The sequence below is a fragment of the Pseudonocardia phyllosphaerae genome (assembly GCF_046546475.1).
Lineage (GTDB): Bacteria > Actinomycetota > Actinomycetes > Mycobacteriales > Pseudonocardiaceae > Pseudonocardia > Pseudonocardia phyllosphaerae.
The window spans coordinates 57672-114348 of record NZ_JBKGXS010000010.1 but is presented as its reverse complement, the minus strand read 5'-3'; the positions used below and the strand labels follow the sequence as shown (position 1 = coordinate 114348).

General features: G+C 73.7%; 55 protein-coding genes (2 of these 55 only partly in view). 8 read left to right on the top strand and 47 right to left on the bottom strand.

From position 1 onward, the window contains the following. The 6 genes from ACLE50_RS19440 to lepB all read right to left on the bottom strand — a co-directional run. On the bottom strand, positions 1–1110 hold the 5' portion of the coding sequence (locus ACLE50_RS19440; RefSeq protein ID WP_410945013.1) for a DNA-processing protein DprA. 60 nt of this gene lie to the left of the window's left edge; only the first 1110 of its 1170 coding nucleotides appear in the window; it begins with the start codon at positions 1108–1110; its stop codon lies off the left edge, out of view. Next, entirely contained in the window at positions 1107–2618 is a 1512-nt protein-coding gene (locus tag ACLE50_RS19435; protein ID WP_410945012.1) for a YifB family Mg chelatase-like AAA ATPase, read from the bottom strand. The genes ACLE50_RS19440 and ACLE50_RS19435 overlap by 4 nt, the downstream gene beginning before the upstream one ends. Next, entirely contained in the window at positions 2618–2980 is a 363-nt protein-coding gene (locus ACLE50_RS19430) for a YraN family protein (protein ID WP_410945011.1), read from the bottom strand. Before ACLE50_RS19430 ends, ACLE50_RS19435 begins: the two co-directional genes overlap by 1 nt. A 141-nt stretch (positions 2981–3121) precedes the next feature. After that, on the bottom strand, positions 3122–3448 hold the full coding sequence (locus tag ACLE50_RS19425) for a DUF2469 domain-containing protein (RefSeq protein ID WP_410945010.1): 327 nt from the start codon (positions 3446–3448) through the stop codon (positions 3122–3124). After that, the gene (locus ACLE50_RS19420) at positions 3445–4263 is read right to left on the bottom strand and encodes a ribonuclease HII (RefSeq protein ID WP_410945093.1); all 819 of its coding nucleotides are present in this window, start codon (positions 4261–4263) and stop codon (positions 3445–3447) included. Before ACLE50_RS19420 ends, ACLE50_RS19425 begins: the two co-directional genes overlap by 4 nt. Positions 4264–4343: 80 nt before the next feature. After that, positions 4344–5168 (bottom strand): signal peptidase I, encoded by an 825-nt coding sequence (lepB, locus tag ACLE50_RS19415; protein WP_410945009.1) that lies wholly within the window; start codon positions 5166–5168, stop codon positions 4344–4346. A 327-nt stretch (positions 5169–5495) separates the two neighbouring features. On the opposite strand from lepB, the gene ACLE50_RS19410 reads away from it, so the two are divergent. Then, complete coding sequence (locus tag ACLE50_RS19410) at positions 5496–6677, top strand: pentapeptide repeat-containing protein (protein ID WP_410945008.1); 1182 nt, start codon at positions 5496–5498, stop codon at positions 6675–6677. A gap of 3 nt (positions 6678–6680) precedes the next feature. Here the strand turns inward: ACLE50_RS19410 and rplS are convergent, their stop codons facing one another. Together rplS and trmD are read right to left on the bottom strand one after the other, a co-directional pair. Next, a complete protein-coding gene (rplS, locus tag ACLE50_RS19405) occupies positions 6681–7040 on the bottom strand; it encodes a 50S ribosomal protein L19 (protein ID WP_410945007.1) in 360 nt (119 codons plus the stop codon). A 283-nt stretch (positions 7041–7323) separates the two neighbouring features. Further along, a complete protein-coding gene (gene trmD, locus ACLE50_RS19400) occupies positions 7324–8073 on the bottom strand; it encodes a tRNA (guanosine(37)-N1)-methyltransferase TrmD (protein ID WP_410945006.1) in 750 nt (249 codons plus the stop codon). A gap of 53 nt (positions 8074–8126) precedes the next feature. Between trmD and ACLE50_RS19395 the strand changes: the two genes are divergently transcribed. Further along, positions 8127–8945 carry an MgtC/SapB family protein gene (locus ACLE50_RS19395; protein WP_410945005.1) on the top strand — a complete coding sequence of 273 codons (819 nt, stop codon included), beginning with the start codon at positions 8127–8129 and terminating at the stop codon, positions 8943–8945. 39 nt (positions 8946–8984) lie between these two features. Here the strand turns inward: ACLE50_RS19395 and ACLE50_RS19390 are convergent, their stop codons facing one another. From ACLE50_RS19390 to ACLE50_RS19310, 17 genes are all read right to left on the bottom strand, one after another. Next, entirely contained in the window at positions 8985–9539 is a 555-nt protein-coding gene (locus ACLE50_RS19390; RefSeq protein WP_410945004.1) for a Clp protease N-terminal domain-containing protein, read from the bottom strand. A gap of 16 nt (positions 9540–9555) precedes the next feature. Continuing rightward, a complete protein-coding gene (locus ACLE50_RS19385; protein ID WP_410945003.1) occupies positions 9556–9771 on the bottom strand; it encodes a helix-turn-helix domain-containing protein in 216 nt (71 codons plus the stop codon). A 63-nt stretch (positions 9772–9834) separates the two neighbouring features. Next, positions 9835–10401: a ribosome maturation factor RimM gene (rimM, locus tag ACLE50_RS19380; protein ID WP_410945002.1), complete on the bottom strand. Its 567-nt coding sequence runs from the start codon at positions 10399–10401 to the stop codon at positions 9835–9837. Next, positions 10398–10640 carry an RNA-binding protein gene (locus tag ACLE50_RS19375; protein ID WP_410945001.1) on the bottom strand — a complete coding sequence of 81 codons (243 nt, stop codon included), beginning with the start codon at positions 10638–10640 and terminating at the stop codon, positions 10398–10400. Before ACLE50_RS19375 ends, rimM begins: the two co-directional genes overlap by 4 nt. Further along, the gene (gene rpsP, locus ACLE50_RS19370; protein ID WP_410945000.1) at positions 10637–11131 is read right to left on the bottom strand and encodes a 30S ribosomal protein S16; all 495 of its coding nucleotides are present in this window, start codon (positions 11129–11131) and stop codon (positions 10637–10639) included. The genes ACLE50_RS19375 and rpsP overlap by 4 nt, the downstream gene beginning before the upstream one ends. A gap of 145 nt (positions 11132–11276) precedes the next feature. Continuing rightward, complete coding sequence (locus ACLE50_RS19365) at positions 11277–12107, bottom strand: CPBP family intramembrane glutamic endopeptidase (protein WP_410944999.1); 831 nt, start codon at positions 12105–12107, stop codon at positions 11277–11279. A gap of 112 nt (positions 12108–12219) precedes the next feature. Beyond that, the gene (locus tag ACLE50_RS19360) at positions 12220–13104 is read right to left on the bottom strand and encodes a formate/nitrite transporter family protein (protein WP_410944998.1); all 885 of its coding nucleotides are present in this window, start codon (positions 13102–13104) and stop codon (positions 12220–12222) included. A gap of 167 nt (positions 13105–13271) precedes the next feature. Further along, the gene (locus ACLE50_RS19355; RefSeq protein ID WP_410944997.1) at positions 13272–14384 is read right to left on the bottom strand and encodes an amidohydrolase family protein; all 1113 of its coding nucleotides are present in this window, start codon (positions 14382–14384) and stop codon (positions 13272–13274) included. Positions 14385–14404: 20 nt separating this feature from the next. Further along, a complete protein-coding gene (gene ffh, locus ACLE50_RS19350; RefSeq protein ID WP_410944996.1) occupies positions 14405–15988 on the bottom strand; it encodes a signal recognition particle protein in 1584 nt (527 codons plus the stop codon). A gap of 10 nt (positions 15989–15998) precedes the next feature. Beyond that, on the bottom strand, positions 15999–16610 hold the full coding sequence (locus ACLE50_RS19345; RefSeq protein WP_410944995.1) for an AAA family ATPase: 612 nt from the start codon (positions 16608–16610) through the stop codon (positions 15999–16001). Positions 16611–16666: 56 nt separating this feature from the next. Next, positions 16667–19096 (bottom strand): [protein-PII] uridylyltransferase, encoded by a 2430-nt coding sequence (locus ACLE50_RS19340; RefSeq protein ID WP_410944994.1) that lies wholly within the window; start codon positions 19094–19096, stop codon positions 16667–16669. 158 nt (positions 19097–19254) lie between these two features. After that, positions 19255–19593, bottom strand: a complete 339-nt coding sequence (locus tag ACLE50_RS19335) for a P-II family nitrogen regulator (protein ID WP_410944993.1) — start codon at positions 19591–19593, stop codon at positions 19255–19257. Between the two features lie 3 nt (positions 19594–19596). Next, entirely contained in the window at positions 19597–20928 is a 1332-nt protein-coding gene (locus tag ACLE50_RS19330) for an ammonium transporter (RefSeq protein ID WP_410944992.1), read from the bottom strand. Positions 20929–21243: 315 nt separating this feature from the next. Continuing rightward, positions 21244–22641, bottom strand: a complete 1398-nt coding sequence (gene ftsY / locus ACLE50_RS19325) for a signal recognition particle-docking protein FtsY (protein ID WP_410945092.1) — start codon at positions 22639–22641, stop codon at positions 21244–21246. Between the two features lie 915 nt (positions 22642–23556). After that, complete coding sequence (smc, locus tag ACLE50_RS19320) at positions 23557–27174, bottom strand: chromosome segregation protein SMC (RefSeq protein ID WP_410944991.1); 3618 nt, start codon at positions 27172–27174, stop codon at positions 23557–23559. Positions 27175–27251: 77 nt separating this feature from the next. Continuing rightward, positions 27252–27686, bottom strand: a complete 435-nt coding sequence (locus tag ACLE50_RS19315) for a VOC family protein (RefSeq protein ID WP_410944990.1) — start codon at positions 27684–27686, stop codon at positions 27252–27254. Between the two features lie 79 nt (positions 27687–27765). Beyond that, positions 27766–28056 (bottom strand): acylphosphatase, encoded by a 291-nt coding sequence (locus ACLE50_RS19310; protein WP_410944989.1) that lies wholly within the window; start codon positions 28054–28056, stop codon positions 27766–27768. Between the two features lie 22 nt (positions 28057–28078). Here ACLE50_RS19310 and ACLE50_RS19305 point away from each other — a divergent pair, with 22 nt between their 5' ends. Continuing rightward, entirely contained in the window at positions 28079–28756 is a 678-nt protein-coding gene (locus ACLE50_RS19305; protein WP_410944988.1) for a CAP domain-containing protein, read from the top strand. 163 nt (positions 28757–28919) lie between these two features. Here the strand turns inward: ACLE50_RS19305 and ACLE50_RS19300 are convergent, their stop codons facing one another. Next, positions 28920–30170 carry an MFS transporter gene (locus ACLE50_RS19300; protein ID WP_410944987.1) on the bottom strand — a complete coding sequence of 417 codons (1251 nt, stop codon included), beginning with the start codon at positions 30168–30170 and terminating at the stop codon, positions 28920–28922. Positions 30171–30269: 99 nt separating this feature from the next. On the opposite strand from ACLE50_RS19300, the gene ACLE50_RS19295 reads away from it, so the two are divergent. Further along, positions 30270–30866: a TetR/AcrR family transcriptional regulator gene (locus ACLE50_RS19295; protein WP_410944986.1), complete on the top strand. Its 597-nt coding sequence runs from the start codon at positions 30270–30272 to the stop codon at positions 30864–30866. A 57-nt stretch (positions 30867–30923) separates the two neighbouring features. Here the strand turns inward: ACLE50_RS19295 and ACLE50_RS19290 are convergent, their stop codons facing one another. Next, complete coding sequence (locus ACLE50_RS19290) at positions 30924–32090, bottom strand: MFS transporter (protein ID WP_410944985.1); 1167 nt, start codon at positions 32088–32090, stop codon at positions 30924–30926. 55 nt (positions 32091–32145) lie between these two features. On the opposite strand from ACLE50_RS19290, the gene ACLE50_RS19285 reads away from it, so the two are divergent. Beyond that, a complete protein-coding gene (locus ACLE50_RS19285; RefSeq protein ID WP_410944984.1) occupies positions 32146–32478 on the top strand; it encodes an ArsR/SmtB family transcription factor in 333 nt (110 codons plus the stop codon). Positions 32479–32575: 97 nt separating this feature from the next. Here ACLE50_RS19285 and ACLE50_RS19280 read toward each other — a convergent pair whose 3' ends face one another. The 9 genes from ACLE50_RS19280 to kdpF form a co-directional block, all read right to left on the bottom strand. Beyond that, a complete protein-coding gene (locus tag ACLE50_RS19280) occupies positions 32576–33283 on the bottom strand; it encodes a response regulator (protein WP_410944983.1) in 708 nt (235 codons plus the stop codon). After that, positions 33280–35847 carry a DUF4118 domain-containing protein gene (locus ACLE50_RS19275; RefSeq protein ID WP_410944982.1) on the bottom strand — a complete coding sequence of 856 codons (2568 nt, stop codon included), beginning with the start codon at positions 35845–35847 and terminating at the stop codon, positions 33280–33282. Before ACLE50_RS19275 ends, ACLE50_RS19280 begins: the two co-directional genes overlap by 4 nt. A 17-nt stretch (positions 35848–35864) precedes the next feature. After that, positions 35865–37205, bottom strand: coding sequence for a vWA domain-containing protein (locus ACLE50_RS19270; protein ID WP_410944981.1), 1341 nt, complete (start codon positions 37203–37205; stop codon positions 35865–35867). Further along, positions 37202–38410, bottom strand: coding sequence for an AAA family ATPase (locus tag ACLE50_RS19265; RefSeq protein WP_410944980.1), 1209 nt, complete (start codon positions 38408–38410; stop codon positions 37202–37204). The genes ACLE50_RS19270 and ACLE50_RS19265 overlap by 4 nt, the downstream gene beginning before the upstream one ends. Next, a complete protein-coding gene (locus ACLE50_RS19260; RefSeq protein ID WP_410944979.1) occupies positions 38407–39612 on the bottom strand; it encodes a GTP-binding protein in 1206 nt (401 codons plus the stop codon). Before ACLE50_RS19260 ends, ACLE50_RS19265 begins: the two co-directional genes overlap by 4 nt. A gap of 23 nt (positions 39613–39635) precedes the next feature. Then, the gene (locus tag ACLE50_RS19255; protein WP_410944978.1) at positions 39636–40265 is read right to left on the bottom strand and encodes a potassium-transporting ATPase subunit C; all 630 of its coding nucleotides are present in this window, start codon (positions 40263–40265) and stop codon (positions 39636–39638) included. Positions 40266–40271: 6 nt separating this feature from the next. Beyond that, positions 40272–42266: a potassium-transporting ATPase subunit KdpB gene (gene kdpB / locus ACLE50_RS19250; RefSeq protein ID WP_410945091.1), complete on the bottom strand. Its 1995-nt coding sequence runs from the start codon at positions 42264–42266 to the stop codon at positions 40272–40274. 155 nt (positions 42267–42421) lie between these two features. Continuing rightward, the gene (kdpA, locus tag ACLE50_RS19245) at positions 42422–44131 is read right to left on the bottom strand and encodes a potassium-transporting ATPase subunit KdpA (protein WP_410944977.1); all 1710 of its coding nucleotides are present in this window, start codon (positions 44129–44131) and stop codon (positions 42422–42424) included. Then, entirely contained in the window at positions 44131–44262 is a 132-nt protein-coding gene (gene kdpF / locus ACLE50_RS19240) for a K(+)-transporting ATPase subunit F (protein ID WP_410944976.1), read from the bottom strand. Before kdpF ends, kdpA begins: the two co-directional genes overlap by 1 nt. A 273-nt stretch (positions 44263–44535) precedes the next feature. On the opposite strand from kdpF, the gene corA reads away from it, so the two are divergent. Further along, positions 44536–45630 (top strand): magnesium/cobalt transporter CorA, encoded by a 1095-nt coding sequence (corA, locus tag ACLE50_RS19235; RefSeq protein WP_410944975.1) that lies wholly within the window; start codon positions 44536–44538, stop codon positions 45628–45630. Between the two features lie 66 nt (positions 45631–45696). On the opposite strand, the gene ACLE50_RS19230 is transcribed toward corA, so the two are convergent. The 3 genes from ACLE50_RS19230 to ACLE50_RS19220 form a co-directional block, all read right to left on the bottom strand. Further along, positions 45697–46887, bottom strand: coding sequence for a DUF1700 domain-containing protein (locus ACLE50_RS19230; RefSeq protein ID WP_410944974.1), 1191 nt, complete (start codon positions 46885–46887; stop codon positions 45697–45699). Further along, a complete protein-coding gene (locus ACLE50_RS19225; protein WP_410944973.1) occupies positions 46884–47201 on the bottom strand; it encodes a PadR family transcriptional regulator in 318 nt (105 codons plus the stop codon). The genes ACLE50_RS19230 and ACLE50_RS19225 overlap by 4 nt, the downstream gene beginning before the upstream one ends. A 689-nt stretch (positions 47202–47890) precedes the next feature. After that, on the bottom strand, positions 47891–48823 hold the full coding sequence (locus tag ACLE50_RS19220) for a DMT family transporter (RefSeq protein WP_410944972.1): 933 nt from the start codon (positions 48821–48823) through the stop codon (positions 47891–47893). On the opposite strand from ACLE50_RS19220, the gene ACLE50_RS19215 reads away from it, so the two are divergent. Continuing rightward, positions 48822–50246 (top strand): aminotransferase-like domain-containing protein, encoded by a 1425-nt coding sequence (locus tag ACLE50_RS19215; RefSeq protein WP_410944971.1) that lies wholly within the window; start codon positions 48822–48824, stop codon positions 50244–50246. The two genes, ACLE50_RS19220 and ACLE50_RS19215, sit on opposite strands and share 2 nt — an antisense overlap. Before the next feature lie 120 nt (positions 50247–50366). On the opposite strand, the gene mutM is transcribed toward ACLE50_RS19215, so the two are convergent. The 6 genes from mutM to ACLE50_RS19185 all read right to left on the bottom strand — a co-directional run bounded on the left by mutM (position 50367) and on the right by ACLE50_RS19185 (position 54938). Beyond that, positions 50367–51239 (bottom strand): bifunctional DNA-formamidopyrimidine glycosylase/DNA-(apurinic or apyrimidinic site) lyase, encoded by an 873-nt coding sequence (gene mutM, locus ACLE50_RS19210; protein ID WP_410944970.1) that lies wholly within the window; start codon positions 51237–51239, stop codon positions 50367–50369. A 7-nt stretch (positions 51240–51246) separates the two neighbouring features. Then, a complete protein-coding gene (gene rnc, locus ACLE50_RS19205) occupies positions 51247–52011 on the bottom strand; it encodes a ribonuclease III (protein WP_410944969.1) in 765 nt (254 codons plus the stop codon). Between the two features lie 10 nt (positions 52012–52021). Continuing rightward, positions 52022–52204 (bottom strand): 50S ribosomal protein L32, encoded by a 183-nt coding sequence (gene rpmF, locus ACLE50_RS19200; RefSeq protein ID WP_410944968.1) that lies wholly within the window; start codon positions 52202–52204, stop codon positions 52022–52024. Between the two features lie 70 nt (positions 52205–52274). Next, positions 52275–52865 (bottom strand): YceD family protein, encoded by a 591-nt coding sequence (locus tag ACLE50_RS19195; protein ID WP_410944967.1) that lies wholly within the window; start codon positions 52863–52865, stop codon positions 52275–52277. A gap of 139 nt (positions 52866–53004) precedes the next feature. Beyond that, positions 53005–54036, bottom strand: coding sequence for a MinD/ParA family ATP-binding protein (locus tag ACLE50_RS19190; RefSeq protein ID WP_410944966.1), 1032 nt, complete (start codon positions 54034–54036; stop codon positions 53005–53007). A gap of 104 nt (positions 54037–54140) precedes the next feature. After that, positions 54141–54938, bottom strand: a complete 798-nt coding sequence (locus tag ACLE50_RS19185) for an AraC family transcriptional regulator (RefSeq protein ID WP_410944965.1) — start codon at positions 54936–54938, stop codon at positions 54141–54143. Positions 54939–54990: 52 nt separating this feature from the next. On the opposite strand from ACLE50_RS19185, the gene ACLE50_RS19180 reads away from it, so the two are divergent. Then, positions 54991–55536, top strand: coding sequence for a VOC family protein (locus ACLE50_RS19180; RefSeq protein ID WP_410944964.1), 546 nt, complete (start codon positions 54991–54993; stop codon positions 55534–55536). A gap of 19 nt (positions 55537–55555) precedes the next feature. Here the strand turns inward: ACLE50_RS19180 and ACLE50_RS19175 are convergent, their stop codons facing one another. Both ACLE50_RS19175 and coaD read right to left on the bottom strand, forming a co-directional pair. Then, a complete protein-coding gene (locus ACLE50_RS19175) occupies positions 55556–56317 on the bottom strand; it encodes a DivIVA domain-containing protein (RefSeq protein WP_410944963.1) in 762 nt (253 codons plus the stop codon). 88 nt (positions 56318–56405) lie between these two features. Next, on the bottom strand, positions 56406–56677 hold the 3' portion of the coding sequence (coaD, locus tag ACLE50_RS19170; protein ID WP_410944962.1) for a pantetheine-phosphate adenylyltransferase. The gene runs 211 nt beyond the window's last position; the window shows 272 of its 483 coding nt (coding positions 212–483); the start codon falls outside the window, past its right edge; its stop codon occupies positions 56406–56408.

Genomic DNA, 56677 nt, shown 5'->3' with positions numbered 1-56677 from the left:
GTGGTCCTCCAGCTCGGTGAGCGCCGCGCGGACGGCGTCGGGCGGGAGTCCTGCGGCCTCGCCGAGCTGTGCGGGGCTGCGCGCGGAGCGGGCGTGCAGCGCGTCGTGCACGGCGCGGGCCTCGGCGCCGACGGCGTCGGTGGGGCGCCGCTCCCCCTGCGGCGGTGTCGCCAGGTCGATCCCGAGGCGGCCGACGGTGTCCAGGACGTCCTCGGGGCGCCCGACCAGCTCGGCGCGCCGGGTCCGGACGAGCTCGTGGCAGCCGACCGACATCGCCGAGGTGATCGGCCCGGGGACCGCCATCAGCGGGCGGCGGAGCGCCTCGGTGTCCGACGCGGTGCGCCGGGTCCCGCTGCGCGCCCCCGCCTCGACGACGACGCACCCGTTCCCGTACGCGGCCAGCAGCCGGTTGCGGACGAGGAAGCGCAGCCGCCCGGGGACGGTGCCCGGCGGGTACTCGCTCAGCACCAGCCCGGTGGCGGCGATCCGCTCGATCAGCACCTCGTGCGCGGCCGGGTAGACGCGGTCCGGCCCGCACGCCAGCACCGCCACGGTCGGCCCACCGACGGACAGCGCGCCGCGGTGCGCGGCGGCGTCGATCCCGAAGGCGGCCCCGGACACGATGGTCACGCCCCGCTCGGCCAGCACCGAGCCGAACTCGGCCGCGGTCTGCAGGCCGTAGCGGGTGGCGGCGCGGGAACCGACGATCGTGACCGACCGCTCGGCCAGCGCGGCGGCGTTCCCGGGGCCGCGAGCCCACAGCGCCACCGGCGGAGCGTGGTCGCGGCTCTCGGCGACGGCGAGCGCGGAGAACGGCCAGGCAGGCCACTCCGGGTCCTCGGGGACCAGCAGCCGGGCCCCGGCCGCGGCCGCGGCGGCGAGGTCGGCCTCGGCGAGGTCGTTCGTGCGGCGGGCCGCCGCGGCGCGCAGCAGCCCGTCGGGCACGGCGCCGCGGCGCAGCCGGTCGGCGGCCTCGACCGGGCCGTACCGGCCGACCAGGATCGTGAGGTCGCGGTTCGGCGGCTCGACGGTGCGCAGCAGATACGCCCGCGCTCGCAGCACCTCCGCCGGGACGAGCGCCCCGGCCCCGGTCACGGGTGCGGCGCTCACGGCTCGCTCCGCTCACGGAAGTACAGCGCGTTCTCCACGGCGTTGCGGTCCGGCTGCGTGGCGCCGCGCAGGTCGCTGAGTGTCCAGGCGATCCGCAGTGCGCGGTCGGCGCCCCGGGCGCTCAGCTCATGTGCCTCGAGCCGCTTGTTCAACGGCCGCATCACCTCGGGCGGCAGCGGGAACCGGGACCGCAGCTCGGTGCCCGGCACCTCGGCATTGCACCGCCAGCCCTGGTCGGCCCAGCGGGCGACGGCCGCGGCACGGGCGGCGAGCACCCGCTCGCGCACGACCGCGGTGCTCTCCCCCGGTGTCCCGGAGCTCAGCGCGGTCACCGGGTCCATCGCGACCCGCAGGTCGACGCGGTCGAGCAGCGGCCCGGACAACCGGGCCAGGTAGCGGCGGCGGACGTCGCTGCGGCACTCGCAGTACCGGTCGATGATCGCCGTGCACGGGCACGGGTTCGCGGCCAGCACGAGCTGGAACCGGGCCGGGTAGTGCACGGTGCCGTCGGCCCGGGCGATGCGGACCTCGCCCTCCTCCAGCGGGGTGCGCAGCGAGTCGAGCACGCTCGCCGACCAGTGCGGGGCCTCGTCGAGGAACAGCACGCCGCGGTGGGCCAGCGAGACCGCACCCGGCCGGGCGACGCCGCTGCCGCCGCCCAGCAGCGCAGGCCCCGACGACGAGTGGTGCGGGGCCACGAACGGCGCCAGCGTGCTCAGCGGGGTGTCCACCGCGAGCCGCCCGGCGACCGACCGGATCGCCGCGAGCTGCAGTGCCTCGGTACGGCCGAGCTCGGGCAGCAGCCCGACGATCCGCTGGGCCAGCATCGTCTTCCCGGTGCCCGGCGACCCGATCATCATCAGGTTGTGCCCGCCTGCCGCGGCGACCTCCAGCGCGGTACGGGCCTCGTCCTGCCCGATGACGTCGGCCAGGTCGGGCACCGCGGCGGGTGCGTCGGCCGTGGGTGCAGCTGCTGCGGGCGTGAGCGTGCGGTTTCCGGCGGCCCAGTCGAGGACCTCGCCGAGGGTGTCAGCGCCGAACGACGTCAGGTCGTCGACCAGGGCCGCCTCGGCGAGCGCCTCGCGCGGCACCACGGCCCGGGTCATCCCGGCGGCCCGCGCGGCGAGCAGGCAGGGCAGTACGCCGCGGACGGGGCGGAGCCGGCCGTCGAGGGCCAGCTCGCCGAGCAGGACGGTGCCGTCGAGCCGCCCGGTGGGGACCGACCGCGCCGCGGCGAGCACCCCGACTGCGAGGGCGAGGTCGAAGCGGGAGCCGGACTTGCGCAGCGTCGCCGGGGACAGGGCGAGCACGATGCGCTGGTTGGGCCAGGTCCGGCCGGAGTGCACCACGGCCGAGCGCACCCGGTCCTTGGCCTCGTTGAGTGCCGCGTCGGGCAGGCCGACCAGGTGCACTCCGGGGATGCCGTTGCCGATGGCGGCCTCGATCTCGACCGGGACGCCGTCGACGCCGTGCAGGGCGACCGACCACGCCCGCGCCAGGCCGCGCATCAGAACGCCGCCGGGTAGTGCTGGAGGGTGGCCGGCCGGTCCGGTGGCATCAGCACCGCGACGACGTCGAACCGGATCTCCGGCCACACCACGTGGTGCTCGGACATCCAGGCCCGCGCCAGCCCGCGGATCCGTCGCATCTTGGCCGGGGTGATCGACTCCGCGGGCTCGCCGTAGCCGGTGCCCGAGCGGGTCTTCACCTCGACGACGACCAGGCGGTGCTCCGGGTCGGTGGCGACGATGTCGAGCTCGCCGTCCCGGCACCGCCAGTTCCGCGCGAGCACGACCATGCCGTGCGTGCGCTGCAGATAGTCGGCGGCGGTGTCCTCACCGCGGCGCCCGAGCTCGTCCTTCGCTGCCATGGGTCCACCATCGGCGCCGCCGCGGGACCCGGCGGAACTTCCGGACGAGCTGGGGACGGACGGGGCGGGTGTGGACAACCCGCGTGGCGGACGGTCCAGCGCACCGGCCGCCGGACGGCGCAGCGGACGGGACCGGAGGGGTCAGCTCCCCGGGAAGGAGTCGCTCTCGGGCAGCCGCAGGTCCGGGGTGTCGAGCTCCTCGATGTTGACGTCCTTGAACGTCACGACCCGCACGTTCTTCACGAAGCGCGCCGGGCGGTACATGTCCCACACCCAGGCGTCGGACATGCGGACCTCGAAGTAGACCTCGCCGTCGGCGTTGCGGGGGGCCACGTCGACGGAGTTGGCCAGGTAGAAGCGACGCTCGGTCTCCACGACGTAGGAGAACTGCGCGACGATGTCGCGGTACTCCTTGTAGAGCGTGAGCTCCATCTCGGTCTCGTACTTCTCGAGATCCTCGGCGCTCACCGGCCCGCTCCTCCTGTGACGATCTCCAACGACACCGGCTCGCTCGAGCCCGGTTCCTCCCACTCCCGCGGGGCCGACGACCCTACGCCGTCGTCGTCCTCGCCCGGGAGCGCCTCATTGTGGACCAGACCGGTGCCCGGGCCGGACAGCGGCCCACGTCCGGCGGCCGCGGCGATGTTGGCGAAGGAGTACCGGTGCTCCGCGCACGGCCCGAGCTCGCGGACGGCGGCCTCGTGGTCGGGGGTGTTGTAGCCCTTGTGGATCGCGAACCCGTAGCCCGGCCACGTGCCGTCGAGCTCGGTCATCAGCCGGTCCCGGGTGACCTTGGCCAGCACCGACGCGGCGGCGATGCAGGCCGCGACCCGGTCACCCTTGGGCACGGCGAGGGCGGGGCGGCCGAAGCCGCGGACGGCGAAGCCGTCGGTCAGCACGTAGCCGGGCGGGGCCGTGGTCAGTCCCGCGACCGCACGGCGCATCCCCTCGATGTTGGCGACGTGCACGCCGCGACGGTCCACCTCGTGCGGCGGGGTCACGATCACCGACAGGTCGAGAGCGCGGGCGGTGACCCGGTCGAACCAGTGGTCGCGGGCCGCGGGGGTGAGCAGCTTGGAGTCGGTGAGCCCGTCCAGGGCGCGGGCGTCGCCGGGACGCAGCACGCACGCCGCGACGACGAGCGGGCCGGCCGACGCGCCGCGCCCGGCCTCGTCGACGCCGGCGACGGGCCCGAGGCCGTGGCGGTTGAGCACGGTCTGCAGGGTCCAGCTGCCGGCGTCGCGGACGATGGCCCGCGGCGGGCGCAGGCCGTCGGGCAGCACCTTCACCGGGCGGCGGCGGGCACGACGGCCTGCCGCGGCCCGGCGGGGACGGTCGGGGGGAACCGGCACGGTGCTCCCGGTCAGGATCTCCGGCGCCGCCGGTCGGGGCGGCGCTGCGCGGGCAGGAACCGCTCGTTCTCGGCGCGGGCGTGCAGGCTGCGACGCCGGCTCGCCGCGAGCGGCAGGGTTCCCATGATCCCCAGCGCCAGCGGCAGGCCGTCCGGCACCCCGGGCTCCCCGGCCGCGCTCACCTGCGGGTCCACCGCGTCGACCCAGCTGAACCGGGAGAACGGCAGGACGATCGTCCGGACCTTGCCGATGATGTTGTCCTCGGGAATCGGGCCGTGCCCGGCGGCGCGCGAGTCCGCGGAGTTGTTCCGGGAGTCGCCCATCATCCAGTACTGGCCGTCGGGGACCTTGATCGGACCGAACGGCACCTGCCGGGCCGGGCCGGCCTCGGGCAGGTAGTAGATGTACGGCTCGTCGAGCGGCTGCCCGTCGACCATCACCTGGTTGAGCGCGTCGCAGCAGGCCACGGTCTGGCCGCCGACGGCGATGACCCGCTTGACGAAGTCCTTCTCGTCCGGCGGCGCGAACCCGATCAGCGACCCGATCGTCTGCAGGCCGCGCGCCACCGGGCTGCTCGGCTCCTCGCTGGAGAAGTCCTCGGCAGCCCAGCTGTCGGTGCCGCGGAAGACCACGACGTCGCCCGGCTTGATGTCGGAGAAGTTGTAGGTGACCTTGTCGACGAGAACGCGGTCGTTGTTGCAGCCGGTGCAGCCGTGCAGCGTGGTCTCCATCGACCCGGACGGAATGACGTAGACCTTCGCCAGGAACGTCTGGATCAGGAACGTCAGCACGAACGCGACGAGGACGAGCAGCGGAAGTTCCTTCCAGAACGACATCTGCTTCTTCTCGCCGTCCGGCTTGCGGCGCGAGACCAGCTCGGAGAGCTTCCCGCCGACGCCGACCGGTCCGCTGCGCTTCCCCTCGCGCGGACCGTCGGCCTCGGGCTGCCCTGCCCCTGTGTTCCGGGAGGTCTGCTCCGCCTCCGTGTCCCGGCCGGCGGGCCGGGCGCCGTCCGGCGGGCTGCCGCCCGGGGACTCGGGATCGGCCCGGGGGTCGGAGCGGTTCCGGCTCGCGGCGCCGGCCGCGGCGGCACCCGCCGCAGCGGCACCGGCCGCAGCGGCACCGGCCGCAGCGGCACCGGCCGCACCGGCCGCGGCGGCTCCGTGACGGCGCCCCGAGTCCGGGGAGTCCCGTGGGCCGGGTGGCGGGCCGGCGGGACCGCGGGGGTTCTGCTGCGGCGGCCTGGCCTGCGGGAACACCGCGGTGCGGTCCTCACCCGGGCCGCCGTCGGGGCGACGGGGCGGGGTGTCCCGACGACCGTCGGGGTGCTGCGGGGTGGCCCCGCGCGCCGGGTCGGCGCCGTTGCGCCGGTCGGCACGGGGCGGCTGGGCCCGGTCCGCGGGGACGGACCCGTCCGGGGCCCACCCCGATCCGGGCTGCTGCGGCCGCCCCTGCGGGGGACCGGCCTGGTGGGCACCGGGCTGGTGCGCGCCGGCCTGGTGGGCACCGGGCTGACGGGCGCCGGGCTGGTGCGCGCCGGGGTGCTGCGTTCCGGGCCGGTAGGCGCCGGGCTGCGGCGGACCGGCCTGGTGCGCGCCCGGCTGCGAGGAACCCGGCTGCGGGGAACCGGGCTGCGGCGAACCCGGCTGCGGCGAACCCGGCTGAGCGGAACCCGGCTGCGGCGAGCCGGGGCCGGGGCGGGACGAACCGGGCGGCGGGCCGGGCTGCTGCGGCGCACGGCCCTGCGGCGCACCGGGCTGCGCACGGTCGTCGTAGGGGCCCTCCGCCTGGAGCGCACGGCGGTGCTGCGGTGCTGCGTCCGCGGGCGGGGCGCCGGGGGCACCGGTGCCCGGCACGGGCGGCGGCCCCTGGTCGGGGGCAGCCCGATCGTCGCCGTCGGCGCCCCGGCGACGGCCGGCGGCCGGACCGGAGTCGGGCTCGCCGCCGTCGTAGGAGTAGGAGTTGCGCAGCCGCGCCGCGTAACGCGCGCGCAGCGAGTCGGGGCCGTCCTCGACGGAGGGGCCCGCGGGGTGACCGTCGCCGTTGCCGGCACCGGGAGCGCCGGTACCGGGCTCCGGACCGGCGGCGTCGTGCCGGGTCCGGACGCCCTGGCCGTCGTCCTCGGGCTCCTCGCCGTCGTCGCGTGGCGGGACACCGTGCTGCAGGGCGGCTCCGAGGAGCCACTCCTGGTCGTCGGCGCCCGGATCCGAGGGCGACTGCCGCCGGCCGGTGGGGTCGGGGGCGTCGCCGCCGCGATACCGCCGGGGGCGGGCCCGGCGGTCGTCGGGAAGCTCGGGGAAGGCCACGCGTCGAGGTTACGTCACCGGGCCGTCACGGAAGGGTGACGGTCAGGACGCGGGGATGTTCTCCCGACGCTCCTTGATCTTCGCGGCCTTGCCGCGCAGGTCGCGGAGGTAGTACAGCTTCGCCCGGCGGACGTCACCGCGGGTGGCGACCTCGATCTTGTCGATGTTCGGCGTGTGCACCGGGAAGGTGCGCTCGACGCCGACGCCGAACGAGATCTTGCGGACGGTGAACGTCTCGCGGATACCGGAACCCTGGCGGCGGATCACGACGCCCTGGAAGACCTGGGTACGGGTCCGGTTGCCCTCGATGACCTTCACGTGCACCTTGAGCGTGTCCCCGGGGCGGAACTCGGGAATGTCGGAACGCAGGGTCTCCGCGTCCAGGGCGTCAAGGGTGTTCATGTCGACGGTCCGTCCTCGTGTGTCGTACGTGCTGGTGCTGGTCGTGCGCCGCCCCGGCAGGGGTCTGCGTCGGGGCCCCGGAGCCGCTCCGGCCCGCAGGCGCTGGAACGCTCGTCGGGTGGCGGAGGTCCGGTGCGGCCGCGCCGGGGCCCGCCCGATGCGGACCCGCGCTGCCACCACCGGGCACCGCACACGGCGCCGGCAACCCGTCCATAGTGCCAGACGGGCCCGATGGGCCGGACACCCGGTCGCCCGTAGCCCGCCGCGGCGGCCTCCCGGACGGTCAGGCCGAGCCGTCCCGTTCGTCCAGCACCCTACGGTCCGCCGCGTCGAGGGCGTCGGCGGGGAGGGCCTCGAGCAGGTCCGGGCGCCGCAGGCGGGTGCGCTCCAGGGACCGGTCGCGGCGCCAGCGGTCGATCGCGGCGTGATTGCCGCTGCGCAGGACGTCCGGCACGGCCAGACCCCGCCACGTCTCCGGACGCGTGTACGACGGTCCCTCCAGCAGCCCGTCGGAGAACGAGTCCTCCTCCGCCGAGCGCGGGTTGCCCAGCACCCCGGGCAGCAGCCGGGCGACGGCCTCCACCATCACCAGCACCGCGACCTCGCCACCGACCAGCACGTAGTCGCCGATCGAGACCTCGTCGACGACGACGCCGCGCGAGCGCGCGTCGAGCAGCACCCGCTCGTCGATGCCCTCGTAGCGCCCGCAGGCGAACACCAGGCGCTCGTCGCGTGCCCACTCGCGCGCCGTGGCCTGGGTGAACGGGCGACCGGCCGGGGTCGGAACGACGAGCCGGGCGGGCGGCCCGGCGAGGACCTCGTCGAGGGCGTCGCCCCACACCTGCGGCCGCATCACCATGCCGGGGCCGCCGCCGTACGGGGCGTCGTCCACGGCCTGGTGGACGTCGTGGGTCCAGTGCCGCAGGTCGTGCACCTCGATCTCCAGCAACCCGCGCTCGATCGCCCTCCCGAGGAGGGCCTCGCGCAGCGGCGCAAGGTAGGTCGGGAAAATACTCACGACGTCGATCCGCACAGGACGGGATCGTCGCAGAGCGCCACAGGGGCGCCGAACAGGGAGGTCGGGGGATGGAACAGGAGTGGTACCGCGCCTTGTGGTCCACGACGGGACAGTGGGAGCTGCTGCCGCCGGTGCTGCTGGCGGTGGTGCTCACGATCCTGATCGGTCTGGAGCGCGAGGCGGGCGCGAAGAGCGCAGGCCTGCGGACGCACGTGCTGGTCGGCGTGGGTGCCGCGGTGTTCATGGTGATCTCGAAGTACGGCTTCGCGGACCTGCTCTACCTGGAGCACGTCGCGCTGGACCCGTCGCGTATCGCCGCACAGATCGTGTCCGGGATCGGCTTCATCGGGGCCGGTCTGATCTTCGTCCGGCAGGACGTCGTGCGCGGTCTGACCACCGCGGCGACGATCTGGCTGGCCGCCGCGGTCGGCACCGCCTGTGGTGCCGGTCTGCCGCTGCTGGCCGTGCTCGCCACCGGCGCGCACTTCCTCGTGACCCGCGGGCTGCGGCCGCTGGCGCGGCTGGCGCGGCGGCACCGTCGCCGTCCGCCGGTCCTGCGGATCCGCTACACCGACGGACTGGGCCTGCTGCGCGGAGTGCTGGAGCAGTGCACCGCGGCCGGGTTCTCCGTCGCCGGGGTGGCCGTGCACCGCGAGCGGACCGACGACGACGGCACCCGGGTCGCCGCGCTGACCCTGCGGCTCGACGGCCGCGGGGACCTCACCGCGCTGGCCGCGACGCTGGCCGAGACCCCCGGTGTGCACTCCGCGGTGACCGGCCGGGACCGTGACGAGGAGCTCGACGAGGACACCGCCGAGGAGTCCGACGAGAACGAGGACGCCGTGGTCGAGGCCGACGAGCGCCGCGCCTCCGGCCGGTCCCGCTGAGCGGGCGGTAGCTGGACCCCGAGCGGGACCCGGTCCTGCTCAGACCGCCTGGGCCCCGCCGCCGCGCCGGTCGGCGATCGTGCGGCGGGTGCCCGGCAGGGTCATCCCGTGCTCGGTGAGCACCCGGTACGCGGTGTGGTCGGGCCACAGCAGGCCGAGCAGCACGTGCTCGGTGCCGATCCCCCGGTCCCCCGCACGGACCGCCTCGCGCAGCGACAGCTCCAGGCTCTTCTTCGCCGCGCGGTCGAACGGGATGTGCCCGGCCCTGGTCCTGCGCAGCCGTCCGGGGCCGCCGCGGACCCGGTCCAGCGCGCCGGGCCCGAAGGCCTCGTCGGTGCGGCGGCGGACCTCGTCGAGGTCGATGCCCAGGGCGGCCAGCGCCTCCCCGGGCCCGGCCCCGCGCAGCGCCGCGTCCACGACACCGGGTCCGACACCGTTGCCGCGCAGCAGCTCCGCGCCGAGCCCGTCGGGGACCTGCAGGATGCCGAGCAGCAGGTGCTCCGGCCGGATCCGGCCGGAGCACCGCTCGCGCGCCTCGGACTGGGCGATGACGACGACCCGGCGTGCCGGGTCGGTGAACCTCTCGAAGAACACGTGCCGCTCCCCTCGTTCAGAGTCCGAGCCTGCGGTACTTCTTGTGCACCGCCTGCCTGCTGACCTGCAACGCGTCGGCGATCTGCTGCCAGGACCAGCCCTGGTCGCGGGCCGCGGTGACCTGCAGCTCCTCCAGCGACTCCTGCAGCTCGCGCAGGGCCACCACCGCCGCCAGGCCGACCGCGGGGTCCTTGCCGGCCGCCGCCGCGGCCACTGCCGTCGTGTCACGCACGACTGTCAACTTACGTTGACACCGCGGGCATTGTCAACGCAGGTTGACAGCAGAGAGGAGGTGTCAGGCGGGGTCGAGCAGGCCTTCGGGCGGGTCGAGGACGACCCGGCCGCCGTCGAGGTCGACGGTGGGGACGATGGCCTCGACGAAGGGGACGAGCGCCTCGTGCCCCTCGGAGGTCCGGACGACGAGCAGCGAGCCGCCGGGCCCGTGCACGACGTCGGTGACGGTGCCTGCCTCGGCACCGTCGGCCAGCTCGGCCCGCAGGCCGGTCAGCTGGTGGACGTGGAACTCGGCGGGGTCGGCCGGGGTCTCCAGCTCGGTGGTCGACAGCAGCAGCTGGACCCCGCGCAGCGCCTCGGCGCCGTCGCGGTCGGAGACACCCTCGAAGCGGACCAGCCAGCGCCCGGAGTGCGCACGGGCGGTGGCGACGGTGAGCGGGCCGGTGCCGGGCCCGCGGCGGCGGCGCCCGTCGAGGACGGCACCGGGGGCGAACCGTGCCTGCGGTTCGTCGGTGCGGGACTCCACGACGACCTCGCCGCGCAGCCCGTGTACACGCACGACGACGCCGACCAGGACCTCCGCGGATGCGGGGTCCCGGCCGGCGTCGTCGGGAAGGGTGTTCGTCACCGGTCGGTGTCGACCACGTCGACACGGACGCCGCGACCGCCCACGCCACCGAGAACGGTGCGCAGGGCGGTGGCGGTGCGACCGCCGCGGCCGATCACCTTGCCGAGGTCGTCGGGGTGCACCCGGACCTCGAGGATCCGGCCGCGCCGGCCCGTGACCAGGTCCACCCGGACGTCGTCCGGGTGGTCGACGATGCCGCGCACGAGGTGCTCGAGCGCGTCGGCGAGAACCGTCGTCACGACTCGGTCGCGGGCTCGGCGGCGTCCTTCGTGGCGTCGGCGACCTCGTCGCTCTTGGTGGCGGCCTCGGCCGGGGCGTCGTCCGCGGTCTTGCCGACGCGGTCGCCACCCTTCTTCTTCGGCGTGGTGGCCGAGGTGCTCGGCTCACCCTCGGCCTCGGCGAGCGCAGCCTGGAAGCGGGCGAGCTTGTCGACCTTCTCCGGCTGCGGCTTGAGGGTGCCCTCGGTACCCGGCAGGCCCTTGAACTTCTGCCAGTCACCCGTGATCTCGAGCAGGCTCTGGACCGTCTCGGTCGGCAGGGCGCCGACGCCGAGCCAGTACTGGGCCCGGTCCGAGTCGATCTCGATGAAGCTCGGGTCGTTCTTCGGGTGGTACTGGCCGATGGTCTCGATGGCCCGGCCGTTGCGCCGCGTACGGGAGTCCGCGACGACGACGCGGTAGTACGGCTGGCGGATCTTGCCCAGACGCATCAGCTTGATCTTGACGGCCACGCTGTGGTGCTCCTCGCGAATGTCGATTCGTGCTGCGATGAGTCAGCCGGCCTCGCGTGGGGTACGGGCTCGCTCACTCGAAGGTCATCGGCCGTGGCTGGATAGAGGGCCGGCCACGGACCCGACGCACCATTCTGCCAGACGCCTATCCGACGTGCGGCACGACCCCGACCAGCATCAGCGCCAGCGCCAGCCCCGGCAGGAAGTTGTTCACCGCGTGCGCCACCATCCCGGCCACGATCCGGCCGGTGAGCAACCGCGCCACCCCCAGCGGCAGGGCCACCACGAACAGCAGCGGCGCGCGGACCGGCTCCAGGTGGGCCAGCGCGAACACCGCCGTCGTGATCAGGAAGACCAGCCAGCGCCGGTGCACCCGGTACGCGACGGCGTTCCACAGCAGCCCGCGGTAGACGATCTCCTCGCAGACCGGTGCGACGAGCACGACACCGGCCATGACCAGCAGCGCGACCGGCCAGGTCGTGCGGATGCCCTCGAACGCGACGGCCACCGCGGTGCCGACGTCCGGGCCGACGAGCTGCAGATAGCCCAGCGCGGCCAGCGCGGTGAGCGGCAGCCCGGCCACCCCGATCAGCAGCCCGACGCCGACGTCCTCCCAGCGGAACTGCAGGCCCAGGTCGAGCCGCGGGCCGCTGCCCAGCACCCGGGTCCAGACGAGCGCGGTCGCCGCGGCGAGCACCGTCGGCACGACGAGCGCGAGCAGCACCTCCCCCGCGGTGTCGACCTCCATGGCGAGGCCGAGCAGCAGCGAGGCCCCCAGGAACACCACCTCGACGACGACGAACGCCAGGATCCCGAGGAACGGCCGCGGCGGGCCGGGCGAGCGCTCGATGCCGAACAGCGTGCGCTCGTCCCCGGCCGCGGGAGCGGGGACGGGGGCGGCGGGCCACGCGGCGGCCGGCCCGCCCGGGCCGGGTGGCGGCGCGGGAGGGCCCGGTGGCGGCCCGGTGCTGCTCATGTCCCACAGATACCGGACGACCGCACCCGCCGCCCACTCGTGGCGCCCCCGGACAGCACGACGCCCCGCCGGGATTCCGGCGGGGCATCGGGCGAATACGACAGGGCGGGCGTCAGGCCTGAGCGCCCTCGCGGGTCTCGCGGTGTCCGCGGAGACCCTCGTTGTCCGGGACCGCCGAGTCGGGGATCGAGTCGCCCCGCTCGTCACGGGCGATGGTCACGTAGGCGGCACCGACGAGGACGGCGCCACCGACCAGGTTGCCGAGGCCGACCCACAGCATGTTGGCGGCGTAGCCACCGACGGTGACGCCGGGCGAGCCGGAGAACAGGCCCAGGCCGAGGATCGTCATGTTGGCCACGACGTGGTCGAAGCCGGTGGTGACGAAGGCCAGCAGCGCCCAGAACAGCACGATCAGCTTGGCCGAGTCCGACCGCGTGCGGGCGGCCATCCAGACACCGAGGCAGACCAGGAAGTTACAGAGGATGCCGCGGAAGAACATCGCCTCGATGCTCTCGTTGGCCTTGGCCTTGGCGACCGAGTTCAGCAGCTCCAGCATCGCCGGCGGCTTGCCCGGCTCGGCGACGACGGTGAGCACACCGGAGGCCTCGACCAGCAGCGAGAAGATCAGGCCGCCGATGAGGTTGCCGAAGAAGGACAGCACGACCAGCGCGACGGCCGAGCCGATGCCGATCTTGCGCGTGCGGTCGAAGAGGCCGAAGACGACGGTCATCGTGTTGCCGGTGTAGAGCTCGGCGCCCGCGAAGACCACCAGGGTCAGGGCGATGCCGAAGACCGCACCCTCGACGAGCTTGGTGGCGCCGCTGTGGTCGGCGTTGAGCGGGCCCGCGGCGGCGAGCATGAGGACGACGGCGACGCCGACGTAGGCGCCCGCGAGGGCGGTGCTGACGGCGTAGGCCGCCGGGGACCGCATCGAACGGGCCTTCTTCGCGGCCACACCGGCCTGTTCGGTGACGGCTTCACTGATGGGGATCGGCATGGGACGACCTCTCGGGAACAGGTACTAGCTCGACGTCCGGGACGACGGTGCTTAGCGTAACGAACGAATTTCCGGCCCCGGACAGTACTCCGCGCCGAAAAGTTCCGTCATTCCGCTGTGATCATCGTTTCAGATCGCAACCGGTGGGCACGGTAACTCACCTCCGATCAGCCCGCGACCCGGACACCCCGCAGCAGGACCATCGACGGGCGGCGCAGGACCCCCAGGTCGGTACGCGGGTCGGTGTCGTAGACGACCAGGTCGGCCGGGGTTCCCGGCGCCGGACCGGCCGGTCGGCCGAGCCACGAGCGGGCACCCCAGGTGGCCGCGCCGATCGGGTCCGGATGCCCGGCGCGGGCGAGCTCGGCGACCTCGTCGGCGATCCGGCCGTGCCGGATCCCGCCACCGGCGTCGGTGCCGGCGTAGACCGGTACGCCTGCCTCGACCGCCCGGCCGACGACCTCCCAGGCGTGCGCGTACAGGTCGCGCATGTGCCCGGCGTAGCGGGGGTACTTCGTCGCGGAGTCCGCGATCGACGGGAACGTCTCGACGTTGATCAGGGTCGGGACCAGCGCGGTGCCGCGGGCGGCCATCTCGCCGATCAGGTCGTCGTCGAGGCCGGTGCCGTGCTCGATGCAGTCGATGCCGGCGCCGATCAGGCCGGGCAGCGCCGCGGTGCCGAACACGTGCGCGGTGACCCGCGCGCCCTCCTCGTGCGCGGCGGCGATCGCCTCGGCCAGCACGTCGTCGGGCCAGAGCGGGGCGAGGTCGGCGTCGTCGGTGCCCAGGCTGCGGTCGATCCAGTCCCCCACCAGCTTCACCCAGCCGTCACCACGACGGGCCTGGGTGCGGACCTCGTCGACGAGCAGCCGCGGGTCGTCGAGCTCGGCGGCCAGGCCGGGGATGTAGCGCTTGGGGCGGGCGACGTGCCGGCCCGCGCGGATGATCTCCGGGAGGTCGTCGTGGGACTGCAGCGGCGAGGTGTCGACCGGGGCACCGCAGTCGCGCAGCAGCAGCGCACCGGCGTCGCGGTCGGTGCGGGCCTGGGCCGCGCACTCGTCGAGGTCCTCGATCGGGCCCTTCGGCCCCAGGCCGACGTGGCAGTGCGCGTCGACCAGGCCGGGCAGGATCCAGCCCGAGGTCACCAGGTCCTCGGCGCCGGGAAGCGGCTCCGGGCTGATCCGCCCGGAGCCGTCGACGTACAGGTCGGCGCCGGTGGCACCCTCGGGACCGAGCAGCGTGCCCCGCAGCCGCCACCCCGCGGCAGGAACGTCCGACATGCGCCCGACCCTATGTCCGGCTACTTCTTCTTGCCGAAGTCCAGCTTCGAGGGGTCGAACCCGGGCGGCAGCTGGTCCATCCCGCCGCCGAGGCCGGGCGGGAGCTGCTGCAGCGACGGCGGCAGGTGCGACAGATCGGGCCCGCCCTGCCCCTGAGCCGCCCGGTTGGCCGGGTTGCCGCTACGGCGGTTCTTCTTGGCCTGCTTGGCCTTGCGCGGGTTCTTCGGCACCTTCTTGGTGGCCTTGCGCCCGCCGCCGGGCCCACCCATGCCGAACTGGCCCGCCATCTGCTTCATCATCTTGCGCATCTCGAAGAAGCGGTCGACGAGGTCGTTGACGTCGCCGACGGTGACGCCGGAGCCGTTGGCGATGCGCTGCCGCCGGGACGCGTTGATGATCTTCGGGTCGTCCCGCTCGGCGCGGGTCATGCCCCGGATGATGGCCTGCAGCTTGTCGATCTGCTTCTCGTCGACCTGCTCGAGCGCGGCCTTCATCTGCCCGGAGTTGGCACCCGGGAGCATGTTCAGGATGTTGCCGATCGGCCCCATCTTGCGCAGCTGCAGCATCTGCTGGAGGAAGTCGTCCAGCGTGAGCTCGCCGGAGCTCATCTTCTGCGCGGCGGCCTGGGACTGCTCGGCGTCGAAGACCTGCTCGGCCTGCTCGATCAGGGTGAGCAGATCGCCCATCCCGAGGATGCGCGAGGACATCCGGTCGGGGTGGAAGACGTCGAAGTCGGTGAGCTTCTCGCCGTTGGAGGCGAACAGGATCGGCTCGCCGGTCACCTCGCGCACCGACAGCGCGGCACCACCGCGGGCGTCGCCGTCGAGCTTGGTGAGCACGACACCGGTGAACCCGACGCCGTCCCGGAAGGCCTCGGCGGTGGCGACCGCGTCCTGGCCGATCATCGCGTCGACGACGAACAGGACCTCGTCCGGCTGCACCGCGGCCCGGATGTCGGAGGCCTGGCGCATCAGCTCCTCGTCGACACCCAGGCGGCCCGCGGTGTCGACGACGACGACGTCGTGGTGCTTCTCGCGGGCGTAGGCCACACCGTCGCGGGCGACGGCGACCGGGTCGCCGGGACCCTCGGGCAGCTCACCGGAGCCGGTGGCGCCCGGGTGCGGGGCGTAGGTCGCGACGTCGGCGCGCTGCCCGACGATCTGCAGCTGGTTGACCGCGTTCGGCCGCTGCAGGTCGCAGGCCACGAGCAGCGGCGTGTGCCCCTGCGCGCGCAGCCAGCGGCCCAGCTTGCCGGCCAGGGTCGTCTTACCGGAGCCCTGCAGACCGGCCAGCATGATGACCGTCGGCGGCTCCTTGGCCAGGTTCAGCCGCCGGGTCTCGCCGCCGAGGATCGCCACGAGCTCCTCGTTGACGATCTTGACGACCTGCTGGGCCGGGTTCAGCGCACCGGAGACCTCCGCGCCCTTGGCGCGTTCCTTGATGCGCGAGATGAAGCCACGGACCACCGGCAGGGCGACGTCCGCCTCCAGCAGCGCGATCCGGATCTCGCGCGCGGTGGCGTCGATGTCGGCGTCGGAGAGCCGGCCCTTGCCACGGAGACCCTGCAGCGTGGTACCGAGCCGCTCGGAGAGGGAGTCGAACACCCTTACCAGCCTACTTGCCCAGCACCAGCCCGCCGCGAGCGCCGACCCGGTCGGTCACCCGGACCGCGTCCCAGCCCCGTTCGCCCTGCGCACGCAGGCCGGCGGCCAGCCGCTCGGCGCGCCGTACGTGCCGGGCGAACGGCCGCTCCCGCACGACCCGGCCACGCCGCCGCTGGCCGTCCCGGGCCTGGTCGGGCGGCACGTCGAGCCACAGCAGCACCGCCCGGCGGCGCCCGAGCCGGGCCAGCAGCCGCAGCGCCGCACGCACCGAGGGCCGGGTCGCGGGCAGGTGCACGACGACGGTCTCGGTGCGTCCCAGGCACTCCGTCAGCACGGTGGCGCGGTGGGCGAGATGCACCAGCCAGCGGTAGGCCGGATACGGCGTCCGGGCCGGCAGCAGCCGCGCGACCGCGGCCCGGGCGGTCCCGGAGTCGAGCACGACGGTGCCCGCCGGGGCGTCCAGCGCGGCGAGCAGCGTCGACTTCCCCGCTCCGGGCAGGCCGCCGACCAGCAGCAGCGACCGGCCCGGCAGCGCGAGCCGGAGCCGGTCGTCACCCGGGGCGCGCGGGGCCGGGAACGGCGCGACGACATCGGGCTGTGACGCGGGCCGCACGGTGGTCATGCCCGGAGGAACGGGGGGAAGATCCGGATCGTTCCCCGGCGACCGGTTCGCCGGGCTCAGGTGGCGGCGGGCTCCCGGGACGCGACGGCCAGCACGCCCTTCTCGATGTCGCGGCGCGCGGCGGCGTCGGGCACCCCGGCCACGCCGAACGAGTCGACGACCGACACACCCAGGGTCTCCACCCGCGCCCACCGCAGGTCCACCCCGGCCCGCTCCAGCGCCGCGGTGACGTGGTGGAGCAGCCCGATCCGGTCCCGGCCGCGCAGCTCCAGCACGACGGCGCCGGTGGCCTCGTCGTCGAACCAGAGGACACGGGGCGGGGCGGTCCGCTCCACCTGCGGGGTCGACGGCGCGTAGTCGCGCTCCTTGCGCGCCAACGCCTCGGTGAGGTCCAGGGACCCGTTCAGCACCCGGATCAGGTCCGACCGGACCAGCGCGGGATCGGGCAGCCCGCCGAACCGCGGGGTGACTCCGAAGGTCTCGACGGCCACGGCGCCTGCTGCCTCACCGGAGCCGGAGCCCGGCTCGACGGTGATCTCCGCGGTGTGCACCTGCAGCGAGTGCAGCGCCAGCACCCCGGCCACGGCCGATACGGCGCCGCGGCGGTCGGGCAGCGCGACCGAGACGGTCGCGACGTCGTCGCCGGTGGCGAAGCGGACCTGCGGGTTCCCGTCGGCGCGCACCGCGCGCACCATCTCCGCCGACGACGGGTCGGCGGGCCCCGGCTCGACGAACGGCCGCCCGTCGAGCTCGCTGAGCAGCCGCCCGGTCAGGCTCTGCACCAGCGTGCGCCGCCACGGGCTCCACACCCCCGGCCCGGTGCCGATGGAGTCGGCCTCGGCGAGCGCGTCGAGCAGCTCGACCAGCACCGCGACGTCGCGGTCGGGGTCCGGCGAGTCCGGCAGCGCCTCGCGCAGGGTGTCCAGGACGCGGCGCGTGGTGGCGGGGTCGTCGACGTCGCGGCGGGTCGCGGTGTGCGGGAACAGCAGATGGTGGCGGACCATCGCCGCGAGCAGGTCGACGTCGGAGGGCCGCAGCCCGAACCGGACACCGATCTGGCGGACCAGCGACTCCCCCACCACCGAGTGATCGCCGTCGCGGCCCTTGCCGATGTCGTGCAGCAGCGCCCCGATCAGCAGCAGGTCCGGCCGGGAGACGCGGGTGGTGAGCTGCGCGGCCTGCGCACACACCTCGACCAGGTGCCGGTCCACGGTCCAGACGTGGCTGCGGTCGCGCGGGGGCAGGTCACGGACCGCGCCCCACTCGGGGAACAGCCTGCCCCACAGGCCCATCCGGTCCAGCGACTCGATCACCGGGACGGTGGCCGCCCCGGTGCCGAGCAGGGCGAGCAGCTCGGCCAGCGCCGCCCGCGGCCACGGCGCCCGCAGCTCGGGCGCGGTGTCGGCCAGCCGCGTCAGAGTGCCCGCGGAGATCGGCAGCCCGGTGCGCGCGGCGGTGGCCGCGACCCGCAGGACCAGCGCCGGGTCCTTGGCCGCGGACGCGTCGCGGGCCAGCCCGACCTCGCCTGCGTGCTCGACGACGCCGGAGTCCAGCGGGCGGCGGACCGGGGCGCGACGCAGGCTCGCGAGCCCGCGGCGGGGCAGCGCAGCACGGGCCTGGCGCAGGCCGACCTCGGCGGCGAACGCGACGGCGCGGGCCGCCCCGGACAACGCGCGGGCCAGCTCGAACCGGTCCCGGATCTCCGGGGAGGCGAGTGCGGCGGCGACCTCGTCGGCGTCCTGGGCACGGAGCACGTCGCGGGCGCGGCCGGCGAGGCGGTGCAGCTCGGTGCGGACGTCGAGCAGCAGGGCACGCGCGGCGGCGACCTCGGGCGACGGGCGGTCGATCAGCTGGGCGGTGGCGAGCGCGTCGAGCAGCTGGATGTCGCGGAGCCCGCCGTGGCCGTTCTTCAGGTCGGGCTCGATGCGGTGCGCGACGTCGCCGTTGCGCTCCCAGCGCTGCTCGGTGGTGTCGGCGATCTCGTCGAAGCGGCTGCGCATCCCGGCCCGCCAGGCCTGCCGGACGGCGTCGCGGACCTTCGTCGACAGCGTCCGGTCACCGGCGATGTGCCGGATCTCCAGCAGCCCGAGCGCGGCGCGCAGGTCGGTGGTGGCGACCTGGACGGCCTGGCCGGGGGTGCGTACGGAGTGGTCGAGCCCGATCCCGGCGTCCCACAGCGGGTACCAGAGCTGCTCGGCGATCGTGTCGACGCCGCTGCGGCCGTCGTGCAGCAGGACCAGGTCCAGGTCGGAGTACGGGCAGAGCTCACGACGCCCGAGCGCCCCGACCGCGACGAGCGCGACGCCGCTGTCGTCGCCGCCCATTCCCAGTGCGGCACAGCGCGAGGAGAGCCAGAAGTCGTGCAGGTCGACCAGCGCCGCCCGCAGCGCCTCCGGTCCGTGGTGGTGCCGGGATCCGCCGGCCTCCAGGAGTTTCGACCTGGCCTTCACCAGGTCCGCCGCCTCGCCCGACCCGAGGACCGTCATGCCCCGCCCTTCCACTCACGTCCGTTTGCTCCCGGATGCCCGATCGGGCCCCGGACGGCCGCCGGGCCCGCCACACCTGTGCGTCGAGGTGTGACGGGCCCGGCCGTTGCTGTGCCGCTGCGCGGCGGTCCCGGCGCGTAACCGGGACCGTGGGATACCTAGATGGCGTCGTTCCCGCGCTCACCGGTCCGCACGCGGACCACGGTGTCGACGGAGGTGACCCAGACCTTCCCGTCACCGATCTTGCCGGTGCGGGCGGCCTCGACGACGGCGTCGACGACCTTGTCCTGCAGCGCGTCGTCGACGACGACCTCGACGCGGACCTTGGGCACGAAGTCCACCGAGTACTCCGCACCGCGGTAGACCTCGGTGTGGCCCTTCTGGCGGCCGTAGCCCTGGACCTCGCTGATCGTCAGTCCGAGGACACCGATCTGCTCGAGGGCTCCCTTGACGTCCTCGAGGACGAAGGGCTTGACGATGGCGGTCACGAGCTTCATGAGTCAGGCCTCCTTGCCGACGCCGGCTGCGGTCGGGGCCGTGGCCGGCGGCTTCGAGGACGAGCTCAGGCCCGATCCGCCGCGCAGCCCGGAGAACTCGTAGCCGGTCTCCGCGTGCTCGGCCTCGTCGATCCCGTTCTGCTCCTGCTCCGGGTCGAGGCGCAGGCCGATGGTGAACTTCAGCGCCAGGGCGATGATCGCGGTGAGGACACCGCAGTAGACGATCACTGCGAGCGCGGCGACGGCCTGCAGGCCCAGCTGGCCGAACCCGCCGCCGTAGAACAGGCCCGCGGTCTCGTCGGGCGCCACGTCGGTGGCGAACAGGCCGACCGCGAGGGTGCCCCAGAGGCCACCGACGAAGTGGACGCCGACGACGTCGAAGGAGTCGTCGTAGCCCAGCTTGTACTTCAGGCCGACCGCCCAGGCGCAGAGCGCACCGGCGACGACACCGACGGCGAGCGCACCCAGCGGGGAGACCGAGGAACAGGCCGGGGTGATCGCGACCAGGCCCGCGACGATGCCGGAGGCGGCACCGAGGCTGGTGGCCTTGCCGTAGCGGATCTTCTCGACGACCAGCCAGCCCAGGATCGCCGCGGAGGTGGCGGCGAGGGTGTTGACGAAGGCGTAGGCGGCGTTCCAGCCGGCCGAGGTGGCGGAGCCGGCGTTGAAGCCGAACCAGCCGAACCACAGCAGCGCGGCACCGAGCATGACCATCGTCAGGTTGTGCGGGCGCATCGCCTCACGCGGCCACCCGCGGCGCTTACCGAGGATGATGCACAGCACCAGGCCGGCGAGACCGGCGTTGATGTGGACCGCGGTACCACCGGCGAAGTCCAGTGCCTCCAGCTTGGAGGCGATCCAGCCGTTCTCCAGGTCGAAGACCCAGTGCGCGACCGGGAAGTAGACGAGGACCGACCAGAGGACCGAGAACGCGAGCCACGCACCGAACTTCATGCGGTCGGCGACCGAACCGGCGATCAGCGCGACCGTCAGGATCGCGAACATCGCCTGGAAGGCGACGAACGACAGCTGCGGGTAGGTCTCCCCCGCCTCGTCGTTGGCGAGGATGTCGCTGAGCCCGAAGTGCTCGATCGGGTTGCCCAGCAGGCCCACCCCACCGAGGTCGGTGCCGAAGGACATCGAGTAGCCGAACAGGATCCACAGGACCCCGACGACTCCGAGCGCGCTGAAGCACATCATGTACATGTTCAGCACGCTCTTGGTCCGTGCCTGGCCGCCGTAGAACAGCGCCACGCCGGGCGTCATGAGCATGACGAGCGCGGCGCTCGTCAGGATCCAGGCGGTATCACCGCTGTTGAGGCCTTGTGCAGGCACGCTTCCTCCTACGTCTGTCGGCGTTCCGACTGGGTAGGAAGGATGCTGAGCGCGTGTTTCACGCGGGGCGCCCATCCGTTTCTCGAGCGTTAACAGGGTCGCCGCACGAATGACGCTTGAGTTACGCGACCGGACGCGGACGGCGAATCCGCGCCCGGAAGGTCCGATTCGTGACGTCCGCCACGGGACCAAGGACCCTGGCACACGGGCTGTGACGCAACGAGGGCGGGACCGACAGCAGCGGGCCGGACCGACGGTACGTCGGCCCGGCCCGTGATGCGGTCCCGTAACGGGGTCGGACGACCCCGCCTGCGCTCAGTCCAGCAGGGCGTCCACGAACGCCTTCGGCTCGAACGGTGCGAGGTCGTCCGGGCCCTCGCCGAGCCCGACGAGCTTCACCGGCACGCCCAGCTCGCGCTGCACGCGGAACACGATGCCGCCCTTGGCGGTGCCGTCGAGCTTGGTCAGCACGATGCCGGTCACCTCGACGACCTCGCCGAACACCCGGGCCTGGGTGAGGCCGTTCTGCCCGGTGGTGGCGTCGAGGACGAGCAGGACCTCGTCGACCTTCGCCTGCTTCTCGACGACGCGCTTGACCTTGCCGAGCTCGTCCATCAGGCCGGTCTTGGTGTGCAGCCGGCCCGCGGTGTCGAGCAGGACGGCGTCGACGCCGTCGTCGGTGCCGGTCTTGACCGCGTCGAACGCGACCGAGGCCGGGTCCGCACCCTCCGGCCCGCGGACGACGCCGGCGCCGGAGCGCTCGCCCCAGGTCACCAGCTGCTCGGCGGCGGCGGCACGGAAGGTGTCGGCCGCGCCGAGGGTGACCGACAGCCCGCTGCCGACGAGCACCCGGGCGAGCTTGCCGGTGGTGGTGGTCTTGCCGGTGCCGTTGACGCCGACGACCAGCACGACCGCGGGGCGGCCGTCGTCGTGGCGCAGGGCGTGCACCGAGCGGTCCTGCGGCGTCTCCAGGGTCTCGGTGAGGACGTCGTGCAGGATCTGCCGGACGTCCGCGGCGGTGCGGGCACCGCGCGCGGCGAGCTGCTCGCGCAGCTTGTCGGTGATCTCCAGCGTCGTCTCCGGGCCGAGGTCGGCCTGCAGCAGCGTCGCCTCGACGTCCTCCCACGACTCGTCGTCGAGGTCACCGGCGCCGAGCAGGCCGAGCAGGCTCTGTCCGAGCCCGGAGCGGGACCGGGACAGCCGCCCGCGGAGCCGGTTGAGCCGGCCGTCGGCGGGGGCGATCTCTTCGGTGGGAGCACCGGGTGCGACGGGCGCCGTGGCCGAGTCGCGCAGCCGGCCCTCGCGTCCGGCCTGCTGCTCCGTCTGCTGCTCGGTCGGCTGTTCGGCCGGTTCCTGCTCGGTCGGGACGGTCGCAGGTTCCTGGGCCGGGATCGCCTCGGTCCGGGGCTCGCGGGTACCCGCCGCTCCCCCGGCGAGCGCCGCCGCGCCGGCGGCACCGGTTCCCGCGGCGGCGGTGCCCGCCGTGCCGGAGGCCGGGAGCTGCTGGGTCGCCGAGCCGTCGGCGGTACCGGATGCCGCGGTGCCGCCGTCGCGGCGCAGCTGCTGGGTCGCCGGGTCCTTGCTGGCCTCGGCGGTGTCGATCACCCGGCCGTCCTGCGGCGTGCCCAGCACCGACCCGGAGCGCTGCTCGGTCGGGACGGTCGGGCTGCTCGGACGGTCGGCGCGGACCGGCGGCGCGGTCGAGACCGGGATGCCGCCGGGCGGGGTGCGGGCCTCGGTGGCACCGCCGACGACGGTCGTGCCGCCGGGCGGGGTGCGGACGTCGTCCGCGGTCGGGCTCGTGTCCTGCTCGGCAGGGGTTCCGCCCTGCCCGGTGGAGGTTCCCCGCTCGGTCGGGGTGGTCGTGCCGCCCTCGGTCGGCGCGGTGGTGCCGCTCTCCGTGGGAGCGGTGGTGCCGCTCTCCGTGGGAGCGGTGGTGCCGCCCTCCGTGGGAGCGGTGGTGCCGCCCTCCGTGGGAGCGGTGGTGACTCCGTCGACCGGGGTCGCGACAGTGGCGGCCTCGCCGCTCGCGTCGCCCGTGCCCGGCTGCTGCTCGCCGGCCCGGTCCCCGGTCCTGTCTCCGGCGCGGCCCGCGGCCACACCGGCGGCGCCGGCGGCGGCACCGGCCGCGGCCGTGCCCGCGACGGCGGCGCCCTTCCCCGCGCCCTTCTTCCCGGTCCCGGACGTGTCGGTCCCGGACGTGCGGGGCCCGGCCTCGTCGGTCCTGCCGGTCCCGGTGCCGCGGGTCGCGGTGTCCCCGCCCGCGTCCTTGCCCCCGTCCTTCGGGCCGGGAGCGGTCTCCTTCGGCCGCTCGGGGGCGGTCGCGGTCCCCGAGGAGAACGCGAAGCCTCCCCCGGCCTGGTACGTGCCGCCCTTGGGCGGTTCCTTCTTGCTCTCGTCGAGCTCGCGCTGCTCGTCGCGCTCGTCGCGCAGGCTGATCCGCCGCTTCCGGGCGATCACCAGCCCGGCCACCAGGGCGATCAGCAGCACCGCCACGACGATCGCGACGACGATCCACAGGGTCTGCGTGCTCACCCGGCCACCCTGCCACGCTCCGGGCCCCGGCCGCCGAGCGGCACGCGAGCACCCCGCGTGGACACCACCGGACGGCCCAGTGGGCCGGCCCCCTCAGGACGCGGGGCGCAGCCGCTGCGAGATGACCTGGGTGATGCCGTCCCCGCGCATGGAGACGCCGTAGAGGGCGTCGGCGACCTCCATCGTCGGCTTCTGGTGGGTGATGACGATGAGCTGGCTGGTCGAGCGCAGTTCCTCCATCAGGCTGATCAGCCGGCGCAGGTTGACGTCGTCGAGGGCGGCCTCGATCTCGTCGAGCACGTAGAACGGCGACGGCCGCGCCCGGAAGATCGCCACCAGCAGCGCCATCGCGGTCAGCGACCGCTCCCCGCCGGACAGCAGCGACAGCCGCTTCACCTTCTTGCCCGGCGGGCGGGCCTCGACCTCGATGCCGGTGGTGAGCATGTCGTCGGGGTCGGTGAGCACGAGCCGGCCGTCGCCGCCGGGGAACAGCGTCGCGAACACGGTCTCGAACTCGCGTGCCACGTCGTGGTAGGCGGTCGTGAAGGTCTCGAGGATCTTGTCGTCGACCTCGCGGACGACGGTCAGCAGATCGCGGCGGGTGTTCTTGAGGTCCTCGAGCTGGGTGGACAGGAACGTGTAGCGCTCCTCCAGCGCCGCGAACTCCTCCAGCGCCAGCGGGTTGACCTTGCCCAGCAGCGACAGATCCTTCTCCGCCCGCTTCTGCCTGCGCTCCTGCGACGCCCGGTCGTAGGGCACCGCGGGCGGGGCGGAGACCTGCTCGCCGCGTTCCCTGGCCGCCTCGTACTCGGCGGTGTCGGCCTCCGACGGCGGCACCGGCACGTCCGGGCCGTACTCGGCGATCAGGTCGTCGGGACCCATGCCGTGGTCGGCGAGGACCTTCTCGGTGAGCTGCTCGAGGCGCATCCGGGTCTGCTGGCGGACCATCTCGTCGCGGTGGACGGCGTCGGTGAGCTTCTCCAGCAGCGCGGTCAGCTTGGTGACGGTGTCGCGGGCTTCGGCGTGCCCGCGCTCGCGCTCGGCGCGGGCGGCTTGCACCTCGTCGCGCTCGGCGGCCGCGGCGGCGAGCGAGACCTCGATCCGCTCGGACGCCGTCGTCCCGGCCTCGACGACCAGGCGGGCGATCTGCTCGCCGCGCTCGCGTTCGGCGGCGGCCGCGGCGGCGCGGGAGCGGGCGAGCCGCTCGCCGTGGGCCTGGCGGCGCAGGGTCTCGGCGCGCCCGGCGATGGCGCGGGCCCGCTCCTCGGCGGTGCGCAGCGCCAGCCGGCACTCCACCTCCTCGGAGCGGACGGCCTCGACCTGCTCGGCGGCCTCGTCGCGCAGCTCGGTGTCCGGCTCGTCGTCGGCCGGGGCGTCCTCGGCGAGCGACAGCTGGTGCTCGGCGGCCTCCAGCTCCAGCAACGACTGCGACCGCCGGGTCTCGACGGCGTCGCGCCGGTCCCGCAGCCGCTGCGCCTCGGCCTGCGCGGACGCGACGACCTGTTCCAGGCGTCCCAGCTGCGCGGCCGCCGCGGCCTGGCGCTTCTCCGCCTCCGACGCGGCGGTGCGGGCGGCCTTCAGGTCCTCCGCGCGGGAGGTCTCCTCGGCGCGGGCGCCCTCCAGGGTCGGGCGCAGGTTCTCCAGCTCGGTGTCGACACCCGCGCGCTCGGCGAGGGCGTCGTCGACGGCGGCCTGCAGCTGCAGCGCGCCCTCCCCCGCGCCGGCGCCACCGCGGGCGGCGTGCGCGGTGAGCAGATCCCCGTCGGTGGTGACCGCGGTCAGCTCAGGGCGCTGCGCGAGGGCCTGCGCGGCGGCGTCCAGGTCGTCGACGACGACCACGTGCTCCAGCAGCGCGGCCAGCGCGGCGCCCAGCGCGGGCGGCGCCGTGACGTGCGCGGCCGCCCAGCTCCCGGCCGGGGGTGTGCCCACAGGGGCCGGGACCGGTTGCGGCGCATCGTCGTCCGCGTCTCCCCCGGCGCTGCCGACGAGCAGCGCCGCGCGCCCGGAGTCGCCCTCCCGCAGCGCCCGGAGTGCCCCGGCGGCGTCGGGCACCGAGGACACGGCGACGCCCTCGGCGACCTCGCCGAGCGCGGCGGCCACCGCGGCGCGGGCCTCCGGCGCGACGACGACGAGCTCGGCGACCGCACCCAGCACGCCCGCGCGCGGCCCGTCGCTTCCCTTCGCCTCGCCGAGCAGCACGCCGGTGCCGTCCTTGCGGACCAGGCCGACCTGCAGCGCGTCGACCCGGGCCCGCCAGTGCGCGCGGCGCTGCTCGGCGTCCCGCTCGGCCCTCGCCAGCTCCGCGACACGGTCCTGCGCGGCCCGGTGCGCGGCCTCGGCCTGCTCGACGCGGCTCGCGAGGTCCGCGGGGTCGCTGTCGCCGGAGAGCCCGACGCCCTCGCGGGCGGACTCCAGCTCGGCCTCGGCTGCTTCGGTCCGCGCGGACGCCTCGTCCATCGCCTCGGACAGCCGGTCGATCTCCTCGGCGGTCGCGGCGACGCCGGAGCGCAGCGCGTCGGCCTTGCCGGCCAGGGTGGCGAGCCCGGCCCGGCGGTCGGCGATCGCGCGGACGGCGGCCATGTGCTCGCGTTCGGCGGCGGCCAGGGTGCGTTCGCGCTCGGCCTTCTCGGTGACGACCTCGTCGAGCCGGCGGCGGGCCTCGGCGACCCCGGCGACCAGCTCGTCCTCCTGCTCGGCGACGGCCTCGGCCTCCGCCTCGGTCTCGTCGGGGTCGCGGCCCGGCGTCCGTTCAGCGGCCGCGGTGGAGGCCAGGTGGCGGACGCGTTCCTCGGCGAGCCGGACGGTGCCGCGCAACCGCTCGGCCAGCGCGGAGAGCTGGTACCAGGTGTCCTGGGCGGCCTGCAGCCGCGGCGCGTCCTCGGCGAGCGCGCTCTCCAGCTCCTGCTGGCGCTCCCGGGCGACGGTGAGCTGCTCCTCCACCTCCGCGCGACGGCGACGGGCCTGCTCCTGGGAGGCCTCCTCCCGGGCGATCTCCTCCTGCAGGGTCACGACGTCGTCGGCGGCCAGGCGCAGCCGGGCGTCGCGCAGCTCGGACTGCACCGACTGGGCCTTGCGGGCGATCTCGGCCTGCCGGCCCAGCGGCTTGAGCTGCCGGCGCAGCTCCGAGGTCAGGTCGGTGAGCCGAGTCAGGTTGGCCTGCATCCCGTCGAGCTTCCGCAGCGCCTTCTCCTTGCGCTTGCGGTGCTTGAGGACCCCGGCCGCCTCCTCGATGTAGGAGCGGCGGTCCTCGGGCTTGGACTGCAGCACCCCGTCGAGCTGCCCCTGCCCGACGATCACGTGCATCTCCCGGCCGATGCCGGAGTCCGACAGCAGCTCCTGGACGTCGAGCAGCCGGGCGCGGGAGCCGTTGATCTCGTACTCGCCGGCGCCGTCACGGAACATCCGCCGGGTCACCGAGACCTCGGAGTAGTCGATCGGCAGCGCGCCGTCGGAATTGTCGATGGTCAGCGTGACCTCGGCACGCCCGAGCGCCGCGCGCCCGGACGTGCCGGCGAAGATCACATCTTCCATCTTCCCGCCGCGCAGGGCCTTGGCGCCCTGCTCGCCGAGCACCCAGCTGATCGCGTCGACGACGTTGGACTTGCCGGAGCCGTTCGGCCCCACGACGCAGGTGATCCCCGGCTCCAGGCGCAGCGTGGTGGCCGAGGCGAAGGACTTGAAGCCCTTCATCGTCAGCGACTTGAGGTGCACGGGCGGGATCTCCAGCGGGGCCGTCGGAAGCGGTCAGGGTATCCGGCGGGCACGCCGGCCCGGCCGCTGCCGCGCCGTCAGGCCGAGCCCAGCGAGGCGTTGACCAGCCAGCGGACACCGAACCGGTCGGTGACCTGCCCGAACAGGTCGCCCCACAGCTGCTTCTCCAGCGGGACGTCGACGACACCGCCCTCGGACAACCCGGCGAACCACCGCTCGAGCGTCGGGACGTCGTCGCCGGACAGCGCGATCGACAGCCCCGACGACGGCGCCGGGTTCGGGTCAGAGCTTCCCTGGCCACCGTCTGCGCCGTCGGACACCATCAGGCTGAGACCGTCCGGGGTGCCGAGGTAGCCGTGCATGACGTGCTCGGGTGCCGGGACGGGGCCCTCGGCACCCATATCCCCGAACGTCATGATCTGCACCTCACCGCCCAGCACCGAGCGGTAGAACTCCAGCGCGGCCCGCGCCTCGCCGGAGAAGTGCAGGTAGGGGTTCATCGAGACGGTCATGACGGCCTCCGTGGGCTCTGCCGGTGTGTGGGTACCGGTGTAGACCCCGGCACCGACAGAAACTCGTCGCCGGAGCCGCTCAGGCTTCGACGAAGCCGGAAAATGCTCCGGACGGCGCAGCCCACTGCTCCGAGACGGCGTCGACGCGGCCGGGCGTGCCGTCGCCACGCAGCAGCTCCAGCAGCCACTCACAGGCGTCGCGATCACCCTCCGCAGTCACGGCCACGCGGCCGTCCGGCATGTTGCGGGCCTGCCCGGTCAGTCCGAGTTCCAGTGCGCGCGAACGGGTCCACCAGCGGAACCCGACACCCTGTACCTGCCCTCGGACCCACGCGGTGAGCCGAACGGGCGAATCACTGCTGCTACTCACGGTATGCGTACGTTACCCGCCCGTGACTCGACAACACAGTTCCCGCGCCGGTCGTATCCGTGGCTACGTCGTCGGTGGAGTGGGGGCAGGCGCCGTCCTGCTCGCGCTCTCGCCGCTGGCGGGCCTCGCCGGCGCCTCCCCCGACCCGGCGGCCTCGGCCCACGCCTCCGCCGCTGCCTCCACCAGCTCATCGGACACGCTCACCGGCGACGTCTCGGCCGCGCTCCCCACGGCCGAGCCGCTCCCCGGCGCCCCGGAGGAGGCCGCCCCGAAGAAGGCCGCTCAGGAGCAGACCGCTCCGGAGAAGACCGGACAGGCCCCGAAGGCCGGTGACCTCCCCGGCAGGCTCGCCGAGGTCGTCACCCTGACCAACGCACAGCGCAAGATCGCCGGCTGCGGCAACCTGACGCCCGACGCCCGGCTCGACAAGGCCGCTCAGGGCCACAGCGACGAGATGGCCCGGACCGGGACGCTGTCGCACGACAGCGCCGATGGGCGCAGCTTCGCCGACCGCATCACCGCGGCCGGCTACCCGTCCCCGGGGGCGGAGAACGTCGCCCAGGGCCAGCCCGACGCGGCCACGGTCGTCAAGGACTGGATGAACTCCGAGGGCCACCGCCGCAACATCCTCGACTGCTCGCTGACCACGATCGGCGTCGGCGAGTCCGGCGGGTACTGGACCCAGGACTTCGGCCGCTGACCTCGTAGGACGAACCCGGTCCGGTCTCGGCAGCGCCTGCCGGGACCGGACCGGGTTCACAGCACCCGGATCTGGACCAGGTGCCGGGTGCCGTTCGGAGGGATCGCATCGGGCTCGAGTTCCTGCACCTCCCGCGACCCCGCGCGCACAGCCGACCCATCGCCTATTCGTCGTGCCGATTCGCCTCAGATGCAGGGCAGACTGGAGCGGCGGCGTCGGAATTCCGCGTATTTTCGAGTTTCGGGCGCCCCAGCACGGAAAGCGCGATGGCGATGATCGCCAGAACTGCCGCTATCCAGATCACATTGCCCGCGCCGACGATGTCGATCCCAGCTGCACCGACGATCCCCGAGGTGCCGATGGCGAGATAGAGGATCGCCTGGTTCAGCGAAAGCATGACATGAGCCTTCTCCGGCACGTGGGAGATGAGGCGGTGTTGTTGGGGTGTGGTGATGGCGAATGCTGCGACACCGTAGAAGCCGATCGCGGCAATCGACCAGCCGTACGCGGTGTGAGCGGCCGCGATGGCCGCGAAGCTGAGGATCAACCACAGGAGCGCACCGAGCACGACCGTCGAGCCCCCATGGCGGTCGACCAGACGCCCGGCGACGAGGTTGCCCACGGCGCCGGCCACTCCGAGTGTGGTCATCAGGAGTCCGAGCCGGACGCCGTCGCCGCCGGTCGCTGGGGTGAAGATCGCCCCGATGTAGGTGTAGGGGATGTACACGGCGGTAAACGCAACCAGTGTGGTGGCCAGCAGCGCCTGCACGCGACGATCGCGCAGCGGGGCCAGCCGCTCTCGCAGGCCGCCGCTCCCGGTTCCGCCGACCGTGGAGGGGATCAGCGATGCGATGCCGACCACGCCGAGCAGCGCGACGCCGGCGGCCAGCCACATGGTGATCCGCCAGCCGTACACCGCACCGATGGCCGTTCCTGCCGCTGCTCCGAAAGCTACGGCAAGAGTGAAGCCGGTGACGACCGCCGCGATCGCACGCCCACCGGCCTCTCTTGCCACGAGCCCCGCAGCGGCCACCGAGGCGTTCGGAATGAACATCCCCGTACCCACCGCGGCCACCACCTGCCCCGCAAGCATGAGCCCGAAACTCGGCGCCAAGGCCGTGACCGCGGCACCGAGGAGGTACACCACTCCCGCGGTCAACAGCACACGCTTGCGCGGCCAGCGAGCGGTCACCGTGGTCGTGACCGGAGCGGCAACCGCGCACGTGAGCGCGAAGACCGTCACGACCTGCCCCGCTGCGCCATAGGTCAGGTCGAAGTCAGCGGCCAGGAGCGGGATGAGACCGGCCAGGACGAACTCCCCGGTGCCGATGACGAACACCCCCAGCGCCAAGACGAACACCCCCGGAGGAAGACGCTTGGCCTGACGTGCGCCCTGCTGGTCAGTGCGGTCCATGGCGTCCTCACCTTCCGACCCAAACGGAACCGATCGGTTCCGTCTCAATGACGGTACCGACTGGTTCCATCTAAGGTCAACCGGCGCTACGCTGGTGTCATGGCGGTCAAGGCACGGCACCGACTCCTGGCAACGGCCAGGGATCTGTTCTATGCCGAGGGCATCCGAGCCGTCGGACTGGAGCGACTGCTCGCCGAGTCCGGGGTCGGCAGGGCCTCCTTCTACCGACACTTCGGGAGCAAGGACGACCTGGTCGCGGCGATGCTCGACGACTACGACAGCGAGTACCGCACCTGGCTGCGCGAACGCGTCGCCGAGCTCGGCAATGAACCATTGGCCGTCTTCGATGCGGTTGCCGAACGCGCCGAGAGCACCCACTTCAGAGGATGCGCCTTCATCAACACCATGGCAGAGATAGCCGACCCGGCTGATCCGGTCCATGCCCGCGCTGCGGCGCACAAGTCGGCGGTGACCGACTACATCGCCGAGCTCCTGAGCCGACATGCGGGAGCCGAGCGCGCCAAGTCGATGGCGAGCACGTGGATGCTGCTCCTGGATGGCGCCGTCGTGGTAGCCAGCTACCAGCAGGTACTCCACCCCTTCGCCGAAGCAAAATCGATAGCCGCAGCCGGCCTCACCGACCTCCGCACGCCGAAATCCGGCTCTTCCGGAAATGGAGTGCAGGTGAGGGCGTGACCGGCCGTCGGGCCCCGGCTCGAAGCGAAGACAAGCGCCCGATGACACGCACCCAGCTCAGGCCGCCGTCGTGCGGTCCTGCTTGACGGGCAGCGCTCGCCACATGGCGGCCGCCAGGAGAAGTACGCACGCCGCGAGAGTGAACCGGCTCGGACCCAGCACGTTCAGCGCAACCCCGCCGACCATGCCGGACAGGCCGATTCCGAGATAGCCGGCAGCGGCGTTGAACGAGATGAGTACGGCGGCGTGGCTCGGGGCGAGGGTCACGAGTTGCTGTTGCTGAGGAGCGAGGATCGACCAGGACAGGTAGCCGGCGGCCAGGAGCGTCGCAGTGAGGACGGCCGGCGCTTCGCGTCCGGCAATTGCCGCCGCGTTGACCGTCGCGAGCGCTGCGGTTGCGGCGACGACCATCCACCGCGCCGAGACCCGGTCGGCCAGCGGACCCGAGGACAGGGCACCGGCGACCGAAGTCAGCCCGAACATCAGCAGGACGACACTGATCCCGCCGGGAACCACGGCGATCAGCGGGCTGTATGCCTGGCTCAGATACGTGTACGGGATGAACACTCCGGCAAACGCCAAGAACGTCACACCGAGCGTGGCCGGCACCCCCGGGATGCGGAGGGCCGAGAATCGCTGGGCCAGTGGCTGATGCCCCCCGTCGTTCCGGCTCGAAGCGAAGCGGAGCGCCGGAAGAACCAGCAACCCGAGCCCCGCGATGACGCACAGCGTGAGCCTCCAACTCGACACCGCCGCGACAGCCGCCCCCGCGGGCGCCCCCAGAACCAGTGCACTGGACGCTCCGGCAGTGATGATCGCCAGTGCTGTGCCGCGCCGCTCAGTCCCTACGAGCCCGACCGCAATGGCCCCAGCGGTGGGGGTGAACAGCGCCGCACCGGCGGCAGCGACCACCCTGCCCGCCAGAAGCACCCACATGGTCGACGCGACCGCTGTCAGAAGGTTTCCCGCCGCGAACAGGACCAGAGCGATCGCCAGTACGCGGTGCTGTCCGAGCCTGGACAACAGGACTGTCAGTGTCGGAGACAGCACAGCGTAGGCGATGGCGAAAACTGTTACCGATTGTCCGACCACCCCCACCGAGGAGTGCAGCGACGCCGCCATCTCCGGCAGCAGGCCGGCGACCGAGTGCGCATCGGTGCCCACGACGAAGGTCCCCAGTGCCAGCAACCAGACCCCGCGCCAGACTCTCAAAACTGTGATCATAGTCGAACTATACGATGATGATTGTATAGTTTGAAGATGGCTGTACGATCTCACCGTGAACGACCAGACGACCGAACTGCCTCAGCCGGATCTCGACGGCATCGATGTGAGCTCCGTGCTGGCTGCCCTCGCCGACCCGGTACGCCTCGCCATCGTCCGTGAGCTGCACCGCGTGGGTGAGTCGACCTGCGCCGCGCTCGACGTGCCGGTCAATGCTTCAACGGTCTCCCACCACCTTCATGCGCTGCGCGAGGCCGGTGTGGTCACCACCAGAGTCGTGGGTCGGACGCGACCGAGCCATCTCCGCGCTGATGATCTCCAGCACCGATTTCCGGGCCTGCTGTCAGCCATACTCGAGGCCACACCCGGCGTACGTCCGACGCCGTAGAACGGCGTCGCCGGTCGGCTGCGAACTCTGCGTGTCACCAATGTCGTGATCGCAGCCCTCGGCGTCCGCGAGCACCAGCTCGCCCCGGCCGGCCCGCTCAGCCCTCGAACCGATACCCCATCCCGGCCTCGGTGATCAGATAGCGGGGCCGGGACGGGGCCGGCTCCAGCTTCCGCCGCAGCTGCGCCATGTAGACGCGCAGGTAGTGGGTCTCGGTGCCGTACTGCGGACCCCACACCTCCCGGAGCAGGCGTTTCTGGTCGACGAGCTTGCCGCGGTGGCGCACCAGCAGCTCGAGGATCCCCCACTCCGTCGGCGTGAGGTGCACGTCGGTGCCGTCGCTGCGCACGACGGTCTTGGCCGCCAGGTCCACGGTGAAGTCCGGCGTGGTGAGCACGGCCTCGCCGTCGACGGCGGAGACCGCCGAGCGGCGCACGGCGGCACGCAGCCGGGCCAGCAGCTCGGCCATCCCGAACGGCTTGGTGACGTAGTCGTCAGCACCGGCGTCGAGGGCGCGGACCTTGTCCCCGGAGTCGGTGCGCGCCGACAGCACGATCACCGGGACGGTGCTCCAGCCGCGCAGCCCCTCGATGACCTCGGCGCCGTCGAGGTCGGGCAGCCCCAGGTCCAGCACGACGACGTCCGGGTGCCCGTCCGCGGCCACCCGCAGCGCCGCCGCACCCCCGTCCGCGACGAGCACGGTGTAGCCGTGCGCGCTCAGGTTGATCCGTAGCGCCCGCAGGATCTGCGCGTCGTCGTCGATGACGAGCACCCGCGTCCCCGGGGCCGTGGCCTGGCCGCTCATCGCGCCGGCTCCGTGTCGAGGCCGGCCGTGGCGGCGGGCAGCGACACCACGACGGTCAGCCCGCCGCCGGGGGTGTCCTCCGCGCTCAGCGTCCCGTCCATCACCGCGGTCAGCCCGCGCGCCACCGACAGCCCCAGCCCGAGCCCGCTCACGGCGTCGCGGTCGCCGAGGCGCTGGAACGCGGCGAACAGCTCGTCCTGCCGGTCGCGCGGCACCCCGGGCCCGTGGTCGACGACCCTCAGCTCCACCCGGTCGGCGTGGCTGCTCGCCCGCAGCGTCACCGGCTCTGGGCCGGGGCCGGAGCCCTGGCCGCCGTGCCGCAGCGCGTTGTCCACCACGTTCGCCACCACCCGCTCCAGCAGGCCCGCGTCGGCCAGCACGTCGGGTACCTCCTCGTCGATGTCCACCCGCACCCGTCGGGCGGCCTGCCCGCCGCCGGGGATGTCGATGTTCGCCAGCGCCATCGCGGCCACCTCGTCGTACCCGACGGGGGCCAGCAGCGGCGTCACCGCCCCCGCCGCGAGGCGGGAGGAGTCCAGCAGGTTGTCCACCAGCCCGGTCAGCCGGTCCGCGGACTCCTCGACGGTCGCCAGCAGGTCCGCGCGGTCGATCCCGGACAGCCGCAGCAGCGGGTCGCGCAGGCTCCCCGCCGCGGCCTTGATCGAGGTCAGCGGGGTGCGCAGGTCGTGGCCGACGGCCGAGAGCAGCGCGCCGCGGGTCTCGTTCACCGCGGCGCGGCGCTCGGCGTCGGCGGCGCCGGCCTCGGCGCGCTCGCTGCGCAGCGCCAGCAGCGCCTGCCCGCCGACGGTCTCCAGCAGCCGCCGGTCCGCCGCCGGCAGCGCGCGGCCGGTCCCGACCAGATGCAGCCCGTCGGTCACGACGACGTCGACGTCGGCCTGCCCGGGCCGCGCGCAGTCCGGCGTGCCCGACTGCGCGACCCGCTCCCACCCGCCGTCGTCCCGGCGTTCGAGCAGTGCGGTGCCGCTCAGCCCGAACGTCTCCCGGACCTGGGTGAGCAGCCGCGGCAGCGCGTCGGCGCGGGTCAGCACGGTCCGCGCGAACGACGCCAGCAGCGCCGCCTCCGCCCGCGCCCGGGCCGCCTGCTCCGCGCGCCGCGCGGCCCGGTCCACGACCAGGGCGACGAGCACGCCGGTCAGCAGCATCGTCGCCACCGTGAGCACGTTGCCGACGTTGGCGATCGCCAGCGAGTACAGCGGCGGGGACAGGAAGAAGTTCAGCAGCAGCCCGCCGAGCAGCGCGGCCAGCAGTGCCGGGCCGAGCCCGCCGGCGAGCGCGGCGAGCACGGTGGCCAGGAAGTAGAGGACGACGTCGGTGGACAGGTCCACCCACGAGGTCAGCAGCACCCCGAGCCCGGTGGCGGCGGCGGGCCCGAGCACCGCGATCACCCAGCCGGTCGCCTGCCGCGACGCCGGGAGCCCGCCGCGCAGCGACGGCAGCTGCAGCGCCCGCCCTGCCGAGTCGTGGGTGACCATGTGGACGTCGATCGGGCCGGACTCCTGCAGCACCCGCGCGCCGATCCCGGGGTCGAACAGCCGCGCGAACCGCGACCGCCGCGACGTGCCGAGCACCAGCTGGGTGGCGTTGACGCCGCGGGCGAAGTCCAGCAGCGCCGTGGTGACGGCGTCGGCGCCCCCGTCGCCGACGGCGGTGTGGAACGTCGCGCCCAGGTCCGCGGCCAGCGTCCGCAGCCGGTCCACCCCGCGTACCGACGCCGAGGCGAGCCCGTCGCCGCGCAGCACGTGCACCGCGAGCAGGTCCGCTCCCCCGGCCCGGTTCGCGATCCGCGCGGCCCGGCGCAGCACGGTCTCCGACTCCGGCCCGCCGGTCAGCGCGACGACGACCCGCTCCCGGGTCTCCCAGACCGCGGTGACCTTCTCGTCGGTGCGGTAGCGGCGCAGCGCGACGTCGACCTCGTCGGCCACCCACAGCAGCGCCAGCTCGCGCAGCGCGACCAGGTTCGGCACCCGGAAGTAGTGCGCGAGCGCGGCGTCGATCCGCTCGGCCGGGTAGACGTTGCCGTGCGCGAGCCTGCGCCGCAGCGCCTCTGGGGTGATGTCGACGAGCTCGAGCTGCTCGGCGCGGCGCACCACCTCGTCGGGCACGGTCTCGCGCTGGCGGGCCCCGGTGATCGTCGCGACGACGTCGCCGAGTGACTCCAAATGCTGCACGTTGACGGTGGTGAGGACGTCGATGCCGGCATCGAGGATCTCCTCGACGTCCTGCCAGCGCTTCTCGTGCCGGGAGCCGGGCGCGTTGGTGTGCGCGAGCTCGTCGATCAGCACGACCTGCGGTCGCCGGGCGAGGACGGCGTCGACGTCGAGCTCGTCGAGCTCGGTACCGCCGTGCTCGACGCGCCGGCGGGGCAGCACCTCGATGCCGTCGAGCAGCGCGGCGGTGCGGTCGCGGCCGTGGGTCTCGACCACCCCGGCGACGACGTCGGCGCCCCGCCCGAGCCGCCGGTGCGCCTCGCCGAGCATGGCGAAGGTCTTGCCCACCCCGGGTGCCGCCCCGAGGTGGATCCGCAGCTCGCCGCGTGTGCGCACGCACCCATTATCGGTGCTCACCGCGGCGTCCCCCGGGCGGCGTGCGCGAGCGCGGGGAACCGGGCCGCCAGCTCGGCCCGCCCGAAGTCCTCCAGATCGCAGACGCCGTGCGCCAGCGTCTCCAGCGGTGTGGGGTCCGGCCCGCCGGTGGGCTCCTCGGCCCCGCCGATCCGCACGGCCCAGCAGCGGCTCCCGGTGCGCGCCAGGCACCGTTCCCAGGCGGTGACCGTCTCGGCCGGCACGTCGGCCTCGCCGTCGCCGACGATCAGCACGTCCGCCCCGCCGCCGGATCCACCGGCCTCGGCGTCGAGGAGCGCGGTGGCGCGCCGCAGCGGCTCGGCGACGTCGGTGCCGCCGCCGTAGAACCCGGCGAGCACCTCACGCAGCCGGTCCGGGCCGTCGCCCGGCGCCAGCCGGTGGGTGCGGCACTGTCCCGGCCCGGAGAATCCCAGGTAGACCAGCGGGCGCCGGCCCGCGCGGGCGATCTCCGCGCAGGCGACGACGACGCCGCCCGCCCACGTCCGGCGGGTGTGGGTCCCGTCGAGCAGCAGCTCCATCGACCCCGACTCGTCCACGACGACGACCAGCGGTGCCCTCCGACGCCGTCCCGGCTCCGGCCGCGCGGGCAGCCCCGGACCGGCCCAGCGCCGCCACAGTGCGCTCTCCGTCGCCGGTGTGCACAGCGCGGACCACGCCGCGGCCTGCACCTGCGACGGGTCGCGGGTGCAGCCCGGTGACCGGGACGGCCCGCGGCGGGCGGCGACCCCGGTGCGGTCGGCCACCCCGCGCCGGCAGGCCGCGAGCAGGCGCCGCAGCGCCGGTGGGGCACCTGCGCCGCCCGCGCCGACGACGTCGACGTAGGGCGCCGTCGCGCCGGAGCCGGCCTCGTCTCCGATGCCCGACGCCGAGCCCGACGCGTCCCGGACCGGGCGCCCGTCCGGCGCGCCGTCGCCGTCACCACTGCCGGTACTGTCGCCGTCGCCGCGTCCGTCCGCGTCGCCGCCCCCGGGACCGGGGCCTGCCGGCTCGCCGCCGCGCAGCAGCTCCGCGGCCACCGCAGGCACCCAGGACGCGGCGGCGTCCTCGTCACCTGCGGTCAGCGAGCGCAGCGCCCGGACCTGCGCGTCGTCGAGCAGTCTGCCGAGCGCGGCGGCGTACGGCGGCAGCCGCTCCGGTCCGGGGCCGCGGGCACGGAGCCGCGGCTCGGCCAGCAGCAACGCGGCGAACACGTCGCGGGCGGCCGGGTCGGCTCGTTCCTCGTCCACCCCGCAGACGCGCGCGACCCCGGCGACCAGCGACGGCGCGTACCGCGGCCAGAGCTCCTCGACCAGCCAGTCCGGTTCCAGTGCCCCGGTCATCGCGACCGCCCGGCGGCCGGGGCGGGCTCGTCGAGGCCGGCGATCGCGTCGGCGCCGTCGCGCAGCGCGTCGACGATCTCGGTGAGGGCGGCGTCGTCGCGGGTGCCCCAGCGGCGCCGCAGCGCCTCGGTCCGCTCCCGCAGTGCGCGGTGCTTGCGCCGGGCCTCGCGCAGCCACGGCGTACGCGCGGTCGACGGCCGGTCCCGGTAGCTCCCGCTGACCTCGGTGAGCAGCCGCACCATGGCGAGCAGGTCCAGACGCTCGGCCTCCAGCGGGTCGCTGACCTGCGCGATCTCCCGCAGCACCCGGTCGCGCTGCTCGGAGTGGTCCCACAGCGCGAACCGCAGCGCGGCGAGGTCGGCTGCGCCGGCCTCGGCGGCGCCGCGCAGCCACGCGGTCGCCCGCACCAGCCGCAGCGACGCGTGCCAGCGCCGGTCGGAGAACACGTCCCCGGCCGCGGTCAGCCGGTCCCGCAGCCCCAGCAGCTCCTCGCACACCGCGCCGGGCACCGTCACCGCGTCGACGGCGGCCCGGTCGGCGTCGAGCCCGGTGAGCGGGCGCCACGGCAGCGCGCCCGTGTCCGGGCACGCGGTGAGCATCCGGGCCGCGTCGGCACGGGACAGGTAGCCGACGGGGACCCGGACGAGCAGCCGGTCCCACAGCGCGCGGGCGTCGTCGTCGGGCTCGCCCGTGCCGCCGTCGCCGGGGATCGTGTTGCCCGCGGTGAACGCACTGCGCAACGGGATCGGATGGGTGCAGCGCCCGCCCGCGACCTCGTGGCGCACCCGGTCGCTGAGTGCGGCGTGCAGGTCGTGGCCCAGGTCCGGGGAGATGTGGCCGATCTCGTCGAGGAAGGCCCACTCGGCGTCGAGCAGGTACCCGCCCACGACGCGGCGGTGCTCGCCCCGGTCGCGCAGCAGCGGGAGGTCCAGCGGGCCGAGGACAGCCGCGTCCGGGCGGGTCCGCGAGAGCGTCTGCTCGAACAGCCTGCCCTGCAGGGTCGCCGCGAACGCTCGGACCAGCGAGGTCTTCGCCGTCCCGGGCGGCCCGAACAGGAACGCGTGCTCGCCGCTCAGCACCGCCAGCTGCAGTGCCCGCACCGCCTCGTCGCGCCCGGCGAAGCGGTCGGCCAGCGCGGCCCGTTGCTCGTGCCAGAAGTCCCGGTCCGGTGCCGCCGCCCCGGCACCGGTCTCCCCCGTACTCACGTCCCGGTACGCGCCGGGGTCACGTGGAAGCCGACGCCGCGGGTGTCCCACCCGGCGAACGGGTCGCGCCAGCTCGCCCACACCCGCGGGCCGCGCTTCATCTCGGCGTCGGTGAGCAGGGCCGGGCGCAGCCGAGCCTCGGCCTCCTCGGCGTCGAGCCCGACGCCGATCAGCACGATCTCCTGGCCCGGGTCGTCGGGGAACTGCTCCCAGCGGGCGATCGGCTCGAACCGCACGTTCACCCCGGCCTGCGACCACAACCCGACGACGTCGGGGCGGCTGGCCAGCCAGAAGAAGCCCTTCGCGCGGTGCAGCCCGGCCCACGGCTTGGCGATCGCCCGCGCCAGGCGCTCCGGGTGGAACGGGCGCGACGCGCGGAACACGGTGGACCCGATGCCGTACTCCAGGGTCTCCGGGACGTGCTCGGTGCCCTGCAGCTCCTGCAGCCAGCCGGGCGCCTGCTCGGCGGCGTCGTGGTCGAACAGGCCGGTGTCGAGCACCGCGCCGAGGTCGACGTCGCCGAAGCTGGTGACGATCTGCTGCGCGCGCGGGTTGAGCCGCTCCAGGAACTCGCGCAGGTCGTCGAGGTCGTCCGGCTCGACGAGGTCGGTCTTGTTGAGCACGAGCACGTCGGCGAACTCGACCTGGTCGATCAGCAGGTCGGCGATGCTGCGGTGGTCGGTCTCGTTGACCCCGATCCCGGCCTGGGCCAGCGTCGTCGCGCGTTCCAGGGTCGCGAGGAACCCGGAGCAGTCGATCACGCTGACCATCGTGTCCAGCCGCGCCACCTGCGACAGCATCTGCCCGGCCTCGAAGTCCAGGTCGAACGTCGCGGCCACCGGCATCGGCTCGGAGATCCCGGTCGACTCGATCAGGATCGTGTCGAACCGGCCGCCCCGCGCCAGCTCCGCGACGCCGGCGAGCAGGTCGTCGCGCAGGGTGCAGCAGATGCACCCGTTGCTCATCTCGACGAGCTTCTCCGGTACCCGCTCCAGCTGGAGCGGGCCGTCGACCAGCCGCGCGTCGATGTTGATCTCGCTCATGTCGTTGACGATGACCGCGACACGGCGGCCCTCGCGGTTGGCGAGGACGTGGTTGAGCAGGGTGGTCTTGCCGGCGCCGAGGAACCCGGACAGCACGGTCACCGGCACCTGGACGTCCCGCAGCGCGTCCGGGACAGCCTTATTGGTAATGGTTTCCATTCTCAATACTGTAGAGCACGCGGTCATCGGCGGGCCGCGGCGATCGCCGCGTTCAGCTCGGGCACGTGCACCCGCGGCTCTCCGAGGAACCCGAGCGTCCGCCCGGAGGTGTGGTCGGCGACCAGCCGCGCCACCTCGGCCGGGGCCAGGCCGGTCACCCGCGCGACGCGGGCGGTCTGCAGGGCGGCGTAGTCCGGGCCGATGTCCGGGTCCAGACCGGAGGCCGAGGCGGTGACGGCGTCGGGCGGGACGGCGGCCGCCGGGACGCCCTCGCGGGCGGCGACGAGCTCGCGGCGCTGCTGTACGGCGGCCAGCAGGCCGGAGTCGAACCCGCCCTTGTTCGACCCGCCCGACGTGCTGGTGTCGGCCGGGCCGAGCACCGCGCCCTTCTCGCGGGTGGTGGCTGCGGGGCGGGTGTGGAACCACGGGTCGGCGGCCGGGTTCGCGGCGACCGGGTCGACCCCGATCAGCGACGAGCCGACGACCTGCGAGGTTCCGGGTGCGGTGAGCGCGGAGCCCTCGGCGTGCGCGGACAGGCCGGGGATCCGGGAGACGCCCCAGATCGCCAGCGGGTAGACGATCCCGCAGAGCACGGTCATGACGATCAGCACGCGCAGGCCGACGGCGGTCTGGCGGCGCAGGGTGGTGAGCACGGTCGATCAGATCCCCGGGATCAGGCGGACGACGAGGTCGATGAGGAAGATGCCGACGAACGGCGTGACGACGCCGCCGAGGCCGTAGATCAGCAGGTTGCGGCGCAGCAGCGAGGCCGCCGAGGAAGGCCGGTACCGGACGCCGCGCAGGGCCAGCGGGATCAGCGCGACGATGATCAGCGCATTGAAGATCACCGCCGAGAGGATCGCGGACTCCGGCGTCGCGAGCCCCATGATGTTGAGCGCCCCCAGCGACGGGTAGAGCACCACGAACATGGCGGGCAGGATCGCGAAGTACTTCGCCAGGTCGTTGGCGACGGAGAACGTGGTCAGCGCGCCCCGGGTGATCAGCAGCTGCTTGCCGATCTCGACGATCTCGATCAGCTTCGTCGGGTCGGAGTCCAGGTCGACCATGTTCCCGGCCTCCTTGGCCGCGGACGTCCCGGTGTTCATCGCGACGCCGACGTCGGCCTGGGCCAGCGCGGGCGCGTCGTTGGTGCCGTCGCCGGTCATCGCGACCAGCCGGCCGCCGTCCTGCTCGCGCCGGATCAGCGCGAGCTTGTCCTCCGGCGAGGCCTCGGCGAGGTGGTCGTCGACGCCTGCCTGCGCGGCGATCGCCGCGGCGGTCCGCGGGTTGTCACCGGTGATCATGACGGTGCGGATGCCCATGGCCCGCAGCTCGGCGAACCGCTCCGCCATGCCGGGCTTCACGACGTCGGAGAGCGCGATGACGCCGAGGATCCGCGCGCCGTCGCCGTCCGGGGTGCTCGCGGTGGCGACGACCAGCGGGGTGCCGCCGTCGTCGGAGATGGTGCCGACCAGGCGGTCGACCTCCGCGCGGTCGTCAACGTGCGCCCAGTCCAGCAGTGCGGCCGCGGCGCCCTTGCGGACCACCGAGCCGTTCAGGTCGACGCCCGACATCCGGGTCTGGGCGGTGAAGGGCACGAACTCGGCGACGGCCTCCCCCGCGTCGGCCTCCGGGGCCAGGCCGAACTCGGCCGCACAGAGCTCGACGACGCTGCGCCCCTCCGGCGTCTGGTCGGCCAGGCTGGACAGCCGCGCCGCTGCGGCCAGCTCCGGCGCGGGTGTCCCGCCGACCGGGTGCAGCGCGGTCGCGCGCCGGTTGCCGAAGGTGATCGTGCCGGTCTTGTCGAGCAGCAGGGTGTCGACGTCACCGGCGGCCTCGACGGCGCGCCCGGACGTGGCGAGCACGTTGCGCTGCACCAGCCGGTCCATCCCGGCGATGCCGATGGCCGAGAGCAGCGCGCCGATCGTGGTCGGGATGAGGCAGACCAGCAGCGCGGTGAGTACGAGCAGCCCGACCTGGTGCCCGGCGTAGGCACTCATCGGGGCGATCGCGACGACGGCCAGCAGGAAGATGATCGTCAGGGCGGCGAGCAGGATGGTCAGGGCGATCTCGTTCGGTGTCTTCTGCCGGGCAGCCCCCTCGACCAGCGAGATCATCCGGTCGACGAAGGACTCCCCCGGCTTCGTCGTGATCTCGACGACGATCCGGTCCGACAGCACCGTGGTGCCGCCGGTGACCGCGCACCGGTCGCCGCCGGCCTCCCGGATCACCGGCGCGGACTCGCCGGTGATCGCCGACTCGTCGACCGAGGCGATGCCCTCGACGACGTCGCCGTCGCCGGGGATCGTGTCCCCCGCCTCGACGACCACCCGGTCGCCGACGGTCAGCGCGGACCCGGGGACCTGCTCCTCGGCTCCCGGGCCGGTGAGCCGGCGGGCGACCGTGTCGCGCTGGGTCGCCCGCAGCGACGCGGCCTGGGCCTTGCCGCGCCCCTCGGCGACCGCCTCGGCCAGGTTCGCGAACAGCACGGTGAACCAGAGCCAGGCCGCGATGGAGATCGCGAACACGCTGGGATCGGTGATCGCCAGGACGGTGACCAGCACCGATCCGACCCAGACGACGAACATGACCGGGTTACGGGCCTGCACGCGCGGGTCGAGCTTGCGCAGCGCGTCGGGCAGCGACGCCAGCAGCTGGCGCGGGGCGAACGCGCCCGCGGCGACCGGCGTGTGCCCGCCGTCCGGGGGCTGCGGCGCGGCGGGCCCGGCGGACGAGGGCCCTGCGGACGAGGGTCCTGCGGACGAGGGTCCTGTGGTGACGGACACGGTGTCCTCCTGGGTCACGTGACTCACGACAGCGCCTCGGCGATCGGGCCGAGCGCCATCGCGGGGAAGAACGTCAGCGCGGAGACGAGCACGACGGTGCCGCCGACCAGCCCGGCGAACAGCACGCCGTCGGTCGGGAGCGTCCCGGCGCCGGCAGGGACGCGGCGCTGGGCGGCCAGCGACCCGGCCAGCGCGAGCACGGCGAGGATCGGCACGAACCGGCCGAACAGCATCGCCACACCCAGCCCGGCCTGGAAGAAGTCGCCGGTCACGGTCAGCCCGGCGAAGGCCGAGCCGTTGTTGTTGGCGGCCGAGGCCCAGGCGTAGAGGACCTCGGAGAAGCCGTGCGCGCCGTCGTTGCCCAGCGCGTCGGCGGTGCCGGGCAGCACGATCGCGCATCCCGCGCCGAGCAGCACGAACGCGGGCATGACCAGGATCGACACCGCGGCGCAGGTGATCTCGCGGCGGCCGAGTTTCTTGCCCAGGTACTCCGGGGTCCGCCCGACCATCAGCCCGGCCAGGAACACCGCGATGATCGCCAGGACGAGGATGCCGTAGAGCCCGGAGCCGACGCCGCCGGGCGCGACCTCCCCGAGCAGCATGTTGATCAGGGCGACACCGCCGCCCGCGCCGGTGAGGCTGTCGTGCGCGGCGTTCACCGCCCCCGTCGACGTGCCGGTGGTCGACACCGCGAACAGCGACGAGCCGGGGATGCCGAACCGGACCTCCTTGCCCTCCAGCGCGCCACCCGCGGCGAGCGGGGCGGGCCCGTTGGGGTGCAGCTCGGCAAACCAGGTCAGGGCCAGGAACAGCACCCACAGCCCGGACATGACCGACAGCAGCACGACGCCCTGCCGGACGCGGCCGACCATGACGCCGAACGTGCGGGTCAGCGCCACCGGGATCACCAGCAGCAGGAAGATCTCCAGCAGGTTCGACAGCGGCGTCGGGTTCTCGAACGGGTGCGCGGAGTTGGCGTTGAAGATCCCGCCGCCGTTGGTGCCGAGCTCCTTGACCGCCTCCTGCGACGCCGCCGGCGCCAGCGGCAGCGTGGAGCGCGCACCGTCGACGCCGACGACGTCGAACCCGGAGCGCAGTGACTGCACGACCCCGGTCGCGACCAGCACGACCGCGGCGACGGCGGCGATCGGCAGCAGGATCCGGACGACGCCGCGGGTCAGGTCGACCCAGAAGTTGCCGATCCGGCCCTCGGCGGCGTCACCGGTGCCCGTCGAGGATGCGCTGCCGTTCGAGGAACCCGTGGCGACGAACCCGCGGACCAGCGCGATCGCGACCGCCATGCCGACCGCGGCGGACAGGACGTTCTGCACGGTCAGCCCGGCCATCTGGACGGTGTGCCCGAGGACCTGCTCGGGGACGTAGGACTGCCAGTTCGTGTTGGTCACGAACGACACCGCGGTGTTGAACGCCATCGCCGGGGAGACGGTGTCGGCGCCGTCGGTGCCGCGGCCGAAGCCGAGCGGCAGCAGGAACTGCAGGCGCTGCATCACATACAGCAGCACGATCGAGACGAAGGAGAACCCGAGTACGCCGGCGGCGTAGGTGGTCCAGCGCTGCCCGGTGGCGGCGTCGACCCGGCAGATCCGGTAGAGCACCCGCTCGATCCGCCAGTGCCGCTCGTCGGTGTAGACGCGGGCCATCCAGTCGCCCAGCGGCTTCCACGCGGCCGCGAGCAGGACGACGAGCAGGCCCGCCTGCGCGAGTCCGGCCATCAGAACCGCTCCGGGCGCAGCAGCGCGACGACCAGGTAGATCAGCACCAGCAGGGCGAGCACTCCGCCCGTGACGTCGGCGATCACAACCGCTCCATTCCGCGCAGTGCCAGTGCCAGCACGGCGAAGCACCCCACCAGCAGCGCGATGTAGGCCAGGTCGGCCACGTGAGACTCCTCGTTTCCCCGCACCCGCCGGGATCTCCGGACGGGCCGCGGAATCGTGCGCCGCCGCAGCGCGCGTGACGGCACCCGTGACGGCGGCTTGACGGGTCCGGCGCCCGGCGTTGACGCGCCCTTGACGTCCCCGTGGCGGCGCTCACCCGCGCAGGTCACGACGTCGGCCCGTCACACGGGCGTACTACTGTTCGGCGCGATCGAGGCGGACCACGAGGAGGCCCACCAGATGTCGGTGATCGACAACGCGGTGTACGTCGACGGGAAGCGCGCCGCGGCGCCGGAGTCGATCGACGGGGCGCTGGCCGCCCTGAAGGAGTGCCGCGCGAAGGAGGCGCCGCAGGCAGGCTCGAACGGCGCTGCAGGGTCCGGGGAGTCCGCGTCGAACGAGGGGCGCAGCTTCTGCTGGATCGGGCTGCTGCGCCCGGACAAGGCCGAGATCGAGCGGCTCGCCGCGGAGTTCGGGCTGCACCCGCTGGCCGTCGAGGACACCGTCAACGCCCACCAGCGCCCCAAACTGGAGCGCTACGGCGACACCGAGTTCGTCGTGCTGCGCCCGGCCCGCTACGTCGACGCCGACGAGGCCGTCCAGCTCGGCGAGGTGCACGTCTTCCTCGGCCCGGACTTCGTGATCACCGTCCGGCACGCCGAGGAGCCGGCGCTGTCGGAGATCCGCGAGCGGCTCGAGGCCGACCCGGACCTGCTGGCGCACGGCCCGATGGCGGTGCTCTACGCGGTGCTGGACCGCGTCGTCGACGACTACTTCCCGGTGCTGGAGGGCCTGCAGGACGACATCGACCAGATCGAGGTCCAGGTCTTCCAGGGTGATCCGAAGGTCTCCCGGCGCATCTACCAGCTGACCCGCGAGGTGATCGCGTTCCAGCGGGCGGTGGAGCCGCTGCAGGACCTGTTCGTCGAGCTCCGCGGCCGGTTCGCCAAGGGCGGCGAGGCCCCGGACCTGGAGCTGCGCCGCGCGATGCGCGACGTGATGGACCACGCCACCCGGATCCGGGAGCGCGTCGAGGGCTTCCGCGACCTGCTCGGCAACATCCTGACCGTCAACTCGACGCTGGTCGCGCAGCGGCAGAACGACGAGATGACCCGGCTGTCCGAGGCCGGCTACAACCAGAACGAGCAGATGAAGCGGGTGTCGTCCTGGGCGGCGATCCTGTTCGCGCCGTCGCTGATCGCGGCCATCTACGGCATGAACTTCGACCATATGCCGGAGCTGCACTGGACCTACGGCTACCCGATGGCCTTCGGGCTGATGATCGGGCTGGCGCTGGTGCTGTACCTGGCGTTCAAGCACAACGACTGGTTGTAGCGGCCTGGCCGGGCGCAGGTCCGGTTATGCCAGGACACGGAGGCCGCCACGGCTCCCCGGACCGCGTCAGCCGCCCGACCGGGGCGCCGGGTTGGCGGGTGCCTGCGGAATCGTGACGGTCATCGGGTGCGGCGGCACGGTGATGCACCGCCCCGTCTGCGGGTCCGTCGTCAGCGTCCCTCGGGGGTACGGACCGGGCTCGCCAACCTGGGGGTCACCGGCCCCGGGTTCGGGAACCACGTCGCCACCGGATCCGGTCTCGGCATCGGAGCGAGCGTCGGTGCAGGGCATGTCGCGGACGGCGAGTGGCCGCCCGGCCTCGTCGAACAGGTAGACCCCGGACAGTGCTCTTCCTCGAGCATCGAACGGACGGATGTCCTGCACCGTGGAGCCGTCGAGAGTCAGCCCGGTCCCCTCACCCGGAGACATGGGATAGGGGTCGATGGACGGGTCCGGGCCGGCCAGCTCGACGACGACCGAGAGCAGCACTCCTGAGGCGAGCGCGTTCAGCGGAACCACGGCCCACAGGATCCGGCGATCGGCACGCGACCGGCCACCCAGCCAGACCGACAACGGAACCGTGAACAGCACGAGCAGCATGCTCATCAGGAGGCCGGACGGCCCCGTGCCGACGACGAACGTCCCGGTCATCCCCGCAGCAACGAGCGCCCGCAGAACCCACCAGGCGGGCTGCAACGAGACGACGAACGCGCCGACGCCGCCATCGACCCGGGCGGCCGCGACCCGGGCGCGCAGCGAGGCGACGCCGCCGAGCGCGGCCACCGACGGAAGCCGGGGCCCATCGGCACGTACACAGAGGACACCGATTCCCGCGAGCACGATCGCGACGCACAACCCGACCTTGGTCGACGTTGCGACTGTGGCGGATCGGAGCCCCGCCACGCCGAGGACCACGGTCGCGAGGACCAGCGCGGCCACACCGAACCCGGCAGCGATCCGGTGCCGTGGCTCCGATTCCCGGGACCTCGGGTATCCGGCTGCGGTCCGGAGTTCGGCCGCATAGAAGTGCGGGGCCCCGAGCCGCTCGTGCACCGCGGGACGCGAGTACTCCCGCCCCAGGTCCTCGGAGAGTTCGGCCAGGTGGCCACGCGTCTCCTCGACGATGTCCTCGACCTCCGCCGGTGGGAGGTCCGCCAGCGCGCTCCGCAGCCCGGCAAGGTACTCCGTCGTGACGGGGTCACCGATCCGGGCCGTCGTCGCACCGGCCCCGGGGACGTTGGTGTCGTCGATCCTCACGTTCCCACCAGGCCTTCCATCGTGGTGGCGAACGCCCGCCACCGGTCGGTCGTCTCGCAGAGCCGCTTCCGGCCCGGCTCGTTGATCGCGTAGTACTTGCGGTGGGGCCCCTCCTCGCTCGGAACCACGTAGGACGTCAGGAGCCCGGCCCCGTAGAGCCGCCGGAGAGTGCCGTAGACCGAGGCGTCACCGACCTCGGTCAGGCCGGCCTCGCGCAGCGCACGGACGACCTCGTAGCCGTAGCCGTCGGCCCGGTCGAGGACGGCGAGCACCGCGAGGTCGAGAACGCCTTTGAGCAGCTGGCTGGTGTCCATCGCACCTCCTTGCGCATCGCAGACTACTGCGGATAGCGCAGTAGCGTCCAGTGTGCGACTCCGGTGTCGTATCGCTCTGGAGTCGGCGAACCCCTACGACGCAGTCAGCCAGGTCGGGCCGTCAGCCGAAGGCGACGCGGGCACAGGCACCTCCGCCACCGGCTACGCGGCCGAGACCTGCTCACGGATCGCGTCGAGCGCGTCGCCGAAGCCGTCGGCGCAGCCGCTGGACCCGGCGACGGCGCCGACGTCGAGGTCGTCGATGCGGGCGCCGACGACCCCGTCGAGCAGGGCCGCGGCGAAGCGTTCCTGGTAGCCGCGTGAGATGACGTCGCCGCGCTCGCGGAGTGCTCATGACTGCTTCTGTTCGAGTGACTGCTTCTGTTCGAGCCGGTGCTCGAGGCCGAGAAGCGGGTCTTTCATGCGGAATGGCTCTCGAACCAGAGAGAACTCGTGCAGCACGAAGACGGCGCTGTAGAGGTCAGTGAGGATGTTCACCCGGGGCGGGCCCATATCGGCGCGGCGATTAAGGGCTTCGAGGCTGTTATGAGTTCGCTACGGCTTCGCCCCGGACGCGGGGTACACCTCCCGCCAGGACGCGACATCCGGCAGGCCTCGACGAGGCCAGCTCGACCGAAACCGAGCCATTCCCCGTGACTACACAGTGCACGTCATGGCTTCGACCCGCATCACTTTCGCGGACCGTTGTTGCGCGCTCTGACGGCCAGCAGCGCGCAGCCGATGACGACGATGCCGCCGACAATGGTCTGCCAGCCGATGTGCTCGCCCAGCAGCAGGCCCGCCCACAGGATGCTTATCACGGGCTGGGTGAGCTGCACCTGGCTCACCTGCGCCATCGGGCCGATGGCGAGGCCGCGGTACCAGGCGAAGAACCCGAGGAACATGCTCACCGCGGCGAGGTACGCGAACGCGCCCCACTCCACGGACGTACCGGTGGGCGACTGCTGCGCCACGGCGATGCCGGTCAGCAGGATCATCAGCGGCGAGGCGAGCACGAGCGCCCATGAAATGGTCTGCCACGATCCCAGCGTCCGGGAGAGCAGCCCGCCTTCGGCGTAGCCGATCGCGCATACGATCACCGCGGCGAACAGCAGCAGATCTGAGACGTGCAGGTCGCCGAAGCCGCCGCCCTGGATCACGGCGAAGATCACGGCCGCGATCGCACCGAACGCCGCAGCCACCCAGAACGCGCGCGCAGGGCGCTCGCCCGTGCGCAGCACCGCGCACACCGCGGTCGCCGCGGGCAGCAGCGCGATCACCACGGCCCCGTGGCTCGCCGGCGCGGTGGTGAGCGCGAACGAGGTGAGTAGCGGGAACCCGACCACCGCGCCGCCCGCGACGACAGCGACCTGCAACCACTGCTTCCCGCGCGGGAGCTTCTGCCGCGTCAGGCCAAGCGCGAGCGCGGCGAGCAGCGCGGCGATCACTGCGCGGCCCGAACCGACGAACAGGGCCGACATATGCCCGTTCTCGACCGCGACGCGGGTGAACGGCACCGTGAACGAGAAGGCGGTGATCCCGAGCAGCCCCCACCACAGGCCCGCATGCGACTTCGGTAGCGGTTCCGCCATCTTTGGAGTAGCGGTATCGTTAGCCTTCATGTCGCACAGTAGCAGCGACCGTATTGTGTCCGCGCTCCGTGAGCGGATCATGGCCGCGCCGGTGGGAGCGCAGCTCCCCTCGACCCGACAGCTCGTCGCACAGTTCGAGGCCAGCCCGGTCACCGTGCAGAAGGCGCTCCGAACCCTCATCAGGCAGGGGGTGATCGAGTCGCGGCCCGGCGTCGGCACGTTCGTGCGCGCGGTCCGCACTGCCCGGCCGAACGACTACGGGTGGCAGACAGCCGCGCTCGGCTCCCCGCAGCATCGCATCCCAAGCCTGTCGTCGGCGCTGCGCGCGACGCCGAACGACGTGATCGCGCTGCACTCGGGCTACCCCGACGGGGAGCTGCTGCCCGAGCGTCTGGTCCGTGCCGCGTTCACCCGTGCGGCGCGCAGCGCGGACACAGTGAGCCGCCCGCCCGTCGCGGGCCTGCCCGAGCTGCAGTCCTGGTTCGCCTCCGAGCTAGCCGCGATCATGCCGGCGGGTCTCACGCCCCCGGCCGCGCGCGACGTCGTGATCCTGCCCGGCAGCCAGAGCGGCCTCAGCACCCTGTTCCGCACCCTCGTCGGGGCGGGGCGACCATTGCTGATCGAGTCTCCGAGCTACTGGGGCGCGATGCTCGCCGCCGCGCAGGTCGGCGTGCAGCTCGTCCCCATTCCGTCCGGGCCTGGCGGCCCGGACCCCGATGACCTCGACCGCGCATTCGCACAGACCGGGGCACGAGCGTTCTACGGACAACCGAACTTCGCCAATCCCACCGGCGGCCAGTGGTCGGCCGAGCTGGGCGACGCCGTGCTCGGGATCGTGCGCGAGCACGGCGCGTTCCTCGTCGAAGACAACTGGGCGCACGACTTCGGCATCACCACGGATGCCGCACCCGTCGCGGCCCGCGACGACAGCGGCCACGTCATCTACATCCGCTCGCTCACCAAGAGCGTTTCCCCCTCGGTGCGGGTCGCGGGACTGATCGCACGCGGCCCCGCTCGTGACCGTATCCTCGCGGACACCCAGGCTCAGGCGATGTACGTCAGCACGGTGCTGCAAGCCGTCGCGGTCGATGTGGTCACGCAACCCGCCTGGCGCACGCACCTGCGCTCGCTCCGGCAGCAGCTCGCCGCCCGCCGCGACCTACTCGCAGACGCGCTGCGCGAGCACGCTCCGGCCGCTCACCTCGAGTCCTTGCCCCGCGGCGGACTGAACCTCTGGCTCAGACTCCCCGACGGCACGGGCCTGCACCGGCTCGTGAGCGACTGCGAGGCCCAAGGCGTCGTCGTCGCCGCGGGCGACGACTGGTTCCCCGCGGAGCCCGCCGGCCCCTACCTCCGTCTCAACTACTCCGGGCCGAACCCCGGCGCTTTCCCCGAAGCCGCCGAAGTCCTAGGCCGTGCGCTCGCGGACGCGGCTCCGCGGCCGGGCACCTGATTCCTAGCCCTGGATCACCAATCCTTGGGAACACCTCAGAATTGCGCGGAACACCTCGATCAGCCTGGACGACCGTCTCTCGGAGTTCCGCTCCCGGGCCCCTCGGGAGGTGGGCGCGCCTCATCGCCGCGGCCGACGCTGGCAATGTGGGCAGTAGTAGCTCGACCGGTTCATGAACTGGTCCCGGCGGATCGGGGTGCCGCAGCGCCGGCACGCCCGGTCCGCCTGGCCGTAGACGTTCAGGGAGCGGTCGAAGTAGCCCGAGGCACCGTTGACGTTGACGTACAGCGCGTCGAACGACGTTCCGCCCTGGGACAGGGCCTCGGTCATGACGGTGGTGGCCGCGTCGAGCACGGCGTGGCCCTGGGCGCGGGTGAGGGTCTCGGTGGGCCGGGCGCCGTGCAGCTCGGCGCGCCACAGTGCCTCGTCGGCGTAGATGTTGCCGATGCCGGAGACGACGGTCTGGTCCAGCAGCGCGCGCTTGAGCTCGGTGCGGCGACGGCGGATCGCGGCGACGGCGTCGTCGGCGGAGAAGGCGGGGTCCATCGGGTCGCGGGCGATGTGCGCGACGGGCTCGGGCACCAGGCCGCCACCGACGGCGTCGGCCAGGGGGTGCACGGACAGCCCGCCGAAGGTGCGCTGGTCGACGAAGCGCAGCTCGGGGCCGTCGTCGTCGAACCGGACCCGGACGCGCAGGTGCTTCTCGTCGGGGTTCGCGGGGTCCTCGACGAGCATCTGCCCGGACATGCCGAGGTGCGCGAGCAGCGCGTCCTCGCCTGCGGCGGGACTGTCGAGATCCAGCCACAGGTACTTGCCGCGCCGGCACGCCGCGGACAGCGTGCGGCCGACGAGGCGGCCGGTGAAGTCCTCGGCTCCGGTCGCGTGCCGGCGCACCGCGCGCGGGTGCAGCACGTCGACGGAGACGATCTTGCGGTCGAGGACGTGGTCGGCGAGACCGCGGCGGACGACCTCGACCTCGGGGAGCTCGGGCACGCCCGGCTCAGCGGGTGGAGCCGGAGCCCGACGTGGAGCCGGACTCCTCGGCCGACAGGGCGCGCCACGCGATCTCGGCGGCCTTCTGCTCGGCCTCCTTCTTCGTGCGGCCGGCCCCGGTCCCCAGGTCCCGCCCGCCGACGACGGCGGTCGCGGTGAACACCTTGAGGTGGTCCGGGCCCTCCTCGTCGATCCGGTACTCGGGCACGCCGTGCCCGCCGGACGCGGTGAGCTCCTGCAGGCTGGTCTTCCAGTCGAGACCGGCGCCGAGCAGCGGCGCGCTCTCCATCAGCCCGGCGAACAGCCGGTCGATCAGCTCCCGGGACGGCTCCAGGCCGTGCTCCAGGTACACCGCACCGAGCAGCGCCTCGGTGGCGTCGGCCAGGATGCTGGCCTTCGTGCGGCCACCGGTCAGCTCCTCGCCGCGCCCCAGGTACAGGTACGCGCCGAGGCCCTGGATCTCGCCCGGGGCGGGCAGCTCGGCGGCCACTCCGGCCAGCGCGTGCATGTTGACGACGCTGGCGCGCAGCTTCGCGAGCTGGCCCTCGGGCAGGTCGGGGTGCTCCCGGTAGAGACGCTCGGTGATCACGATGGACAGCACCGAGTCCCCGAGGAACTCCAGCCGCTCGTTGGTGGGGAGGCCACCGTGCTCGTAGGCGTACGAGCGGTGGGTCAGGGCGAGGGTCAGCAGCTCCTCGTCCAGCTCCACACCGAGTGCGGACAGCAGAGATGACCGGTCCGTCACCGGACCGGTCACGCTCTTGTCACCCACTACAGGCGGCTCAGGCCGGGGTGGTGACCTGACGGCCGTCGTACTGGCCACAGGTCGGGCAGGCGATGTGCTGCAGCTTCGGCTCGCGGCAGGCGCGGTTGGAGCAGGCGACCAGCGCGGGCGCAGTGGCCTTCCACTGCGACCGGCGAGCCCGCGTGTTCGAACGCGACATCCGGCGCTTCGGAACGGCCATGATGACTCTCCTCGGTACTCAAACGATCAGGTCAGCTCACCGGGAACGGCGGGCGGAAACCCGCCCACGCTCACTCGGTGGAAGGCAGGCGCTCCTTGAGCGCCGCCCAGCGAGGATCCAGTGTCTCATGCCCGTGTTCTGATGGGAGATCGGCCCACCGGTCGCCGCATCCGGAGCACAGACCGGGGCAGTCCTCGCGGCACAGCGGAGCCATCGGGAGGTCGGTGACGATCGCGTCCCGCACCGTCTGGAGCAGGTCGAACTTCTCGTCGACCAGGCGCGGGATCTCGTCGGCGTCGGTGGTCTCCTCGGTGACCGAGTCCGGGTAGGCGAACAGCTCGCCGATCGGCGCGGTGACCTCGTCGGTCAGCGGCTCGAGGCAGCGCGAGCACTCGCCCTCGAGCCGGGCCTCGGCCTCCCCGGAGACGAACACACCCTCGGTGACCGACTCCAGCGACAGGTCGAGGTCGACGTCGGAGCCCTCGGGCACCGCGATCACCCCGGCCAGGCCGATGACCTGGTCACCGCCGGGTGCGGGCGCGACCCGCTGGACGACGCGGCGGGTGCCGGGACGGCGCGCCAGCTCACGGGTGCTGAAGACCCAGGGGTTGCGCTCGTCGGGGCGGGGGGTGGTGTCGCCGGAGGCGTGGTGCGTGTTCATGGCGGCCTCCACGGTACGCGCCCCGCGCAAACCTGTTGCGGCTCCGGCCGAGGCGGCCGTGATCACCGGTTCCGGAGCGGAACGCACGCCCAGCGGTGCGGGAGCTCCGCAACCGGCGATCACCGGGGCGGCGGGCGGGTCAGCGGCCCGCGAAGTCGTCGGCGACGGCGGCGGCCAGCTCCAGGAACGCGTCGGAGGTGGCCGGCCGCAGCCGGGCGGGGTCGATCCGCCCGCCGGTGGCCAGGTGCGGGTCGTGCGGGATCTCGACCACCGTGCGGACCCGGCTGCGGAAGTGGTCGCGGATCCGGGACACGTCGACCTCGGCGCTGCGCCGGTCGCAGGACAGCACCACGACGGCGTCGCGGGCCAGGCCGGCGTGCCCGTGCGCGACGAGCCAGTCGAGGGTCTTCGCCGCGCGCCCGGCCCCGTCGACGGTCGGTGCACCCACGACGACGACCGAGTCGGCCCGGGCGAGCGTGCCCTCCATCGCCGAGTGCACGAGCCCGGTGCCCGAGTCGGTGACGATGATGTTGAAGAACCGGCCGAGCAGGTCGCTGACGGCCTCGTACTCGTCGCGGCGGAACGCGTCGCCCGACGCCGGGTCCTGTTCGGAGGCGAGCACCTGCAGCCGCCCGGCGAGGCTGGTGTAGCGGGAGACGTCGGTCCAGGTGGCGACGTCGTCGAGGTCGTCGAGCAACTCGCGGACGGTGACCCGGGCGTCGCCGGTGAGCCGGTCGGCGAGGGTGCCTGCGTCGGGGTTCGCGTCGAGCACGATGGCCCGGTCGCCGCGGTGCTCGGCCAGGGTCAGCCCCAGGCACGCCGACACCGTGGTCTTGCCGACGCCGCCCTTCACCGAGGTCACGGCCACCCGGTGCGCGCCGGGCAGCGGCGTCCGGATGCGGCCGAGCAGCTCCTCGCGGCGGACCTCGCCGGAGCCGGGACCGGGGTTGACGCGTCCGCCGGTCAGCTCGAACAGGGTGCGACGCCACCCGGTACGCGGGCGGTCGGCCCGCGGACGCAGCACCTCGGACTCCGCCAGCGGCGACAGGTCGTCACGCGGGGGCTGCGGCGGCGGGGCGTCCGACCACGGCGACGCCTGCGGCGCGGCCCCGGGCGGGCCGGGCCGGCGCGGCGGCTCGGCGGGGTCGGACGGCAGGGGGCGTGCGGTCACCGGCGGCCCTTCCAGACGGTGCCCGTAGCGCTCCCACCAGGTCGTCGGATCCGGTTCCGGCGCACGGGACATCTTGCGAGACTAGTACGCCGACGTGCTCCCGGTCACCGGTTCGTCCGGTTCCCGGGGCCGGGGTCCCGGGCCGCCGCCCGGGTCGCGCCCGGCGTCTCCCCCACCACCTCCCGGTACCGGCGCGTGAAGTGGGCCTGGTCGGCGTACCCCAGCTCCGCCGCCAGGTCGGCGAGGCCGGTGGCGGGGGCCTCGCGCAGCGTGGTCGCCGCGTACTGCAGGCGCCTGCACTCGATCAGCCACAGCGGGGTGAGGCCGATGTGCGCGCGGACGAGGCGTTCCAGGGTCCGCGGGGCGATCCCGACGGCGTCGGCCAAGTCGGCGGCGCGGGTCAGGTCGGTGCGCTCCTCGGCGAGTGCGCAGGCCCGGTTGACCAGGCGTCCGACGTCGGTGACCCGGGCGGCGAGCGGGCCCAGCCGGTCGCGCAGCGCCTCCACGATCGCGTGGTCGCCGGTGTGGCTGTCGAGATCGGCCACGACCCCGGAGAACGACGGCGCGGTCACCTCCTCCGAGGTCCCCCGCAGCTCGGCGGCCGGGGTGCTCGTGAGCAGCGGTGCGGCCGCGGGCCGCAGCAGCAGCCCGACCACCCACGACCGCCCGGTCAGTTCCCGGACGTCGACGACCGTCGCGGGCCCGTGCAGCCAGGTCCCGTCGGGGTAGGTGACCAGGTTGAACGCCGGGTACTGCAGCACCCGCTGCCGGCTGACGTGCCCGGCGGGCAGGTCCCAGCGCACCACCCAGGCCCAGCGGACGAGGTCGTCGAGCCCGATCGGCAGCCGGGACAGCGTGACGCCGGGCGAGCCCGGGGTCAGGTGCCCGCGCGAGCGCACCACCTGTCGGGAATGTTCAAGAGCCGCCCGCTCGGGCGGACCAGACTCGTCTCCCATGCAGACCACCGACGACCACACCCCCGATACACAGACGACCGAGACGCAGACGACCGAGACGCAGCCGACCGGGACGCACACCGTGGACGGGCGACCGCTGGTCAGCACGTCGCTGACCCCGCACCTCGTCGTCTCCCCCGCCTCCGAGGCGATCGCACTGTACTGCGCGGCGTTCGGCGCGCGGGCGGTCTCGACGACCGAGATGGGCGGCGTGATCGGGCACGCGGAGCTGGAGCTGGCGGCGGGGCGGTTCACCGTCAGCGACCCGATGCCCGGCTACGGCCTGGTCGCGGCCGAGCAGGGTGATCATCCCGTGAGCATGTCGCTTGCGGTCTACGTCCCCGACGTCGACGCGGCCTTCGCGACGCTGACCGAGGCGGGCTCGACGGTGCGCGAGCAGCCGATGACGTTCGTGTCCGGGGACCGGTTCGCCTCGGTCGTCGACCCGTACGGGATCCGCTGGGCGGTGATGACCCGGGTCGAGGACCTGTCGCCCGCCGAGAGCGAGCGCCGGGTCGCCGAGTGGGCCGCCCAGCAGGAGTGAGCCCGGCAGGAGCGAGCGCTCAGTCGACCAGGTCCATGCCGGTGCCGGTGCGCCCGTTGCCCTGGTAGGCGTCGTGGTGGGTGTCCCGGTGGCCCTGCCCGTAGGTGCCCGACCAGATCTGGCTGCGCCCCCGCCCGACGACGCCGAGCGCGTTGGTCAGCGTCGTCTCCAGCTCGGCGAGGGTGGTGTCGACGTAGGCGTCGCACTCGCGGCGCAGCCGGTCGGACTCGGCGTGCGCGGCGTCGACGACGGCACCGGCCTCGGCGTGCGCGGCCCGCACGGTCTCGGTCTCCGAGACCAGCCGCTGCTGCTCGGTGTGCCCATCGGCGACGAGCCGGTCGTGCGCGGCGCGCCCGGCGTGGGTCATCCGCTCGGCCTCGTCACGGGCCCGGTCGGTCAGCTCGGAGTACTGGCGGCGGCCGTCGGCGACCGCCCGCTCGGCCTCGTGACGGGCCTCGGCGAGGGTCCGCGACGCCTCCTCCTGGGCCTCGGCGACGAGCCGCTCGGCCTCGGTCCGCGCGTTCTCCAGGGTCTCCTCGGCCTCGGAGTTCGCCGCGGTCCGGGTCTCCTCGGCCTCGCGTTCGGCCTCGGAGACGACCTCCTCACGGCGGTCGAGGACGTCCTGCGCATCGTCCATCTCACCCGGCAGCGCCTCGCGGACGTCGTCGAGCAGCTCCAGCACGTCACCACGGGGAACGACACAGTTGGACGTCATCGGGACGCCGCGGGCGTCCTCGACGATCGTCACCAGCGCGTCCAGCGACTCGAAGACCCGGTACACACCGGGATCATCGCACCGCGCGGGGCCGGGGCCCGATATTCGGCGCCGCCGCGCGTGTCAAGTTCCTACCGGGTGACCCCCACACCGGTCAGGTGAGACGCTCCATCAGCCGGGTGTGCACGGCGGGCGGCAGGAACGACGACACGTCCCCGCCCCCGCGCGCGACCTCCTTGACCAGCGAGCTGGACACGTAAACCTGGCCGGGCGCGCCGGGCAGGAACAGCGTCTCGACGCCGGTCAGGTGCCGGTTCATGTGCGCCATCGGGAGCTCGTAGTCGTAGTCGGTGGCGCCGCGCAGGCCCTTGACCAGTGTCTGGGCGCCGCGTTCGCGGCAGTAGTCCACGACCAGCCCGGAGAAGG

Bases quoted from the DNA above. Each gene is read 5' to 3' on its own strand.
- ACLE50_RS19345 (WP_410944995.1), bottom strand. From the start codon at position 16,610: ATGACCACCGTGCGGCCCGCGTCACAGCCCGATGTCGTCGCGCCGTTC.
- ACLE50_RS19430 (WP_410945011.1), bottom strand. From the start codon at position 2,980: ATGGCAGCGAAGGACGAGCTCGGGCGCCGCGGTGAGGACACCGCCGCC.
- ACLE50_RS19340 (WP_410944994.1), bottom strand. From the start codon at position 19,096: ATGACGGTCCTCGGGTCGGGCGAGGCGGCGGACCTGGTGAAGGCCAGG.
- ACLE50_RS19365 (WP_410944999.1), bottom strand. From the start codon at position 12,107: ATGAGCAGCACCGGGCCGCCACCGGGCCCTCCCGCGCCGCCACCCGGC.
- ACLE50_RS19395 (WP_410945005.1), top strand. From the start codon at position 8,127: ATGGAACAGGAGTGGTACCGCGCCTTGTGGTCCACGACGGGACAGTGG.
- ACLE50_RS19295 (WP_410944986.1), top strand. From the start codon at position 30,270: ATGGCGGTCAAGGCACGGCACCGACTCCTGGCAACGGCCAGGGATCTG.
- ACLE50_RS19290 (WP_410944985.1), bottom strand. From the start codon at position 32,090: ATGATCACAGTTTTGAGAGTCTGGCGCGGGGTCTGGTTGCTGGCACTG.
- ACLE50_RS19280 (WP_410944983.1), bottom strand. From the start codon at position 33,283: ATGAGCGGCCAGGCCACGGCCCCGGGGACGCGGGTGCTCGTCATCGAC.
- kdpA (WP_410944977.1), bottom strand. From the start codon at position 44,131: ATGGCCGGACTCGCGCAGGCGGGCCTGCTCGTCGTCCTGCTCGCGGCC.
- lepB (WP_410945009.1), bottom strand. From the start codon at position 5,168: ATGTCGTTCTGGAAGGAACTTCCGCTGCTCGTCCTCGTCGCGTTCGTG.
- ACLE50_RS19435 (WP_410945012.1), bottom strand. From the start codon at position 2,618: ATGCGCGGCCTGGCGCGGGCGTGGTCGGTCGCCCTGCACGGCGTCGAC.
- ACLE50_RS19215 (WP_410944971.1), top strand. From the start codon at position 48,822: ATGTCGCACAGTAGCAGCGACCGTATTGTGTCCGCGCTCCGTGAGCGG.
- ACLE50_RS19195 (WP_410944967.1), bottom strand. From the start codon at position 52,865: ATGAACACGCACCACGCCTCCGGCGACACCACCCCCCGCCCCGACGAG.
- ACLE50_RS19335 (WP_410944993.1), bottom strand. From the start codon at position 19,593: ATGAAGCTCGTGACCGCCATCGTCAAGCCCTTCGTCCTCGAGGACGTC.
- ACLE50_RS19180 (WP_410944964.1), top strand. From the start codon at position 54,991: ATGCAGACCACCGACGACCACACCCCCGATACACAGACGACCGAGACG.
- ACLE50_RS19220 (WP_410944972.1), bottom strand. From the start codon at position 48,823: ATGAAGGCTAACGATACCGCTACTCCAAAGATGGCGGAACCGCTACCG.
- ACLE50_RS19355 (WP_410944997.1), bottom strand. From the start codon at position 14,384: ATGTCGGACGTTCCTGCCGCGGGGTGGCGGCTGCGGGGCACGCTGCTC.
- ACLE50_RS19260 (WP_410944979.1), bottom strand. From the start codon at position 39,612: ATGGAAACCATTACCAATAAGGCTGTCCCGGACGCGCTGCGGGACGTC.
- rpmF (WP_410944968.1), bottom strand. From the start codon at position 52,204: ATGGCCGTTCCGAAGCGCCGGATGTCGCGTTCGAACACGCGGGCTCGC.
- ACLE50_RS19225 (WP_410944973.1), bottom strand. From the start codon at position 47,201: ATGGACACCAGCCAGCTGCTCAAAGGCGTTCTCGACCTCGCGGTGCTC.
- ACLE50_RS19315 (WP_410944990.1), bottom strand. From the start codon at position 27,686: ATGACCGTCTCGATGAACCCCTACCTGCACTTCTCCGGCGAGGCGCGG.
- rplS (WP_410945007.1), bottom strand. From the start codon at position 7,040: ATGAACACCCTTGACGCCCTGGACGCGGAGACCCTGCGTTCCGACATT.
- corA (WP_410944975.1), top strand. From the start codon at position 44,536: ATGTCGGTGATCGACAACGCGGTGTACGTCGACGGGAAGCGCGCCGCG.
- ACLE50_RS19360 (WP_410944998.1), bottom strand. From the start codon at position 13,104: ATGCCGATCCCCATCAGTGAAGCCGTCACCGAACAGGCCGGTGTGGCC.
- ACLE50_RS19270 (WP_410944981.1), bottom strand. From the start codon at position 37,205: ATGACCGGGGCACTGGAACCGGACTGGCTGGTCGAGGAGCTCTGGCCG.
- ACLE50_RS19300 (WP_410944987.1), bottom strand. From the start codon at position 30,170: ATGGACCGCACTGACCAGCAGGGCGCACGTCAGGCCAAGCGTCTTCCT.